Here is a 56,162-nt window from a genome sequence, read left to right as displayed (position 1 = left end):
CTGGGCCGTGAGTTCCTGCTCATCGTGTCGACGTCGTCGTCGGAGTCGGCCCTGCCGCGCCTCATCGCCAAGATGGAGCACGCCGGCGTGCACCAGTCCACGGTCGGCGTCGTGGTGCCCACCGGGTACTCGTTCAACCTCGACGGCACCGCGATCTACCTGACGATGGCCACGCTGTTCGTCGCGTCGGCCACGGGCGACCCGCTGAGCTTCGGCGAGCAGCTCTCGCTGCTGCTGTTCATGATGATCGCCTCCAAGGGTGCGGCCGGTGTGACCGGAGCCGGTCTGGCCACGCTCGCCGGTGGTCTGCAGTCGCACCGCCCCGACCTGGTCGACGGCGTCGGCCTCATCGTCGGCATCGACCGGTTCATGTCCGAGGCGCGTGCCCTCACCAACTTCGCCGGCAACGCCGTGGCGACGGTGCTGGTGGGCACGTGGACCAACTCGCTCGACCGCGAGAAGCTGGACCAGGTGCTGGCCGGCAACGACCCGTTCGACGAGACGAGCATGGTCGACGACGACCACGGCTACACCCCGCGCGGGAACGAGGAGCTGGTCGAGACCTCACGCTGACCTCGCAGCAGGTGGGATGAGACGAAGGGCCCGGGCACCGTCCGGGCCCTTCGGCATCGGTAGGGTCGGGGCATGCCGGATGCCCTCCGCGTGGCCGCCATGGACTGTGGGACGAACTCCCTGCGCCTGCTCGTCACGGACGTGCGCGGCGAGGAGAAGCGCGACGTGGTCCGCGAGATGCGGGTCGTCCGCCTCGGCCAGGGGGTCGACGAGACCGGTCGCTTCCACCCCGACGCCCTCGACCGCACGCTGGCCGTCACCCGCGAGTTCGGCGAGCTGGCCACGGTGCTGGGTGCCCAGCGGATCCGCTTCTGCGCGACGTCGGCGGCACGGGATGCCGAGAACGCCGACGAGCTGAACGACGGCGTGGAGTCGATCCTCGGTGTGCGCCCTGAGGTCCTCACCGGAGAGGACGAGGCCCGCGCCTCGTTCCTGGGCGCCACCCGCTCGACGACCGGCTCGGCGCTCGTGGTCGACATCGGCGGCGGCTCCACCGAGCTGGTGGTCGGCGCCGACGGCGACGTGCAGTGGTCGCACTCGTTCGACGTCGGCTCGGTGCGGCTGACCGAGCGCTTCCTGCCCAGCGACCCCGTGTCGATCGACGAGGTGACGGCCCTCGAGGCCTACCTCGACGGGCTGCTCGTCCCGCAGGTCTCGTCGCTGGAACCCGTGAGCACCTTCGTCGGTGTGGCGGGCACCATCACCACCGTGGCCGCGCACGCGCTGGAGCTGCCGTCGTACGACTCGTCGGCCATCCACGGGGCACGGATCTCGGTCGACGACATGCGCACCGCCTGCCTCTCGCTGCTGCGCATGTCGGTGGCGGACCGCCGGGCCCTGCCGTTCATGCACCCCGGCCGCGCCGACGTGATCGGCGCCGGCGCCATGATCCTCGACGCGGTGCTGGACGCCGTCCCCCTCGCCACCGACACGGTGACGATCAGCGAGCACGACATCCTCGACGGCATCGCCTGGGGCGCCGCCGAGCAGTAGTCCGCCCGCCGCGCCGGCCCATCGAGTGGGCCGTTCGACTGCGTATCGAGACTGCTGGCCAGGTGGTCTCGATACGGACAGGCCTCGCAAGCTCGCCCGCCCTACTCGACCAGCGGTGTGTCATCAGTGCTCGAACGCGATGCCGATGGTCGAGTAGCTGGGCTTCCTCGTCTCGGTGGTCGAGTGCCTCCCAAGCCACCTGGAGGTCGAGTGCCTCCCCAAGCCACTCGGTGGTCGAGTGCCTCCCCAAGCCACTCGGTGGTCGAGTGCCTTCACGAGCGCCAGCGAGGGGAGGTGTATCGAGACCACTCCGGGCGGCTCAGCGGCGCGTGGGCAGCACGTCTGCCCCGACCGATGGGTCGGGGTGTCGTGGTCACGCAGGTCAGGGTCGCCAGCGGGTGTTGCGTTGCCAGGTGTCGGAGCCGGGGAGCTTCCACTCGACGTGTCCGTCGTCGGGGTTGATGCGTCCGATCCAACCTTGCTGATGTGCTCGGTGGTGGTGGAAGGGGCAGAGCAGTGCGCCGTCTCTGATGTCGGTGGTCTTGGAGATCGCATAGGGATTCAGGTGGTGGGCTTCGGTCCACCTGGCGTCTCGGTCGCAGCTGTCGGGTGCGGTGCAGCCGCCGTCGCGCTTCTCCATCGCCCGCCGGGATGACCGGTTGAATCCCCCGCGGCTACGCCCCTTGTGCGGGGGTGCCCCCATTCCGGTTCGCTGATCCGAGGTCGAGGGGGAGCGGCTTGCCGTTGAGAACCATGGGGACGATCTGGGCACTGCAGGCGAGGCGGCGGGCCTCGCCGGCGCTGATGCGGGTTCCGTCGGAGAGGCCAGCGGCCTTGAGGCCGCCCATCAGGGTGTCGAGGTCCAGGTTCACCGTGACCACGGCACTCACACCGCCGTTGGACGGGAGCTGGTCGGCGGGTAGGTGCTCGACCAGGGTGGCGAACGCGTGGCCGAGTCGCTGCGGGTAGGTCTGACCGAACCCGACTTCGTCCATCTCGCCGGTGGCCGCGTTGACGGTCCCGACCTTCTGGTGGGGCGCGGCCAACGCGTCGAGCGCGGTCTTGAGCATCGCGCCCTGGGCTTCGGGGAGGGTGAAGCGTCCGGTGACGGTGCCGTCATTGTTGTCCCACAGGGAGAACGACGTCTTCTTGCGGGCTTCCTCTTCGCGGCGGCGGAGGATCTCGTCCTCGTCTGCGTCGACCTCGTCGACGGTCTTGCGGTAGGCCTCGGTGATCCGCGCTCCCCGCAGGCGCAGGTCCTTCAGGCTGAGCCTCTGCGCGTCCCTCAGGAGGGTCTCTTCACACCGCTCGCGCTGCTCAGTGGTCACGTCCTCGGGGAGCTTGGCCAACGCGCGGGAGATGATGTCGGCCTGCTTGGTGCTGATCACTCCGGCGGCGAGCGCGTTCTCGGTCAGAGTGGTCTGCTCCGCGATTCTCTCGGCAGTGTTCACGAGCGCGTCTGCGCCGCTGCGGTCCCCACCGAAGTCGATGCTGATGGTCGCGCCGGTCGACGTTCCTGTCCCTGGGCGAGGACCATCGCCATTCGCTGCGGCCTTGCGGGCCTTCTCGAGCACCCGCGCGGCGGCCATTTTGTGGGCCGACAACCTCGCCTCAGCGCGACCGATCTCGGCGAGCAGACGGCGCACCTCAGCGGCGTCCAGACCGTCCCACGCGCTGGTGGCGACCGTGTCGAGGAGGGCGTGGATGCCGTGCACGCACGACGGCACCGGGTGGGTGTCGAGTGCGGCGACGCTCATGCTTCCTCCTGCTGGTCTACCCCATCCTAGAGGGCAGATCAGACAGGAAACAAGCATCTGTTCGAATACATGACCAAGGTCCGAGGAAGGTCAGGACTTCTGACCCGACGCGCACCGCACACACCGCGTGGTGGCCGGCAATGCCTCCAGCCGACCCTCCGCGATCGGCTCACCGCAGACCTCGCACACGCCGTAGGTGCCGTCGTCGAGCCGACCCAGCGCCGCCTCCACCGCCAGCAGGCGACGTCGGGCGTTGGCGGCGGCGTGGTCGGCCTGGGTCCGCTCGAAGGCGATGGTGGAGCCCTCGGGGTCGTGCTCGTCGTCGACGTTGGAGCCCTCGCGGGCGGCGACGATGCCGGCCACGTCGGCGTCGCGGACGGCGATGGCGCACAGGAGCGACCGGCGCTCGTCGTCGAGACGGGTGCGGTGGTCCACGTCAGGCCACCTCGCGCCGGACGCCGGCCAGGCGCAGCACCGCGGCGAGCCCGGCGTCGCCGCCGGGCCAGTGCTGCTCGATGGCGTCGGCGCCCGCGTGCCGCACGACGGACCGCAGGACGAGCGCGACGACCACGACGTCGTCGGCGTACCCGACCACAGGGATGACGTCGGGCACGAGGTCGATGGGCAGGGCCAGGTAGACGAGCAGCGCGCCGAGCCGGATGCGGACGCCGCGGGGGAGTGCGGGGTCGCGCGCGAGGCGGTGGACGAGGCGTACCAGGTCGGGGAGGAGGCGGACGAGGTCGCGCAGGTCAACGTCGCGGGAGTCGCGGCGCGCGGCGAGCCACAGCACGACGACGAGCACCAGCCAGAGCAGCACGAGGCCTCCGACGACGGCCGCGACGATGCCCCAGGTGCTCACGAACCCACGGTAGGGCGCGGGGCGGACGGCGGGCATGATCGGAGGCATGACGCTGCAGCTGAGCCTTCCCGACGAGACGACCCGCGACCTCTTCGCCGACCTGGAGTCCGACGGCACCGCCACCCTGCACGTGTGGGACTTCGCGGGGAAGCCTCCCGCCGACGTCGTGCTCGACCTCGCGGTCCGTCCGTACCAGCTCACGGGCGACCTGTCGGTGCTCGACGTCGAGCGGGTGAAGGCGGTGCAGGCGCAGTCGCTGGGCTACGACGACGCGATCGGCAACGTGCCCGACGGCATCACCTGGTGCAACGCGGTCGACGTGCACGAGGCGCCGACGGCCGAGCTGGCGGTGGCCATGACGCTGGCGTCGCTGCGCGGCCTCGACGACTTCGCGCGCAACGCCACGCGCGCCGAGGGTCGGTGGAGCAAGGACGAGGCGCGCCCCGGCCTGCTCGGCAAGCGCGTGATGCTGCTGGGCGTCGGTGGCATCGGCGAGCAGGTGGCGGCGCGGCTCGACGGCTTCGGCGTGGAGATGGTGCGCGTGGCGTCGAATGCGCGTGACGACGACCGTGGCCACGTGTACGGCATCGACGAGGTGCACGAGCTGCTGGCCGACGTGGACGTCGTGATCGTCGCCGTGCCGTACGGCGACTCCACCCACCACCTCGTCGACGACGCGTTCCTCTCGGCCATGCGCGACGGCGCACTGCTGGTGAACGTCGCGCGCGGCAAGGTGGCCGACACCGACGCACTCGTGCAGCACGCCGCGTCGGGCCACGTGCGGCTGGCGCTCGACGTCGTGGACCCCGAGCCGCTGCCCGACGACCACCCGCTGTGGACCACCCCCGGCGTCTTCATCGCGCCCCACGTGGGCGGTGCGGTGGCCACCCGCCTCGAGCGCATCGAGCCGCTCGTGCGTGAGCAGGTGCGTCGGCTCGTCGCGGGGGAGCCGCTGATGAACCAGGTGGACGTCTCCGGCTCCTGACCTGCGACGACGTCACTCGGCTGGCGTCCCTGGGATCCCGACGTACGGTGGAAATTGAAGGTTTGACCACTTCCCACCCACTTCAGGAGGACCTGTGCAGCAGCGCACCATCGGACCCGTGACCGTCAGCGCGATCGGCCTCGGCGGCATGCCGATGTCCATCGAGGGGCGGCCCGATCGCGAGCGCTCCATCGCCACGATCCACGCCTCGCTCGACGCCGGCGTGAACTTCATCGACACCGCCGACGCGTACCACCGCGACGCGGGCGAGGTCGGCCACAACGAGTCGCTCATCGCCGAGGCGCTCAAGAGCCACTCGGCCGGCCAGGACGTGCTCGTCGCGACGAAGGGCGGCCACCTGCGCCCCGGCGACGGCTCGTGGACGCAGAACGGACGTCCCGAGTACCTCAAGGAGGCGGCGAAGGCGTCGGCGCAGCGGCTCGGCGTCGAGTCGATTGGCCTCTACCAGTTCCACCGCCCCGACCCGGAGGTCCCGTACGCGGAGTCCGTGGGCGCGCTGAAGGAGCTGCTCGACGAGGGTGTCATCCAGCACGCGGGCATCTCGAACGCCACGGTCGCGCAGATCGACGAGGCCAACGAGGTGCTCGGCGGCAAGCTCGCGTCGGTGCAGAACCAGTTCAGCCCGGCGTTCCTGTCGAGCCGTGACGAGCTGAAGCACTGCGCCGAGATCGGCGTCGCGTTCCTGCCGTGGAGCCCGTTCGGCGGCATCAAGAAGGCCGGCGACTTCGGCTCGGACCACTCCGCCTTCCAGCAGGTGGCCGACGACCGCGGCGTGAGCCCCCACCAGGTCGCGCTCGCCTGGCACCTCGCGCAGGCGCCCGTCGTCGTCCCGATCCCCGGCGCCTCGCGTCCGGAGTCGGCGAGGAACTCCGCCGAGGCGGCCGACCTCGAGCTCACCGACGACGAGCTCCAGACCATCGAGTCCGGCCTCAGCGCCTGACCCGACGCAAGCCCGACGCGGATGACGCCCTGGCCGTCAGCGGTTCTGTCCGAGCTTTGCGGGATCTTGTCCGTATGGAGCTCTTGCCGCCGGTCGTGTCAACGGTTGCAGCCATCATCGCGACCGGGCTGTCGCTCTTCTTACTTCGCCAGGGTCAGTCGGATCGGCGCGCTCTGCGGCGGGAGCAGCGACGTGACCAGGCGAGTCGAGTTTCGTCCTGGGCTGACTGGTACTCCGACGAACAAATGACCTTCGCGCAGCCGCGTCTGCCGGGCATCTACGTGGCGAACGCGTCGGGAGCAGCGATTTACGACGTGTTCGTCGACTACAGGGATCCCATCACGCAAGAACTTCTGCGAGCTTCGATCGGTCCAGTGCCTCCGAACGATCAGAAGCGCTGGGATGTCGATGTTGAGGGACCGATGCCCTCGGGCTGGGCGCCGGAGCAGCTCGTAGCCCAAGTCAACTTCATGGACGCCGCGGGCGTGCGGTGGATCCGCGGCTTCAGAGGCCGGCTACGAGAGGATCCCGGACCGAGCGAGGACGACTTCTTCCGACTCGGCGGGAAACTGCTGGAACGTTGACGGAGACGCGACGGACGACTTGAGACCCCGGGATGGGTCGTGTGGCCCTGTAGTCCACGAAGTCCATGCGCCGAGTGAGATGGACCATCCTGCTGAGGCACTCGCCATGACACCCTGACCCCGTGCCCGACCTGACCATCACGCCCGAGATCGAGCGGGCGATGGAGCTGCTCGAGTCGGGCAGCCACCTGTTCCTCACCGGCAAGGCAGGGACCGGCAAGTCGACGCTGGTGCGGCACTTCCTCGCCACCACCGAGCGGCGGGTGGTGGTCGCTGCGCCCACGGGCATCGCGGCGCTGAACGTCGAGGGCTACACGATCCACCGGCTCTTCGGCTTCCGGCCGATGACGACTCTGGACGACGTGCGCTCCGGCACCTACCGGCCCGGTCGGTTCACGAAGGCCATCCGGGGACTGCAGACGCTGGTGGTAGACGAGGCGTCGATGGTGCGGGCCGACGTCTTCGACATGGTGGAGGCGGCGCTCCGACGCTTCGGGCCGCGGGAGGGCGAGCCGTTCGGTGGCGTGCAGGTCGTGCTCGTCGGCGACCTGCTGCAGCTGCCGCCCATCGTCGGCGACCGCGAGACGGAGTTCTTCCGCACGCACTACGAGACCGAGTACTTCTACTCCGCGCACTCCTTCGAGCGCGACGCGTTCCCGACGGTCGCGCTCACCACCGTGTTCAGGCAGCTCGGCGACGACCGCCTCACCGGCCTGCTCAACGCCGTGCGCGAGGGCGTGTTGCTGGAGGCCGCGCGGGCCGAGCTGAACACGCGCGTCGACGCCGACTTCGAGCCGCCCGAGGACGAGCTGTGGCTGACGCTGGCGCCGTCGAACTCGATCGTGACGTCCCGCAACCGCCAGCGTCTGGAGCGCCTGCCCGGCGACGCGGTCACGAGTGTCGCGCGCGAGAGCGGCGACGTCGGCGGGTTCGACCCGCCCACCGACACGGTGCTGCACCTCAAGGTCGGCGCGCAGATCATGATGCTCACGAACGACCCGAGCGACCGGTGGGTCAACGGGTCGCTCGGGCGCATCGTCGACATGGCGATGGTCGACGGTGAGCGCGAGCTGGACGTGGAGCTGGCCGACGGCTCCGTCGTCACGGTCGGCCCGTACACGTGGGAGGTCACGCGGCCGGTCGTCGACGGTGGCTCGCTGAGCCGCGAGGTGGTGGGCACCTACACACAGCTGCCGTGCCGGCTGGCGTGGGCGATCACGATCCACAAGAGCCAGGGGCAGACGCTCGACCGGCTCGTCGTCGACCTCACGGGCGGGGTGTTCGCCACCGGCCAGGTGTACGTGGCGCTGAGCCGCGCGACGTCGATGGCGGGGCTGGTGCTGAAGCGGCCGATCGAGCCGCGGCACCTGCGCACCGACCGACGGGTCACGCGGTTCCTCTCGGGTTCCGTCGCCCGCACCGCGCCGGATCGATTCGCCGCGCTGGGCGTCTGCTTCGTCGGCGACGTGGGCACGTTCTCGCGCCCACGCCCGATCGAGCTGGCCGTCGCGTTCGACGACGGCACGGCGGTGAGCACGCTCGTGAACCCCGAGCGCGACCTGGCCGACGCCCGCGCGCGGTTCGGCATCACCGCCGACGACGTGCTGCTCGCGCCGACGCTGCCGGAGGCTTGGGCGGTGCTCCTCCCGCTGCTCGAGGGCGTGACCCCGGTCGGTGTCCGGGTCGACGACGCGCTGGCCAGGGTCGACTTCGAACTGAAGCGCCTGAAGCACGTGGTGCCGATGCCGTTCGGCGTCGAGGTGCCGTACGGCGCGCTGTCGTCCGAGGAACGCGAGGCGGAATCGTCGGGCCGTGCTGCCCACCGCGCCCGAGCAACGCTCGCGGCGTTCGTGCGACTGCGGGAGTCCGGCGTTGCGCTCGCGTCGTCGACGCCGTTCGAGCCGGCAGAGAGCCTGCCCGACCCCAGCTACCTCCTCACGCGCGACCCCGATCTCGCCCCGCCCTCGACCGACCGACTCCCGACGCTCTCAGCCTTGGTGGAGGCGAGCGCGAGCATCAGTGCCGTGCTGCTCGACGGCGCCGACACTGCGACCGGCTCGCCGCCGCCGGCCGTAGTGGCCGAGGCCGTTGTAGCCCGCCTCACCAATGTCGCGACGAAGGCGTCACGCCTCTCCGACACCCTCGTCGCCCGCCTCCGCACCGTCGAGTCGCTGCTGGGGGAGCGGTTCGTCGACGACCTCGTCACGTCGGTCGTGGAGGCGAACCCGTTGGCGTCCGACGTGCTCCGGCCCGGCGCCCGCGTCTGCTTCACCGGCACCGCCACCTCCCCGTCGGGGCGTATGTACGACCGCGACGAGATGAACCGCCTCGCCCGCGACGCCGGCCTCGTCCCCGCCGCCAACGTCACGAAGACGAAGTGCGACCTCCTCGTCGTCGCCGAGGTTGGTACCCAGTCGGGCAAGGCGCGCAAGGCCCGCGAGTACGGCAAGCCGGTGATCTCCGCCGACGAGTATTTCGCGTGGGTCGGCGTCGACTGAGCGTCGCTCCCCGCCGAGCAGAGCCGACGTCGGCCTAGGCTGGCCCCGCGCTCCCGTAGCCCAATGGCAGAGGCAGGCGGCTTAAACCCGCCCCAGTGTGGGTTCGACCCCCACCGGGAGCACAGCGTCTCACGCGGCGCTTGAGGCAAGTCGATCCTGAAGCAGTAGTCCGCGGAAAAATGAGGAGAGGTTGGATGGAGGACGGACACAAGCGCATCGTTGTCGGAGCTGCGAATGCGTGGTTGGAGGCAGCAGTGCGACAAGCGCGGAGGGTCTTGAAAGGCACTCTCGATGATGGTCAGAACGTGGAGTTCATGCTGTTCTCCACGGCGCTCAACAACGCCATGCGTGGTGCAAAGGCCGTACTCGGAAAGGACCACCCCCAAGTCGCGTCCTTCGTCTCCGCAGTTCCCGATGTTCAGCACATTCGCGACATGCTGGAGCACTTCGACAACTACCTGACCGGAGAGGGCCGGCTTCAGTCGAAGCCGACGCCAGGAGGCGTCCGCGCGCCCTGGATGCTCACTGCGACGGGAAGCGAGTCATTCCTGCCCGGCGGCTCTGACTACTCCGTTGTGGTCGTTACGAGGACCGGTACTGAAGCGACTCAGACCTCCTTCGAACTGGACGTCCGAACCTCGCTCCGAGCCTGCGCTGACCTGGTTGAAATCGCGATCGTAGAAGCTGGCATCGAGCAGCTGTCGGAGGCGGTTCAGAACGCCAGGGACCTCTGATTGCCGACAAGTAACTGCGGAGGCGCCCAACACAGCCATGCGCCTGATCTTCTCGACCAGAAGCCATCATGTCGTCAATCGCTTTCCGTGTGGTGCGATCACGAATTTGCTCAGCGTCAAGCGGGCGCAGTGGTGCCTACCGGCCCCGAGTCAAGACGAGCTTGAGATCCTCTGCCATGGCGGTTGATAGACCCGGGGGGACCCTCTTGCCAAACGAGCTCGCCCCCTCGTAGTTTCGATCTTTTGCCAGGCTGCGGATCGATGACAGCATGCTTTTCCCCATGACTCCGTACTGAGGCCCGTCGATAGTGGCCTCCTGTAGTACGTCGGAGTCTCCATAGTGCGGGAGTCCAGCATCCCTGTTCAGCTTTTGCAGAGCATCTTGCCGCTTCTGGCGCACCTTTCTGATCGCCGCATCGTCGACATTGCAAGCCAATCGGGCGTGTTCGATTAGGTCTTCGGCCTCATCCTCGGTCATGTTGAAGTGTTTGCCGACCACGGCAGGAGTAATCCAATACGCCTCGACGTCTGAGTACTTCGTGACCCAGAAGCTATAGCCCCTGGTTTGGTATGGAGCAGAGATCTTGTCTACTTCAAGCGGCATCATGAAGTCGCGGTCTCGGTGAAGCGCGATCGAGACTCTGTCCCCGAGAATCGCTTGCAGCCCGTTGACTGCATCGGGCGAGAGGAGGTTCCCTGAGCCCGAGATGGGCCAGATTGCAACGGATCTTTCCAAATCAGGCCACTGCGCGATGATCGCGCGCAGCATCTCAATCTTCGAGTCTTCAGTCACAAGCACGGTTCTGCGATCCAGTAGCCCCCACCCCATGAGTTGACGCGCCTTCGTATCGCCGTCAGCCTCCACGACCCCGCCCTTCATCCAGATGACCTTCGAGGCATCTGGCAGCGCCCGAACAATCGAGGGACTATGGGTAGTAAGAAGAACCTGAGAGTGATACCTAGTCGCCGCGCGACTGAGGGCTTCAACAAGCCGCTCCTGCGCGATCGGGTAAAGGTGGGCGTCGGGTTCGTCAACAAGGAGAATTAGCGGTCGAAAGTAAACCAGGTACGAGAAGATCTGGAGAACCTGCAGGTAGCCGATACCGGCCAACTCCAGTGGCTTGTAGGAACGATCTCCACCCATCTCCCCCGTCTTGAAGGTAACGAGAAGGCGAGTATGGGAGTCCTCATCGAATTCCACTCTGACGGAAAAGGGCCCCATGACTTCCGACACCAAATTTTCGACAACTTCGAGGCCGTTCATGCCATCGACGTCCCTCTGCTTCAGCAGGAGCAGCATGTTCCGCAGCACAGTGTTCGCATCGCCGGCCGCGGCCGACCTGTGCACCACGAGTTTGGAACGCTTCTCCTCGACGAGTGGAATCCCGGCCACCCCCGGGATGTACGCGCTGAACTCGCGGCTTCGATCCCGTAGGGCCGCAACTAGAGGGTTGCCGCTCGGTATGTGAACTGAAATGCCCTCGTTGCGGGCTGACTTTAGCCACATATCCGCAACGACAGATTCGCCCGACTCGGTAAGCCCTCGGACCGTGAGCCCCAGTTGTGGTTTTCCTTGTGTGTTTCCGTACTCACTGTCATGCCCCGCGCTCCGATAGTCCGGCGACGGCATGTAGATTGCATCCTTTTCAGAAAGAGTCGAGGCTAGACCCCCCTTTCTGGGTTCCACCCGAAGATTCCGCCCCGACTGGAACATCCAGTGGAGAGCTTGAAGAACTGAGCTCTTGCCCGACCCATTGGCGCCAACGAGCACATTGAAGGTTGGATGGAGATCCAGGTTCGCCATCTTGATGGCCTTGAAGTTTGAGATTTCGACCGAAGTAATCTTCACGCAAATCGCCTGCTCATTAGATGTTCGATCGTTCCTAGACGCGTACGTTGCGGAAGGCTATCGTGCCGGCGCCGTTGGGCCTTCGCGAAACCTGCTTCGGTGAGGCGTACTGAGCGCAATTGAGCTGAGTCGCGTCGCAAGCGAAGGCGTGCTGCGCTGCGGGACGGTGGTGTTAACTGGCCTCCGCGAGTCCGCAGCGCGCCTGGCCCGCGCAGCTTGGCTGCGCTCGTACGACAGTGGATCGAACTGAGGTGGGTGATTCCCAGGGGTGAGACGAGACGCCAGCCATGTAGACGGCGAAGAAACATAAGGTCGTGGTGGTCTGGATTCCCGCGAGCACGGTCGCAGCGCTCGGTGGCTTGAGTGGGGGAGTCCGCGAGTTTGGTCACGAGGCTTCGGCTTCGTTGGCGAGGCGGAGGACTTGGGCGATGAGGCCTTCGATTGAAGGGATTTCGGATTCGGTGCCGCGGTCGAACTTCGAGGTTGCTGGTTTGACATGTGGGTAACGGTTCCCGGCGACGGTCACGACGGCTTCGGTGGGGAACCAGGTTGGGAGGTTGTCGCGATACTCCAGGACGGCGGAAATGAGTCCGGGTGCGTCGAACGCCTGTTGATGGCGCTGAATCCACTCTCCGCCAACACGGACTATGTCCTCGAGTCGGTCGGGGGCGGCACGGAGGACGTCGGCGAGGACCGATTGGGGTTCTTCGGGGGTGGTCCAGTGTGCCCAGTAGGTGAACATGGGTGCGCCGTTGATGGTGTTGTCGATCCAGCCGTCCTCGGTGGTCCAGTCATGGGAGCGTAGTTCGGTAAGCAATGCGTCGCGGGTTTGATCGGCGAGGTGGTGGCGCTCGGCGTCCCTGAGCACGTGCCAAAGTTCGGTGAGCAGCGCGGTGACTAGTGCGAGTGGACGACGTGCCTTGTCTTCAGAGATGACCGCGACGACTTCGTCATCGGTTGCGTTTCTGATGAGGGTGGCTGCAACTCGGCCGGCGGTGTCGAGGCGGTACGCGTTCACGTGCCAAACCGGCCAGATCGAAACGACGTTCCCGGCGGCGTCTGCAATTTCGGTCCTGAGAGCCGGGTTGTACGGATTTGCTTCGACGGAGGCGTAAGCGCGGCCTCGTTCGAGGGCTTCAAGATGTTGTGCCTTTGCTTCCTCGAACGCGACGACGGCGGGGTCCGGTTCGGGTGCTGTGGGTGGTGCGGGTGCGGGTGCAGGGTCCTCGCCTCGAAGAGCTGCTGCGAGCGCGCTGGCGGCCTCCCGGAGTGCGGCGACCGCCTCGGTGAGACGTTCGTTGTCTTCGTACGGCGGTACCCACGGCCAGTTGGATGCTGCGGCGAGAAGTTCTCCCGCCGACCTAGTGACCCAGTCGCACCATGATGCGGTTGAGGGGTTGAGATGGCGGGCGATCGCGGTCTTTGCCTGGACATCGTCGGTGAGCGGTTCGAGCTCTGCCCGAACTGCGGTTAGCTCGGCACGCAGGATGTCGGCGTGGCGCTGCCTATCTGCGGCCCCGGGTTCGGCGTACAAGATCTCGCCGGTCACATGATCGCGGCCGGCGCCCGAGCCGCGAATGCGGTTCCTGTAAGCACGCCAGGCCGCAGCAGTCCCGGCCGGTCCGCTGCGAGTTGAGAGGGCACGCAGAATCGCACGCTCAGCAGTTTCGACAACACCGGTTATGACCGGTGCGGCAATCGACGGGGACCCGAATGACAACTCGGCAATTTCGGCCGCCTGGTCGTCGTCGATGGTCCAGGACTGGCGAATGTTCTCGTACTCTTCGCGCTGCGCCAGCCGCCACTGCTGGAGCAATTCGGGAGAGTAACGGTCCTCGAAGTCGTCGATCTCCGAAGAGTGTGGAAGGCACATCAACAACAGATTCTCGGGCGCCCGGTTGTCGTCGGCTGACATGCCGGGCAACCACCGCGGACCGTTGGGGCTGCGGGCATGGATGTGGCAGACACGGCTGTTTAGCCTCGGCCGGGGAGACCCCGCGACCGGTGTATGAAGCCACTCGTGGCATCCATCAAACGCACAAGTAAAGGCGTGGCCGTACAACTCGCGGATCGTGGCGAGCGTGACTCGTGGATGTGCGTTCTCTTCATCGTCGGGCACGCCCCCATCCTGCCTCGCGCTAGAGACGGCTGTCGCGGCCGGCGGCGATCTGGGCCGATGGATGTCCGAAACTCTCGAGTCTGACTACGACCTAGATTGATGAGCTGGTGGACGGGTCGCTCGCGAACGACCACACCTTCGTCACCAGCACTGTGTCTGTTTTCGAGAAGGCCCAGGGGCCGCTCTTGATCCTCGGGATGGATCAGTTTGGCCGAGGCGCCGCTGTTCACGGACGTGGCCAACCTCGGCACCAACCGCACCCCGCCGGGAAGCAGACCGCTTGAAATGATCGCTACGGCGAGCTGACCAAGATCGGCTATGTGACGGTGCCAATCGACGTCTCAGACGTGGCGACTCTGTTCAATCTCATTTCCTTCTGATCGATGGACTTGCCGGTACCGCGCAGGGTCATTTCTTCAAAGGTCACCCTGCGTCCAGGGATCAGACCGCGACACCTTCCGGCCCGTCGGTGGCGAGCTCGTCGTGCTTGACGTTGAGCAGGAGCCAGATGATGGCCGAGGCGGTCCAGATCATGAAGGCGCCGACGAGGAACGCGTTCGTCGCGCCCTCAGTGAAGGCGGCCTGGCCGATGAGCTGGTTGAGGCGCTCCGCGACGTCAGGCGCGGGGGCGCCGCCCGACCCGGACGCCGCCTGGATGGCGCTCCCGATCTCCTCGCCGCGGTTGGTGGAGAAATGCAGGGCCACGGTCGACAAGGCGGCCAGGCCGATGGCGCCGCCGACCTGCTGCATGGTGTTGAGCACGCCCGAGCCGATGCCGGACTCCTCCGAAGGGATGCCGTGCACCGCCACCAGGGTCATGGTCACGAAGACCAGGCCCATGCCGAACGCCATCAGGACGATGAACGGCGCGATGGCGGTCCAGTAGTTGACGCTGTCGCTCAGCGAGCCGCTGCCGCCGGCGATGCGCAGCAGGTTGGCGGGGCTGTCGTCGACGTTGATCCGCGAGAACCCGAACAGGGCGATGCCGGCCAGGATCGTGCCGGTCCCCGCGATGAACCGGGGGTCCATGCGGGCGATCAGCTTCGACGACAGGGTGGCGCCCAGGACGATGCCGACCGTGAACGGCAGGAACGCGAAGCCGGTGTGCAGCGGGCTGTAGCCGAGCACGTTCTGCACGAACAGCGACAGGAAGAAGAACATCGCGAACATGGCTGCCGGGGTGATCATCATGGAGGCGAACGCCACCGAGCGGGCGCGGCTGGCGAAGATGCTGAGCGGCAGCAGCGGGCTCTTGACCGAGCGCTCGATCACGATGAAGCTCACGAGCAGCACCACGGCGACGACCAGCGCCACGATGGTCGAGGTGTCGCCCCAGCCGTAGCGCTCGTCGCCGGCCCGGGAGAGGCCGAAGACCAGCGCGGCCAGACCGAGGGTGCCGCTGAGGGCGCCGGGGATGTCGAGGGCGAGGCGCTGCGGCTTGCTCTCGGGCAGGAACCGCGGCGCGAGGAACGCGGCCACGAGGCCGATCGGCACGTTGATGAGGAACGTCAGTCGCCAGCCCTCGAGGTTGCCCAGCTCCAGCCCGGTCAGCCAGCCGCCGAGGATCAGGCCGATCGCCGCGCCCACACCCGACAGGGCGGCGTAGACGCTGAAGGCGCGGTTGCGCAGCGGTCCGGCGGGGAAGGTGGTGGTGATCAGCGCGAGGGCAGCAGGCGCGGCCATGGCCGCACCGATGCCCTGCAGCCCACGCGACGCGAGCAGCATCGGCTCGTTCTGGGCCAGGCCGCCGAGCGCCGAGGCGACGGCGAAGACGATGAGGCCGGTGATGAAGATCCGGCGCCGGCCGTACAGGTCGGCCAGGCGACCGCCGAGGAGCAGCAGGCCGCCGAACGCGAGGGCGTAGCCCGTCACGATCCACTGCAGGTTGGCCTCGCCGATCCGCAGGTCGGTCGCGATGTAGGGCAGGGCGATGTTGGCGATCGTCGCGTCGAGCACGACCATCAGCTGCGCGATGCAGATGATGACCAGCGCCCAGCCCAGCTTGCGGTTGGTCTCGGGCGGGAGGTCCTCGGGCCGGACCGGCTGGTTCCCGGCGTCGGAGGTGGTGTCGGTCATGAGGGGTCCTTGGGGGTCGTGTCGGGGGAGTGGCGCAGGACGGCGGGCAGGATCACCTGGTCGATGACGGCGGTGATCCGCTCAGGGGTGGGCACTTCGCCCATGACGAACTCGCGGTGCAGCACGATGCCGGCCAGGGCCGACCCGACGATGTCGAGATCGACGTCGTCGCGGAGCTCGCCGCGCTCGCGGGCCCGGGCGAACAGCTGCTGGGCCATCTCGACCTTGGGACCGAGGAACCGGGCGCGGAAGCCCTCGGCGAACTCGGTGTCGCGACCGAGGGCTGTGAGCACGCTGCTGAAGATGGAGAGCTGACGTTCGTCGGTCAAGCCTCCGCGGCCGCAGTGCGAGGCGATCAGGTCACCACGCAGAGAGCCGGTGTCGGGCAGGGCCGCGAGCGGGCCCTTCTGGGCGAGGACGGCCTCGAGCACGAGGCTCGCCTTGGTGTCCCACCGGCGGTAGAGCGTGGCCTTGGATGCCCGAGCGGCCGAAGCCACGGCGTCCATCGTCAGCCGGTCGTAGCCGACGTCGGCCAGCACGTCGAGCGCGGCCTCGAGGATCTCGCGCTCACGCTCGCCCTCCACGCGAGGACGGGCTGCGGCTTCGGCCGGGGTCATGGTGCTCCTGATGCAAGGCGAAACATAGATGAAACGAAACGGTACCGTTCTATTCGATGGTACGGACATGTTTCATCGCAGCGCAAGTCCTCGAGCCGATGGGGTGCGTGACTGCAGCCAGCCTTGGCGGGCGATGTCGTCGCGCGCAACTGAGCGCAGGCGGCCTCGACGTCGAGGCGGCAGACTCGATCCATGGACCTCGAGGTGGTGCAGGGCGACATCACGACCCAGGACGTGGACGCCGTGGTCAACGCGGCCAACCGCGCGATGCGTGGCGGAGGTGGGGTCGACGGCGCCATCCACCGTGCTGGGGGGCCGGAGGTGCTCGAGGACTGCCGGCGTCGGTTTCCTCACGGCCTGGCCACGGGCGAGGCCGGGTGGACGACGGCGGGGCAGATGTCGGCCCACTGGGTCATCCACGTGGTCGGCCCGAACTACCGCGGCGGTGAGCGCGACCGCTCACTGCTCACGTCTTGCTACGCCAACGCCTTGGCGGTGGCCGACGAGCTCGGCGCGACGTCGATCGCCTTCCCGCTGATCAGCGCGGGCATCTACGGCTGGCCGTTCGACGACGCCGTCGACGCAGCGGTCGACACCCTCAGATCCACGACGACGAACGTGGGCACGGCCCGACTCGTCGCTTTCGACGCGAGCGCCTACGAAGCGATCGAGCGCCGGGTGTCGACCTGACCAGCACCTAGGGTGGGGGCGATGCCAGGCAGCGCGGAGGAGTCGACCGACTCACCAGCCGGAGCGCGCGAGTGGGTCAGCACGCGCGCTGCACGCTCCCGCCGCTGGGCGAGCGACAAGGCCCGAGCCATCCGGGGGAGCCTTCCCCGGCCGCTGAAGCACGTGTGGGACCTGACGCGGCGGACGTGGCAGGGCTCGCTCGAGGACCGGGTGGGCGGGCTGGCGGCCGAGATCGCCCTGTTCACGCTGATCTCCTTGCCGTCGCTGATGCTCGTCGTGCTGGGTTCGCTCGGCTTCGTCGCGAACACGCTGGGCCCGGCGGGGGCGGAAGAGCTGAACCGAATCGTCTTCGACCTGCCGCGTGGCTTCCTCGCCGACCGGACCTACGAGTCCTACGAAGGCCTGGCCTCCACGGTGCTCGCGGGAGGCCGGGCCGACGTGATCTCGCTCGGCGCCCTGCTGAGCCTGTGGACGGGGTCGCGGGCCACGGCGCGTGCGCTGGAGACCATCTCCATCGCCTACGACGTCGAACAGCCCCGGCCAGGGTGGAAGCGCCGCCTCCTCGCCGTCGCTCTGACCGTGGGTGGCCTGCTGGGAGCGATCGCCGTCCTCCCGCTCCTGGTCCTCGGCCCACGGGTCGTGGAGTGGGTGGCGCCGGCCGCAGTCGCCTCGGTGACGCTGGATCTGCTGGGCGTCCTGTACTGGCCCGTGCTGGGCGCAGTCGCCGTCGCCGCCCTCGCGACGCTCTACCACGTCGGCGTCCCGTGGCGGACGCCGTGGCGACGCGACGTGCCGGGCGCGCTGTTCGCGATGGTCTTGTGGCTGCTGGCGGCCGCCGGGCTGCGGGCGTACCTGGCCGTGACCATCGGTGGCGACGCGGTCTACAGCCAGCTCGGGGTCCCCATCGCCGTCGTCCTCTGGCTCTACGTCTCCTCGGTCGCCGTGCTCGTCGGCGCCGAGCTCAACGCCGAGATCGAGCGGAAGTGGCCCACGGCCGACCGGTAGACGTCCGTCGGCACAGGCGGCGAAGGCGGCGAAGGAATCAGCCAGCGGCTAGCTTGCGCGTCACGTACTGGTTCAGACTCATCTTCTCCTCGGCCGCGCGCATGACGAGATCGCGATGCAGATGCTCGCCGATGCGGACGTTGAAGGTCCCGGAGAACGACCGCTCCGCGAGCGGAGGGGGTACGCGCTCGCCGTTGGCGCGCATGTCGGTCACGACCTCGGCGACGAGTCGTTCCAACCCGTCGATGGCATCGGCGCGGGAGGGAGCCAGCCAGGACAGGGAAGGGAACTCGAGGCAGCTGGCCACGTACTCACCGTCCTCTGCGGACCAGGTGACGCGATAGGTGTAGTGACCGGCGTCGACCGGAATCTGGTTCTGGGTGTCCATCACCGTGCCTCCTTCTTGTCGATCGCGGCAAGAACCTGTCGCACTTGGTAGGCCTTCGCCTTGCTGCCGTTCTTTTGGATGTTCACGCGCGGATCCCCCGGCCAGGGCGTCTTGAAGACTGCATGGGACGTTCCGCTCTGTCGCGGTGGGCCGAAGTGGTGCTCGCACGCCTTGAGCAGGTCGTTGAAGGCGACGTTGCGGGGATTCGCTCTCATTGACGCGATGATCTTCTCCACCGAAGCCACTTCACCATGGTACTGCGGGTAGTACCGTCCCACAAGGACGAGTGGGCCTCATGGCCGATCAGTGACGCGCGAGAAGTCCGGAAAGTGCGCGGAACGGCACCAGAGGGGGAGATGGCGCGCGTACATTCCTCGGATGGGTTTCTTCGGTGGGTTGTTCAAGCAGGCTCCGCCAAAGGAGGCCTCGTTCGCTCCGGTGCATGGCGAACAGATGTTCGTCGGCGAGTCGCACTACCAATCGGAGCTGGTTGAACTCTTGAAGTCGCGAGGTCACGTCTCGAAGTCGATGGCCGAATGCCGAGTACCCATCAACGAGCCGTTCACCGCCCGGCTCGTTCCTGAGCCACGCAACCCGCACGACGCAAACGCCGTCGCCGTCGTCGTAGAGAACCACACGGTCGCTTATCTTTCGAGAGCGAACGCGAAAGAGTACCGGAAGTCGTTTGGAACACGAGAGGGCCAGGTTGCCGTATCTCTCTGGGTCAAGCCTCGTGGCAAGGGGATCGTCTCGGTGTGGCCGCAAGAGTGAGCGGTCCCTCTTTGCGCTGACTCACCGTTAATCGCGCGGCCTCTTCGTCCGCCGCGTCGCCGGAGCGCTTCGTGGATCGTCGGGCCACGAGTGTTTCGGGTAGCGACCGCGCAGGTCGGCCCTGACTCCCGGGTAGCCGTTGTCCCAGAAGGAGTCGAGGTCGGCCGTGACGGCGGCCGGTCGACGGGCGGGGGAGAGCAGGTGCAGCAGGAGCGGGACCCTGCCGTCCGCGAGGGCCGGCGCCGCGGTCCAGCCGAAGACCTCCTGCAGCCTGACCGCGAGCACGGGCTGCTCCTGGGCGTAGTCGATCCGCACGCTCGACCCGCTGGGAACTTCCACGCGCTCGGGGGCCAGCTCGTCGAGCCGGCCGGCCTGGGGCCACGGCAGCAGGGCGCGCAGGGCGGCGGTGACGTCGATCCGACGGAGATCCTGCGCCGAGCGGACCCGCGCCAGCTGCGGGCCCAGCCACGCGTCGAGGTTCCGAGTCAGGGCCTCGTCGCTCACGTCGGGCCAGGGGGCGCCGAGAGCACGGTGCAGGAAGTCGAGGCGGGCGCGCAGGGCCGTGGCCGCCTCCGACCAGGTGAGGAGGTCGATCCCCTCGCTCTCCAGTGCTTCGCCGATGGCCGCGGTCACCGCTTCGGTCGGCGGGTTCTTGATCGGGACGGACGCGAGCTCGATCGCGCCCAGCATCGTGCGACGTCGGGCCAGCACGCGCCCGTCGGACCAGGTGACGTCGTCCACCTCGGTCCACAGCGGGCCGGCCGCCTCGAGCGCCAGGTCCTCGCTGAGCGGAGCCGCGGCCCGGATCCGTGCCTCGCGCTCGCCGGGCCGTCGGTCCGCGTCGCCGACGGCGAGCCACTCGAGGCCGGCGAGAGGGCTGGGGTCGCGACGGTCGAAGGCGGCACCCGTGCCGCCCGTCATCAGGTAGCTCGAGCCGCCGGAGCGCTTGCGCGCGATCCGGTCGGGGTGGGCTAGGGCCACCACCAGGCCCACCGCGACGTCGTCGGTCAGTGACCGGGCGCTGTCCGGACTGCGCTCGTGCTCGCCGTGCTCCTTCGCGATGGCCTCGAGGCGCTTCACCTGGGTGCGCCACGAGCCGGAGCGGTCTCCGTTGCGCAGCGAGCGGAGCGCCGCGACGAGGTCGCCGCCGGGAGCGCGGACGTCCTCGCTGAGCATCGCGACCACCTCGGCCGCGCGCCTCGCGCCGACGAGTCCGGCCCCGTCGATGAGGGCTCGCGCCAGTCGGGGGTCCACCGGCACGCCGGCCATCACCCGTCCGCGTGGGGTGGCGCGTGTGTCCTCGCCGATCGCTCCGAGCTCCACCAGCACCTGCCGGGCCGTGGCCAGCGCGTGGGCCGGTGGCTGGTCGAGCAGGGCCAGGTCGCGCACGTCGTCGCTGCCCCAGCACGCCAGCTCGAGGGTGAAGGCCGTCAGGTCGGCGGTGGCGATCTCGGGCTCGGGGTGGTCGGCCAGGTGAGCGTGCTCCTCCTTCGACCAGCAGCGCAGCACGGCGCCGGGCCCCAGACGACCGGCGCGTCCCGCTCGCTGCTCGGCCGCTGCCTTGCTCACCGAGACGGTGACCAGCGACGACAGCCCGCGGCGGTGGTCGGTGCGCGGCTCGCGCGAGAACCCGGCGTCCACCACCACGCGCACCCCCGGCACGGTCAGCGACGACTCGGCGACCGCGGTCGAGACGATCACGCGTCGGCGCGGTCCTTCGCTGAGCGCGCGGTCCTGCTCGGCACCGGAGAGACGTCCGTGGAGCGGGTGCACGTCGGCGGGCACATCGCGGAGCCGTCGAATGGTCGCGTCGACCTCGCCGACGCCCGGCACGAAGACCAGCACGTCGCCCTCGTGCTCGGCGAGCGCACGTCGGACGGTCGCGGCGACGTGGTCGTGGAAGGCCGGGGTGATGCCGCGGTCGTCGGTGCGGCGCGCGCCCGGCGGCAGCGGGCACCAGACCGACTCGACGGGGTGCAGGGCGCCCGGGACGTCGATCACCGGCGCTGCTGCGTCTTCGCGACCAAGGAGTGCAGCGGTCCGCTCGGCCTCGATGGTCGCCGACATCGCGACGAGGGTCAGGTCGTCGCGCAGGTTGGCGCGGATGTCGATGAGCAGCGCCAGGGTCAGGTCGGCGTCGAGGTGACGCTCGTGCACCTCGTCGAGCACGATGGCGCCGACGCCGGCCAGCTCGGGGTCGTGCTGGATGCGGCGCAGCAGCAGGCCGGTGGTGACGACCTCGACGCGCGTCCGTCGGCTGGTCTTCCGGTCCCCGCGCACGGAGTACCCGACGGTCTCGCCGACCGGCTCACCCAGCAGGTGCGCGAGCCGTCGGGCGGCGGCGCGCGCGGCGATGCGGCTGGGCTGCGTGACCACCACCCGCCCCTCGACGGCGGTCGCGACCGCGGGCGGGACCAACGTCGTCTTGCCCGTCCCCGGCGGTGCCTGGACCACCGCGACCCCACGGCTGCGCACGGCCTCGCCGAGCGCCCCCAGCCCCGCGACGACCGGGAGGTCGGGCGGGGAGGCGAGCAGCCTGCGCAGCGGGTCGGGCACGTCTGCAGTGTGCCCGAGACCGAATGACCGAGAGATCGGGCGGCGTCAGACCCTGCAGATTCAAAAGTGCCGTGTTCCGTCGACGGCCGCATCGACCATGGCAACAGGCGGGGACTAGTGGTTCTTGATGCCCGCAGAATTTGGCTACGACAGGTGTCCAAGATCCGGCGGGGTATCGAGAAGGAACCGGTTGATCTCTTGAACACCGTCTCTCGCGGCCTCGTCAACGCTGTTCGTCAAAGCTAGGCGAAAGAACGCTTTGACGTTGCGGACGGCCCTCTCAAGGCCAGGTTCTTCGATCGCGCGTGCGAAGCTCGCGATTTGCACGAGCTCGCGAAGCGAGCTCGTGGCATCGGGTTCTGCCGATTGGATCAGGGCGGTGGTGCGTGCAGCTGCCCAGTGGCACAGGACCTTCTTTGAGCAGACCGGCAGTCCGTTCTTCGTGGATCGCCAGAGCGCCAGCAGGAGACCAGCCTGATTGCTGACTTCATCCGTAGCGGCAGCTCCTTCTCGGAACCCTGCGAGGTCGAGGTTCCAAAGGTCAAGATCTCCGGAGTGACTGGTCACCTCCACGTGGGCGCTCGAAGCGTCAGGGAACGCGTTCGAGATCAACACTCGCATCACGGTCGTCAACTGGTGGGTAGTGAACCGGATGGTCGGGTTTTTGGTGACCTCTATCGCAATCTCGGTGCACCCAGCCCACGAGAGCCCCACCGCCAGCAGGTTGGTTTTGTCAAGGTCGAGTGCCTCGAGCGCCGCCGGCGGTTCGATGTCGACTCCGCAGTCTTGGGCGCGCATGCTGAAGACGAGTGCGAGTGCGACGGTGGTTTCGATGGCGGCGATGAGGCTGTCGAGCACTTCATCGTCGGTCCACACATCATCTGGCTTCCCTCGTCGTTTGACCGTTATGCCATTGCTGGTGCGGCTGTAGTTTTGGTGTGCGTAAGCCACACGGAAGGACTTCTCGAAGCCGTAGAAGGATTCGCGCGCCTGGCGATCCTGTTGGCTGAGCTCGATGACACGTGCGCCGTCATCAAGGAGCCTTTCTTCGAACGTGCCCTTCCCGACTAGTTCGAGGGTGGCGCCAGCGAACCGCCGCCCGGGACCTTCGAACATCGCATGCATCAACTGGACGATGGCTCGCACCTGCTGGCGGTCGGAAGTGCCAGCCTCAATGGTCAGCATCGTTTGCTGGACCTGATCTGCCAGCTGCAGAATCCCTTCTTTAAGTTCTGAGACGACCGCCGGCCGGGACAGAAGATCGTTGAACTGCCTCGCGTGCTGCTCGACTAGGCGGTCCAAGTTCGCGATCGCTTCGTGGAACTTCTCCCGGTCGCCAAGCACGGTGACCCACAAGTCGTGATGCATGAACGCGAGGCCTTGACCGGTGGCTGGCCTTCGGTGGATGACGTTTGAAAGGGCCAACGAAGCGGCGGCATCGATGTCTTCCAAGCTGCCTGCGCCCAAGACTCCGTATAGATCAGAAGCTGTCGCCACGAGGAGGTCGCCCACGCTGCCACCGTTGCTGACCGTCGACCATCGATCGAACAGCTCGCCGACGCGAACGCCAACGTCACCTAGTTGATCGAGTTGGTGCTGCGCCTGAGCGTTCAGGGCCTCAGCCTCCCCGGGGGTACCGGCGGCCGTGGCCATAGCGAACGTGGTCAGGGTTCCGGCTAGGCCAGTGGCTACCTGAGCTGCCTCATTCCGTGCAAACAACCAGGGCCGCAGGGGCGGTGCCTGAATGAGTTGGTCTCGGAGATCGGCGACTTCGCGGTACGCCGCGACTACTTCTTCTCCGGAATCAGTATCGCTGGAAGTGAACTGCTGGAGAGCGCGGAGGCACGGGCTTAAAACCTCGCCAAGCTTCCTGAAGGACTCGGGGACAGCTATCGCGATGGAATTAGTCGTGTCCTGGCCGGTCGTGTCCAGCGCGTCGATGGCTCGCTGCGAAAGCCGTTGGCGACGCTGGAGGGACACATCTACGTCGTGGCGTCTGGGTCTTGCGCCACAGTCCGGGCAGCTAGACGTGCGCGGTCGGATGCCACCGCACGCGCAATCGACTGCTGCGAAGGTCAGTTCGAAGCGGTAGCGGTCATTCCGCGCCCAACGCTCACGACGCCGTTCGGCAGTGGTGGGATCGAGCTTCTTGCTTGACATGCGTTGACCTTAGAGATCAGCACAGACACCGGGTGCGAATGCATTGGGTGGACGGATCTGCAGGTCAAGGAACGAGGTGCCCGACAAAGTCGAACACGGGATCCGCCACAATCCCCCCATGCCCCTGAACTGGAACCTGCACCACGACGGCAAGACGATCCGGGACGGCGAGATCGTCCGACCGGGGGAGCGGCTGACGTGGCCGCGGACCATCGGGTTCGGCGCGCAGCACGTGGTGGCGATGTTCGGGGCGACGTTCCTGGTGCCGACGATCACCGGGTTCCCGGTCACGGCCACGCTGTTCTTCTCCGGCGTCGGCACGATCCTGTTCCTCGTCCTCACCCAGAACCGGCTGCCCAGCTACCTCGGGTCGTCGTTCGCGTTCCTCGCGCCCATCGGCGCGGTGGCGGCGTCGGGGGCGTCGATCGAGGTGGCGATGTTCGGCATCGTCGTCACGGGCGTAATCCTCGCGGCGGTCGGCGCGATCGTCATGAAGACGGGCATCGGGTGGATCAACGCGCTCATGCCCCCGGTGGTGGCCGGCTCCATCGTCGCGCTCATCGGCTTCAACCTCGCGCCCACGGCGGTCAACAACGCGAAGGCCGGGCCGTGGATGGCGGTCATCACGCTCGTCGTGCTCGTGCTCACCGTGGTCGTGTTCAAGGGCCTCATCGGGCGGCTGTCGATCATCGTCGGCGTGCTCGCCGGCTACGTCTACGCTGCCGTCACCGGCGCTCTGGACTTCAAGCCCGTTGGCGACGCGAACCTGTTCGGCCTGCCGGAGTTCAGCACCCCCGAGATCAGCTGGGTGTTCATCCCCGCCTTCCTGCCCGTCGTGCTCGTGCTCATCGCCGAGAACGTGGGCCACGTGCGCAGCGTCGCGCAGCTGACCGGCGACGACTCCATCAACGAGCGCACCGGCCGGGCGCTGTTCGCCGACGGCATCGCCACGACGATCGCGGGCGCCGGGGGAGGGTCCGGCACCACCACCTACGGCGAGAACATCGGCGTCATGGCCGCCACCCGCGTCTACTCGACCGCCGCCTACTGGGTGGCCGGCGCCATCGCGATCCTGCTGTCGTTCTCGCCGAAGATCGGTGCCCTCATCAACACCATCCCCACCGGCGTGCTGGGCGGCGTCACCATCGCCCTCTACGGCCTCATCGGCATCGTCGGCATCAAGATCTGGATCGACAACAACGTCGACTTCGCGCTGCCCGTCAACCAGCTCACCGCCGGCGTCGCGCTCGTGATCGGCATCGGCAACCCCGAGCTGAAGGTCGGCGACATGGTGTTCAACGGCATCGCGCTCGGCACCATCGCCGCGCTCGTGGTGTTCCACGGCATGACGTTCATCGAGAAGCAGCGCCAGAAGGCCTGACCCGGCGACGAAAGCACGTCGCAGCCCATCCCTTCGGCCGATGTCGCGGGGGAGCGGGCCTGCCTAGCGTGAGGGCATGAATCCGACCTTCCAGCTGGCCCTCGGCGTCGTGCTCTTCATCGCCGGCGCGGTGCTGGCGCTGGCCTTCCCCGACACCGAGCTCTTCTGGTTCCAGGGCCGACCGCTCGGCGTGGTGCTGGCCATCGTCGGCGCGATCGACCTCGCCGAGGCGCTGTTCCGCGGCCGGGACCGGCGGTAGGTGACGCACCTCATCGACGCTGGATTCGGTGCGTCACCTACCTCCGACCGGCCGGTTCGGTGCGTCACCTACCTCTGACGGCCGCGTTCGGTGCCTCACCTACCGCCCATCGACCCGGGACGGGGGCAGACTGGAGGGGTGAGCGACACCGACCCCAGCGCCCTGTCCCTCGGCCGGCTGGCCGGCGCCTTCGGCCCCGACTTCACGTGGGGCACCGCCACCGCGTCGTACCAGGTGGAGGGTGCTGTCGACGTCGGCGGACGCACCCCCTCGACGTGGGACACGTTCGTCGCGCAGCCCGGCCACGTCGAGAACGGCGACACCGGCGAGGTGGCCTGCGACCACTACCACCGCTACCTCGAGGACGTCGGCCTCCTGCGCTCCCTCGGCGTCGACGCCTACCGCTTCTCGCTCTCCTGGTCGCGCATCCAGCCCGACCCCAGCGGCGCCGTGAACCCCGAGGGCCTCGACTTCTACGACCGGCTCGTCGACGCGCTGCTCACCGCGGGCGTCGAGCCGTCGGCCACCCTCTTCCACTGGGACACGCCACAGTGGCTCGAGGACATCGGCGGCTGGGAGGACCGCGACGTCGCCGAGCGCTTCGCCGACTACGCCTCGGTGGTCGCGGCCCGCCTCGGTGACCGCGTGACCCGCTGGATGACGATCAACGAGCCCGTGGTGGTCACCCTGCTCGGGCACGGCGCCGGCGTGCACGCCCCCGGCAAGACCCTCGGCTTCGACGCCCTCCCCGTGGCCTACCACCAGCTGCTCGCCCACGGCCGCGCCGTGCAGGCCCTCCGCGCCGCCGGCACCGGACCGGTCGGCATCGTCAACAACCACGTGCCCGTGTGGCGCCTCGACGACACCGACGAGACCGAGCAGGCCGCCACCTTCTTCGACGACCTCTACAACCGGCTCTTCGCCGACCCCGTGCTCCTCGGCCGCTGGCCCTGGGAGGGCATGGAGGCCGGGTTCGCCGGCTACCGCGACGACGACCTCGCCGTCATCTCCACCCCGCTCGACTTCTACGGCGTCAACTACTACAACCCGCAGCTCGTCGGACCGCCCGGCGCCAGCAGCGAGGCGGCCAGCGACGCCCTCCCGCTGCCGGCCGACCTGCCGTTCTCGCTGCACGAGATCGAGGGGCGCGAGCGCACCGACTTCGGCTGGCCCGTGGTGCCCGAGGGCCTCACCGAGCTGCTCGTCGGACTGAAGGAGCGCTACGGCGACGCCCTCCCGCCGGTGCACGTCACCGAGAACGGCGCCTCCTACGCCGACGCACCCGGCAGCGACGGCCACGTGCGCGACGAGCGCCGCACCCGCTACCTGTTCGAGCACCTGGCCGCCGTGCTCGACGCCCGCGACGCCGGGGTCGACGTGCGCGGCTACTTCCACTGGTCGCTGCTCGACAACTTCGAGTGGGCCGCCGGCTACTCCCAGCGGTTCGGCCTCGTGCACGTCGACTACGACACCCTCGTGCGCACACCGAAGGACTCCTTCGAGGCGTACCGGGACGTCATCGCGTCGCAACGAACATGACGACCGAGGAGTCGGGCGATCTTGCGGAGGCGGCGCGGAAGGCGCTCTGTGACGCCCTCGGCGGTTCTCTCGTCAGTCGTGGCGACACGGAGGCGGTCGCATATACCGACGACGAAGGCGACTGGGTCTTCGAGCTCGACTCTTCGGCGCTCGTCGAGTGGCTCGAGAGACACCGACTCGTACCTGGGACCAGGGCGTGGCGAGAGCACTGGAGCGACGTCCACATCGACGGGATGGAGACGACGGCTTACTACGGGGTCGGGGGAAGTCCCTACCGATACGAGCCGGAGATCGGCCTCCTGCCGAGGTCAGGCGCCGTCGTGGCGGACGATCTGGACGAAGACGGGGAGTGGTTCGCCTTCCCGCCCGACCGCGAGTAGCGACCGCCCGTCTGCACTCCATCAATGCTGCACATGGCCGCACGAAGAGTGTTGTGGTCCATCGACACTCACGCTCACTCTTTGCTCCGGCGTCCGGAACAACCCGTCTTACTCGGGGCGGCGGCGCTCGCCCTTGGAGCGTCGGTAGTACATCGCGGTGACCACCAGGCCCAGGATGGAGCCAGCGGCTCCGATGGAGAACGCGATGTTCGCGGCCATCGTCTGACCCGTGAGCTGCAGCACCATCACCACCAGGACCATCGTGAGTGCCCACACGCCTGACAGGTAAAAGGCTCGGTAGTGCTTCGGCCCGTCCTTGAACATGGCTCAGACGCTAGCGGCAGAGTTCGGAGCGTGCCGCTCGAGCTGTACGTCTGCCTCACATCAGTCCCGACCTGCTCAGCGTCCCTGGCCAGACGCAAGCTGCAGGGCGAGACTGGCCGCATGGCCATCGACGACGTCCTGACCGCGCTGCGGAGCCTGCCCGGCGCGCTCGAGCTCGCGCCCGAGGAGGGCAGCAACCACCCCGAGATCTCGTGGGGCGACCACTTCTTCTACTACGCACCCGACGGCGAGGTGCCGACCAACCGGCAGCCGCACACGACGATCGTCACGAAGAACTACCCCGACGACACCGTCTCGAACCTCGACGAGCCCGGCCGCTGGCGCCTGAACCTCAACGTGGGTGCCGACGCCTACGCCGACCTCTTCGGCCACCCGCCCGGCCAGTTCAGCGTCGCCGACGTGGACCACGCCGCCGCGGACACGTTCGTCCCGCACCCGATCTACGGTGCCTACGGCTGGGTGTCCGTCGTGAACCCGGGGGAGAAGACCTTCGACCGAGCGATCGAGCTGGCGCAGGAGGCCCACGACGCCGATCGTCGTCGCCTCGAGCGGCGCGAGGCCGCGGGTTCGGCCTGAGGTCGAGCAGTCCGAGGTGCTAGTCCTGCGCGAGGCGCATGGCCATCCATGCGTCGTCGAGCAGCACCGGCGGCGTGGCGCCCCAGCCGAACTCGTGGACCACCTCGGCGACCTCGTCGGCCGACAGGTCGTGCGGCGGGAAGCACACCCACACGAGCGGCACGGAGCCGAGCTGCGGGAAGATCTCGTCGACCTGCTCGGCGAACGTGGTCACGTCGTCGGTGATCACCACGGTGGCGTCGAGGGAGTGCACGTACTCGTCGAACGTCTCCACGCCCTCGGGCAGCGGGTCGAGCAACGAGCGCTCCTCCACGGTCTCGCCGACGACCCACACGCGGAAGCCGTCCGTGATGCCGAGCAGGTCTGCGGTGGCGGTGCCGTCCATCCGGTCAGTGTAGGAGGTCACCGCGGCGGGACGTGCGCGGCGAAGTCGTGGATCACGCGCCCCTTGTCCAGGCCCTTGCGCTCGAACTTGGTGAGCACGCGACCCTCGAACCGGTCGACCGGACCGCCACTCACGTGGGGGCTGGCCTCGATGACCTCGGCCATCTGCTCGCCGTAGTCGGCCCAGTCGGTGGCCAGGCGCCACGTGCCGCCGGGCTCGAGCACCCGCGCGACCAGCTCGGTGAACGGCACCGTCACCAGACGTCGCTTGGTGTGACGCTTCTTGTGCCACGGGTCGGGGAACCACGTCCACAGCTCGTGCACCGACGTCGGCTCGAGCGCCGTGCCGAGCATCTCGGTGGCGTTGGCCACCGCGAGCCGGATGTTCGTGACGCCTGCTGCGCGCGCCTGCAGCAGCGTCGTCGCCACGCCCGGAACCCACACCTCGATCGCCAGGAAGTCCAACTCCGGGTGCTGCTGGGCCGCGGCCACCACGTTCTCGCCGCGTCCGCTGCCGATCTCCACCACCAGCGGCGCCGTCCGCCCGAACACGCGATCCGGCTCCACCCGCCAGTCGGGCGTCACCGACGTGTCGGTCCCCGCTCGCGGGACGTCGAGCACGTACGTCTCGGCCATCGCGTCCCACGCGTCCTGCTGCTTCTCGGTCAGGCGTCCTCCGCGACGGGTGAACGAGACCGGCTCGCGGCGGAAGCGGGGCGGGTCCTCGGCGGTGGCGGGATCTCGCGGCTGGTCGGCAGCGTCGGGCATGGCTCGAACCCTAGATCGTCGGCCACGATCGTCTGCATGAGCACCGTCGACGAGAGCATCGTCCCTGACGACAAGGACTGGACGTGGGTCCTGCAGGAGCCGTGCGCCGCGTGCGGGTTCCGCGCCGACGACGTCGATCCGCGCGGGGTGGCCGACCTGGTGCGTGCCGGTCTGCCCCGCTGGCAGCACGTGCTCGCCCGTCCCGACGCGGCGGTCCGCCACCGCCCCGACGTCTGGTCCGACCTCGAGTACGCGTGCCACGTGCGCGACGTCCTCGTGCTCTTCGCCGAGCGGCTCCGGCTCATGCTCACCGCCGCCGAGGGAGAGGCCCGCTTCGCCAACTGGGACCAGGACGCGACCGCCGTGGAGCAGCGCTACGCCGAGCAGGACCCGGCCGTCGTCGCCCGGGAGCTGACCGCGGCGGGGGAGCGGCTGGCCGACGCCTTCGACGCCGTCCCGCCAGACGCGTGGGGCTGCGTCGGCCTGCGCAGCGACGGGTCGCGGTTCACCGTCGAGACCTTCGCCCAGTACTTCTGGCACGACGTGGCGCACCACCTCGTCGACGTCGACGGGTAGCCGACGCGCGACACGCGGCGCGGTGTCGCTGGCCCCCGCTCCCGAGGCATCGGCGAGCCCCTCCGAGGCGCCGTCGACCGCCCCGTCCGACGCCACCGACTGAGGCCCCGGCACCCGACTGGTTTCTCTGGGAAACCAGTCGGGATCGGGAAACAATCGCGTGTCTCGGACGTTATGTAGGGTGAGGTCACATCGACTTCCTCAGAAGTGCTGAGTACTGATTCCCGGAGGGAACCATGCAGAGCAACAACCCCGTCTTCAACCGATCCGAGGGGTTCAACGGCCGTGGCACCAGCACGGCCCGCGCCACCGATCCGTCGCAGTGGAAGCTCGACCTCGACGGCTCGACCTCGCAGCCTGGCCCCACGCACACGTCCACCGGGCGCGGCACGGGCCTCATGACCATCGAGTCCACGGTCGAGAAGACCGCCCTCACCTTGGGCGTCGTCATCGCGACCGCCGCGGCGGCATGGTTCCTCATCGGCGACATCGCCACCGACCAGGCGGCCGTCCAGAAGGCGTTCGGCTTCGCGTTCGCGGGTGCGATCGTCGGCTTCGGCCTCTCGCTGGTCAACTCGTTCAAGAAGGTCATCAGCCCCGCGCTGGTCCTCGCCTACGCCGTCGCCGAGGGTGTCTTCGTCGGCGCCTTCTCGAAGGTCGTGGCGGGCTACGTCGGCGACCCGACGATCGTGTTCCAGGCCGTGCTGGCCACCATGGTCGCGTTCGGCGCCACGCTGGCGGCGTACAAGTTCTTCAACATCCAGGTCACCGACAAGTTCCGCAAGGTCGTCACGATCTCGATGTTCGCCTTCGTCGGCGTCATGCTGGTCAACTTCGTGCTCAGCCTCACCGGCGTGCTCGAGTCCGGCGGACTGCGCGGCTTCAACACCCTCGGCCTCGTGGTCTCCGCGATCGCCGTGGTGCTCGCCGTGTTCATGCTGATCATGGACTTCGACTTCGTCGAGCGCGGCGTCGAGGCCGGCCTGCCCGAGCGTGAGTCCTGGCGCGCCGCCTTCGGCCTCACGGTCACGCTGATCTGGCTCTACATCGAGATCCTGCGCATCCTCGCGATCCTGCGCGGCTCGGACTGACACCAGCACCGCACGACGGCCGGTCACCCCTCACGGGGTGGCCGGCCGTCGTCGTTCGTGCGAGGGACGCAGGATCCTGCCTTCGCGCGCGGGAGGACGAACGATGCTGCGTCTGCGACGGGATCCCGACACGTACGCAGCATCCTTCGGCGTCGCGCTCTGAAAGGCAGAATCCTGCGTCGGGCGTGGGTCAGCGGCGGCGCAGGATGCGCGCCCAGCGACCGTCGCGGGTGACCTCGGTGCCCTCGCGCAGCGCGGCCTTCTCGGCGGCGTCGGTGAGGGACATCGTGCCCGGGGACCCGCCGAAGTGGGCCACGGCGAAGTCGCGGTCGCGCTCGCGCCACGCGGCCGCCAGCGACGGGACGAGCACCGACACCATGTTGGCGTAGCCGGTCTCGGACGGGTGGAAGCGGTCCTCGCCGAACATCACGTCGTACTTCTCGGTGAACAGCACGCCGAGCAGGCTGCCCAGCGAGACGGCGCGGCCGCCGGCGCGGACCGTGGCCACGGTCTGCTTGCGGGCGAGCGAGCGGCTCTTGCGCCGAGCGATCCAGCGCAGCGGCTGGGGGAGGGGGCGGACGGTGCCGAGGTCGGGGCACGTGCCCACCACCACCTGCGCGCCGCCGTCGACGAGCTTCTTCACGGCCGAGCCGAGCAGCCGGGTGGACTGGTAGGCGGGCACGCGGTGCGTCACGTCGTTGGTGCCGATGACGATGACCACGAGGTCGGGGTCGAAGTCGCCGGCCGCCTCGATCTGCTCGCGCAGGTCGTGGGTCTGCGCCCCCACGACGGCCTCGGAACGGATCTCGACCTGGGCGTCGAGCACGTGCGCCAGGCCGATGCCGAGCATGGCAGGAGGAGTGGCGTCGGCACGGTCCATGCCGTAGCCGACGGCTGCGGAGTCGCCGAGCACCAGGCAGCGCACGGGTTCACGGGGCAGCTCTTCGCCGTACAGGCCGTCGGCGCGCGGTGGACGCGCATCGGTGATGCCGATCGTCCGCTTCGCGACCATGAGCTCGCTGAAGATGACGCCGTAGTAGCCGGTGACGGCGGCTGCCCCTCCGATCGCGGCCTGGGACGCGATCTTGCGGGGGTTTCTCACGGAGCCATGCTAGATCCACCCGCCTGAGAGGGCCGCCCCAGAACCGGCCCGGAGGGAGTGTGGGTCCTCACACCTACGATGAGCGGCGTGAGCGTCGTCATCCCCAACTTCCGTGACGTCGGCGGTGTCGCCGGCCTCGACGGTGCCGCCGTCCGGCCCGGTCTTCTGCTGCGCAGCGGCGTGCCCGAGCCCACCGACGTCGTGCCCGACGGCACCCCGTGGCCGCCCTCCCTGGTGCTCGACCTGCGGTCCGCCGTCGAGCACGGTGGCCCCCACCCGCTCACCCCGCTGGGTCCGAGGGTCGTCACGCTCTCGCTGCTGCAGGCGCTGCGACCCGGTTGGCACGAGGACACCCCGACCCTCAAGCACCTGTACGGCGAGGTGCTCGACACCGCCGGCGAGATGCTGGCGCAGCTGGTCGACGAGGTCGCCCAGGCCGCCGCCACGGGCGGAGCCACCCTCGTGCACTGCGCGGCAGGCAAGGACCGCACCGGCATCTCCGTGGCGCTCGTGCTCAGCCTGCTCGGGGTGCAGCGCCCCGACGTCGTGGCCGACTACATGCTCACCGAGCGGGCCACCGCCGAGATCGACGCCCGGCTGCGGCACCCCGGCTCCGACCACCCGCCGGTGCCGGCCGCGTTCCTCATGGTCCCGCGCGACGCGATCGAGCACGTCATCGACCGGTGGGACGCCCACCCCGGCGGCGTCGAGGGCTGGTACACGTCGGTCGGCGGCGACGCAGGCACCCTCGACCGCCTGCGCACCGCCATGCTGTCCTGAGGACGGGCTGCTGTGGACGCGGCACGCCGCGATCGGTGCCGATCAGGGTTCGGCGAGCAGCTCGATCGCCTTGTCGGTGAGCCGGTACGCCAGCCACTCGTCCTGCGGGGTCGCGTCGAGCGACTCGTAGAACCGGATCGCGGGGGAGTTCCAGCGCAGCACGTCCCACTCGATGCGGCTGTACCCGCGCGCGGTCGCGATGCGTGCCAGCCCGATGAGCAGGCGGCGACCGAAGCCCGCGCCGCGGCGCGACGGCCGCACGTAGAGGTCCTCGAGGTGGATGCCGGGCACGCCGTCCCACGTGGAGAACGTGCGGTACCAGAGCGCGAAGCCGACCACCGATCCGTGGCCGTTCTCCACCACCAGGGCTGAGGCCGGCGGGTCGGTGCCGAAGAGCGCCTCGTACAGCTGCACGTCCGTCATCGTGGCCTGCTCGGCGGACTGCTCGTACTCGGCCAGCTCACGCACCATCGCGGCGATCGTGCTCACGTCCTCGGGGCGCGCGTCACGCACACCGGAGGGCAGCACGAGGGTCTTCATGCTCTCGAGCGTACGGGCGAAAGTCCCGGGACGGCGGAGAATGCAGGCATTGTCTTGTCCCGACGGGCGCGGTGCTCTAGGCTCAATTCGGATACCGTCGGTATCTGAGCCGTCGAGAGGACCTTCCATGACCCACTTCACCGACAAGGTCGCCGTCGTCACCGGCGCCGGCTCGGGCATCGGTCGCGCGCTCGCCGTCGAGCTCGCGCGCCGCGGCGCCGTCCTGGCCATCAGCGACGTCGACACCGCGGGTCTGGCCGAGACCCAGCGCCTCGTGGAGGCGACGGGTGCCCGGGTGCGCGGCGACGTCATCGACGTCGCGGAGCGTGAGCGGGTCGAGGAGTACGCGCAGCTGGTGGCCACCGACCTGGGCCGCGTGAACCTCGTGTTCAACAATGCCGGCATCGCCTTCACCGGCAACGTCGAGGAGATGTCGTACAAGGACGTCGAGAAGGTCATGGACGTCGACTTCTGGGGCGTCGTGCACGGCACCAAGGCGTTCCTGCCGCACCTCATCGCCTCGGGCGACGGTCACGTCGTCAACGTCTCGAGCATCTTCGGCATCTTCTCCATGCCCTCGCAGAGCGCCTACAACGCGGCCAAGTTCGCGGTGCGCGGCTTCACCGAGTCGCTGCGCCAGGAGATGGTCCTGGCCAAGCACCCGGTCAAGGTCACGTGCGTGCACCCCGGCGGCATCGCCACGAACATCGCTCGCAACGCCGACCAGGCCGAGGGGCGCGACCACGACGAGCTGGCCCGCTCGTTCGACAAGCTGGCCCGCACGTCTCCCGAGAAGGCGGCGCAGGTGATCCTTCGCGGTGTCGAGAAGGGCCGCCCCCGCGTCCTGATCGGCAACGACGCCCGTGTGCTCGACGCGGCCGTGCGCCTCCTGGGCTCGCGCTACCAGGGCGTGTTCGCCGCTGCCGGGCGCCGCGTCGGCCTTTGACCCAGACGTGCGAGGGCCCCGTCACCACACGGTGACGGGGCCCCTCGTGCGTGCTGGTCAGCCCTGGCTGATCTCGATGCGCGTGGGCTCGGTGCCCGCGTACACGCCCGCGACGCGGACGGCGAGGATCCCGGCGTCGTACGAGGCGCTGACGGCCTCGGCGGTCACGTGGCCCGGGAGTCCGAAGCTGCGCTCGAAGGAGCCGTAGCGGATCTCGCTGATGCGACGCGTGGGCTGCTCGCCGGACTCACCGGCGTTGCTCTCGGCGCGCTCGTCGCGTCGCTCGCCCTTGACGACGAGGCGGCCGTTGGTCACCTCGACCGTGACGTCGTTCGAGACGTCGATGCCGGGCAGCTCGAGGCGCACGACCACGTCGTCGCCGTCGCGGACGGTCTCGACGGCGGGGGTGAAGTCGAGGCGCGAGGTGCCGGCGCTGGGGGAGAACGCGTTCCGGACGAGCGAGTCGAACTCGGCGAAGGGATCGCGACGGGTGAAGACGGAAACGTTGCTCATGGTGTCCTCCTGGGGGGATCGTTCGGCCCGGCCACCGCGACCGGGACATCCAGCTAAACCTGAGTCTAGTCGACTCAATTCCCGTGAGTGAGTGTATGTCAGTTCGCCGTCGGCGAACAAGCGATCACGCCGGCCTGTTCGGCCACCTCGCGGTAGTCGCGCGCGAGGGTCTCGATGGTGGCGTGCGCGTTGAGTCCGCTGGGGTTGGGCACGACCCACAGCTGCGCCCCTTCCAGATCGGTCGGTTGGCGACCGGCCCGGGCGTGGCGGTCGCCGAAGGCCGTGCGGAAGCTGGTGATCCCCGCGACGGCCACCACGCGCGGACGATGGGCGCGCACCACGGAGGCCACGCGGTCACGGCCGGCGCGCACCTCGTCGTCGGTCAGCTCGTCGGCGCGGGCGGTGGGTCGGGGCACCAGGTTGGTGATGCCCACCCCTCGCCGCACGAGCTCCGGCGCGGCGAGCTCGGGCGTGGTGGCCTCGGCCGGCAGGATCCCGGCGAGACGCAGCGCGGGGTAGAAGCGGTTGCCGGGGTGGGCGAAGTGCAGCCCGGTGCGCGCCGTCATGGGGCTGGGGTTGATCCCGACCAGGAGCAGCCGCATGCCGGGACCTGCGAGGTCGGGCACCTCCGGCAGGTCGTCGAGCGGCTCGGTCACGACGCAGCGGCGACGGGCTCGTCGACGGTCTCCTCCTGGGTGCGCATCCCCAGGAGCGCCGCGAGGGTGCAGGCCACGGCCACCGCCACCATGAACGGGGCGAAGATCGTCTGGGGGCTCCACACGGTGGCGGCCCAGCCGGCCAGCACGGTCGGGACCGCCATGGCGCCGTAGGCGAGGACGTAGAACGCCGACATGACCTCGCCGCGGTGGGCGGCGGGCACGTGCTGGCTGAGGTGGCGCAGGGACCCGCCGAACGCGAGGCCGAAGAACAGGCCGACCAGCGTCGAGGCCGCCGCGATCGCCCACGCGTGGCCCCACGCGACCGCGGGCACGCACAGGACGAGCGACACCGCGGTGCCCAGGTCGCCGACGATCGCGGTCGGTCGGGCGGGCCAGCGACCACCGACCGCCTGGCTGAGTGCTGACGCCGCCGCCGACGCACCGACCACCGCGCCGCCGAACAGCACCGACGTCGCGCCGATGGCCTCCGACGCGATCCGCGGGTACAGCGACAGCAGCACGCCGAGCACCGACCACGCGGCCATGACGCCGAGGGCGGAGAACCGGAAGTGTCCGGCGATCGAGGCCGGCACGCGCGGTCGGGCGATGTTGAGGGTGGCGGCGCGGTCGTCAGTGTGCGGCTCGCGCATGCACAGCACGGCCACCAGCAGCGCGACCATGATGGCGACGAGCACGGCGTAGGGCAGCACGGTCGGCGCGGGGCCCATGTCGACGATCAGGGCCACGCCCACGAGCGTGACGGCGATGCCGCCGTTGAACACCACGCCCGTGAGGCGACCGGTGCGCTCGCCGTCGTCGGGTCGCAGGTCGAGCAGCGCGGCCGACGCGACCACCACGACGGCGCCGACGCCGAGCCCGTGCGCCACCCGCGCCGCGAGCAGCCAGGCCACGGAGTCGGCCGCGATGAAGAGCCCGAGCCCCGCCAGGATCAGCAGCACCGCTGCGATGAGCACGGGCCGGCGTCCGTAGCGGTCGGAGATCGACCCCGTGACCAGCACGGAACCGAGCGCGGCGACGGCGTAGACGGCGAAGACGACGGTGGTGGTGATGGGCTCGAAGCCCCACTCCTGCGCGTACAGCGCGTACAGGGGAGCGGGCGCACCCGACACGCCGAGCGCGACGGCCACGAGGGCGAGCAGCATGCCGAACGCCCAGCGCTGGGTCGGCTTGGTGGTGGTCACGGTGTCCTCCGCGGGCTCTCGGGCGGGTGGTCGCGGCGCGCGGAGGGGTCCATCGGCACCACTACGTCGAACACCTCCCGCGGCGTGGGCATTCCCCGCGCGTCGCCACCCGCACCCTCGCCGTCCGCGTTCTGACGCGTCGACGTCGGTTCTTCGCGCGTCGATCGACGCGGATGCGCCAGAATCACGTTCCCGGTCTGGACGCGTCGTCAGCTTCCGTCGCTGCGGGGGATCGGGGCGGAGCGGCCCAGGTCGGTGACGAGGATCCGGGCGACCCTGCGGTGGTCGTCGACCTCACCCATCCCGTCCTGCGCGATGCGCTGGACGAGTTCCTCGAGGTCCCCGCCGGAGGCCAGGCGGTGGTCCTCGTCGCACAACACCACGGCGTCACCGATCCTCTCCGTGCGTCGGCGCACTTCGACCATCACGGTCGCGGGTGCTTCGCAGACGTGGCACGTCGCACCCGTCGCGTCTCGAGCATCTGCCTCGAGTTCGAACGGGACGGACTCGTAGGACGAGGCGTAGAAAGCGCCGTCGCCCGGGAACTCGGAGTCCTCGCGTGCCACACCGTCGTTCTACACCGCGCCCGGGTCGACGCGCAGCGGATATGACGGCGTATCGAAGGGATACCGACGATCGAGCCGGTGCGCGAACGTCGGTATCCCTTCGAGACGCACGACGCGCGAGGTCGCAAGGCTCGACCGGCAGGACTCCGAGGTGACGATCCGATGAGCAACGACGCGTTGATCGCGCTGATGACGACGGGGCGCGTTCGCGTCCTCGGACGACTCCGTGCGAGCCGGGCCGAGTCCCCGGCTGGCCCGCAAACGGGCCGGCCCGGGATGCTCGGGGTCAGGCGTAGCTGACGCCCGTGGCGTGCAGCGGGCAGTAGCCGAAGGGGTTCTTCGCCAGGTACTGCTGGTGCGGCTCCTCGGCGTAGTAGTACTCGCCCAGGGGAGAGATGGCCGTGGTGATGCGGCCGTAGCCGGCCTTGGTCATCTGCTCCTGGTAGCGGTCGCGCGACTCCTCGGCCTGGCGCTGCTGCTCGTCGGTCGTGGTGAGCAGGACCGACCGGTACTGAGTGCCCCGGTCGTTGCCCTGGCGCATGCCCTGCGTCGGGTCGTGGTTCTCCCAGAACACCTTGAGCAGGTCGGCGTACGTGACCTTCGACGGGTCGAAGACGATGCGCACGACCTCGGCGTGGCCGGTGCGTCCGGTGCACACCTCCTCGTACGTGGGGTTCGGGGTGATGCCGCCGGCGTAGCCCACCGACGTCGACCAGACGCCGGGCACCTCCCAGAAGGTCTTCTCCTCGCCCCAGAAGCAGCCGAGGCCGACCACGGTCGCCTCGAAGCCGTCGGGGACGACGTCTGCGTCCAGCGGGGTCTCGATGGGGGTGCCGAGCACGCGGTGCGTGGTGCCCACGGCGAAGGGGCGGTCGGCGCGGCCGGGCAGGGCGCTCTGCGCGTCGGGGAGCTCGGTCTTGCGGGTTCCGAAGATCATCGGGTCACACTCCTTGGGTCCACGCGTGTCAACGACCGTGCGCCGTTCGCTGTTCCCGCTAGTGTCGACCGGGTGAGGGGACCCCGCAGGTGAGCACGCGTCCAGAGATCCCGGTCGGCGTCGAGATCGCGACGGCCTGGGCCTGGCGACTCCTCGTCCTGGGCGCCGCCGGCTACGGGCTGTACTGGCTGCTCAGCTTCTTCTCCGAGGTCTCCGTCCCGATCGCCATCGCGCTGCTCGGCACCGCCCTGACGATCGGCGCCGTCGACTTCCTGGAGCGCAGGGGTCTGCCGCGTCTGCTGGCCACGGCCATCGTCGTGCTCACCATGCTCTCGTTGTTCTTCGGGCTCATCGCGCTCGTGGGCCAGCAGCTCTCCACCCAGTTCTACGACCTCAAGGCCCAGGTCATCGAGGGCATCTCCCAGATCCAGGACTGGGCGCAGAACGGTCCGCTGGGACTCAGCGACAGCCAGCTCACGCGCTACGTCGACCAGGTGCAGGACGCGATCCGCACGTTTGGCGAGACCGCCGCCGTCGACCAGCTGGCCGCGGTCGGCACCACGCTGACGCACTTCGTCACCGGCTTCTTCATCGCGCTGTTCGCGTCGTTCTTCTTCCTCTACGAGGGCAACCGGATCTGGGCGTTCTTCGTGGCGCTGTTCCCGCAGGCCGCGCGCGAGAAGGTGCACACGTCGGGTGAGACCGCCTGGCACAGCCTCACCAGCTTCGTCCGCGCCACCGTGCTCGTGGCGCTCACCGACGCGATCGGCATCGCCGTCGCCGCCTGGCTGCTGGGCGTGCCCCTCGCGCTAGCGATCGGCGTGCTGGTGTTCCTCGGCGCATTCGTCCCGATCATCGGCGCGCTGCTGTCGGGCCTCGTGGCGGTGCTCGTGGCCCTCGTGGCACAGGGTCCGATCGTGGCCCTGTTCATGCTCGCGGCCGTCGTGGCCGTGCAGCAGCTGGAGTCGCACGTGCTGCAGCCCTTCCTCATGGGCCGGTTCGTGGCCGTCCACCCGCTCGCGATCATCATCGCCATCGCCGCCGGCATCACGGTCTCGGGCATCGTGGGTGCTCTCGTGGCCGTGCCGCTCGTGGCCTGCCTCAACGGCATCGTGCGCCACCTCGCCGCCGAGGCCGGTGCGCCGCTGCAGGAGGACGGACTACCCGAGGACATACCTCCCGATGCCGACACGGACGCCACGCCCGAGCCGGCCTGAGACCGTCTGCGCGCTGCACCGGAGGTAGGTGCACCGCGCTTCGTCACGGGTCGGCGGTAGGTGAGCCGCGGATACGCGGGTCGGATCCGCGGGCGTCCTGCCGCTCGACGGCATTCCGCGCGCCACCTACCTCTCACGGCCACGACCGGCGGGCGCGGAGCGTGGGGGAGCCGGTCTAGGGTGAGCAGGGTGGTGGACCTGCGAGACGTCGAGGCGGCGCGTGAGCTGATCGCGCCCGTGGTCGAGCGCACTCCCATGGCGCACTCACGGTGGCTGAGCCAACGGGTCGGCACCGACGTGCACCTCAAGTGCGAGAACCTCCAGCGCACAGGGTCGTTCAAGATCAGGGGCGCATACGTGCGCATCGCGCGGCTGAGCGACGCCGAACGTGCCCGCGGCGTGGTGGCGGCCAGCGCCGGCAACCACGCCCAGGGCGTGGCCCTCGCCGCGCAGCTGCTCGGTGCGAAGGCGACCATCTTCATGCCCGACGGCGCCGCCCTGCCCAAGATCGCCGCCACCCGCGGCTACGGCGCCGACATCGAGTTCGCCGGCACCGGCGTCACCGAGGCGCTCGTGCACGCCCAGGAGTTCGCCGAGCGCACCGGCGCCGTGCTCATCCACCCCTTCGACCACGAGGACGTCCTCGCCGGACAGGGCACCGTCGGCCTCGAGATCATCGAGCAGCTGCCCGACGTGCGCACCGTGCTCGTGCCGCTCGGTGGCGGGGGGCTGGCCGCGGGCATCGCCCTGTTGCGCGAGCGCCGACCCGACGTCTCCGTGGTCGGAGTGCAGGCCGCCGACGCCGCCGCCTACCCGACGTCGCTCGCCGAGGGCCACCCCGTCACCGGCGTGATGGGCCCGACCATGGCCGACGGCATCGCCGTGGCGCAGCCGGGACTCATCCCCTTCGAGGTGATCGCCGAGCAGCTCGACGACGTGGTGACCGTCAGCGAGGACGCCATGAGCGCCGCCCTCATCGGGCTGCTCGAGCGCGCCAAGATGCTCGTCGAGCCGTCGGGCGCCGCCGGCGTCGCGGCCCTGCTCGACGATCCCGGACGGTTCCAGGGCCCCGTGGTCCCCGTGCTGTCCGGCGGCAACATCGACGCGCTGCTCCTGCTCGACGTCATCCGCCACGGCCTGTCCGCCGCGGGCCGCTTCATGCAGCTGCGGGTGCGGTTCTCGGACCGTCCGGGCGAGCTGATGCGGCTGCTCACCGACCTCGCCGACCTGCAGGTCAACGTGCTCGACGTGGCCCACGACCGCTCCGCGGAGTCGCTCGGGGTGCGCGAGGTCGAGGTCGCGGTCCAGGCGGCCACCCGCGGACCCGACCACGCCGAGGCGTCACGTCGGCGCCTGGGCGAGCTCGGTCACCTGCTCGTCTGACGGCGTGAGCCACGAAGAGGCCCCGGGACCGTCGGGTCCCGGGGCCTCGTCGTGCCTTGTGACGCGGACTTGAGGGGCCACGTCAGGACGGGTCGATCAGAAGGGCTTGGCCTCCACGATCGAGACCGTGAGCGTCTTGCCGTTGGGCGCCTCGTAGGAGGCGTCGTCGCCGACCTTCTTGCCCAGGATCGCCGCACCGAGCGGCGACGTGGGGGAGTAGACGTCGAGCTCGACGGCCGAGTCGAGGCTCAGCAGCTCGCGCGAGCCCAGCAGGAAGCGCTCCACGTCGTCGTCGCCGGCGAACGTGACGCCGACGACCATGCCGGCCTCGACGATGCCGTCGTCGGCAGGCTTCTCGCCGACCTCGGCGCGACGCAGCATGTCCTCGAGCTGCTGGATGCGGGCGTTGGCCTTGCCCTGCTCCTCGCGGGCGGCGTGGTAGCCACCGTTCTCCTTGAGGTCACCCTCGTCGCGGGCGGCGGCGATCTTCTCGGTGATGTCGGGCATGACGACGTCCTTGAGATTCGCCAGCTCCACCTTCAGACGGTCGTACGCCTCCTGGGTGACCCAGATGGTCTCGGTGCTGGACTGAGACATGTTCGAACCTCCTGGAAAACAAGCGGAACCCCAGGCATCGAGCCTGGGGTCGAACGTGCAGCCTAGCAGTCAGTCGGTGAGTTGGCACGTCCTCAGCACGGCGGTGACGGCCTCGCGCTCGGTGCTGATCGGCACCTCGACACGCGTCCGCTCGCGGGTGCCGGCGGGCACGTCGACGGTGCGCTCGCCCACCACGGAGTGGTCGAGGGCCTGGGCGTAGACCGTGCAGCGGACGGGGACCGGATCGGGGCGTCGGACCTCGATGGTCGCGACGGTCCGCGCGGGCGACTCCACCGCGTAGCCGTGGACCTCCGCCGTGACCGGCTCGGTGTCGAGCGCCACCCACGCGGCCCAGACGATGCCCAGGGCCACCCCGACGGCGGTGACCGTCGGCCACACCCAGCGTCGCGTGGTGCGGCGGCCGTAGCGCTCGTCGAGGGTGCTCACGCCACGATTCTCCCAGGTCGGTCCTGACGGTGTCGTCCTGCCTGGTGAACCCCGTCCGCCAGGGTGGGCACCCCGGTGGAACACTGGGGCGGTGACCGAGAAGCTGCGCCTCATGCACGTGCACGCGCACCCCGACGACGAGTCGAGCAAGGGTGCCGCCTCCACCGCCAAGTACGTCGCCGAAGGGGTCGACGTCCACGTCGTCACGTGCACCGGGGGTGAGCGCGGGAGCATCCTCAACCCGCAGTTCCAGCACCCGGGCATCGAGGACGACCCCGAGCTGATCACCGAGATCCGGCGCGAGGAGATGGACCGTGCCCGCGAGATCCTCGGCGTCACGCAGGACTGGCTCGGCTTCGTCGACTCCGGTTGGCCCGAGGGCGACCCCAAGCCGCCTCTGCCCGAGGGGTGCTTCGGCCTGGTCCCCGTCGAGGAGGGCGCGATCCCGCTCGTGCGCCTCATTCGCTCGTTCAAGCCGCAGGTCCTCACCACCTACGACGAGAACGGCGGCTACCCGCACCCCGACCACATCATGTGCCACCAGGTGAGCGTCCTCGCCTACGAGAAGGCGGCCGACCCCGACTGGCACCCCGAGCTGGGCGAGGCCTGGCAGGTCAGCAAGCTCTACTACCACCTGGGCTGGAACTTCCAGAAGCTCGAGGCGATCGCCGCGGCCGTCGAGCGGCACGGCCTGGAGAACCCCTACGCCGAGCGCATGGCGAAGTGGGAGCGCAAGCCCGAGGACGAGGCCCGCCTCACCACCCGGGTGGAGTGCGCCGAGTACTTCGACGTCCGCGACGCCGCGCTGCTGGCCCACGCCACCCAGATCGATCCCGACGGCTGGTTCTTCTCCATCCCCAACGAGGTCCAGGCCGAGGCGTGGCCCACCGAGGACTACCAGCTGGTCGACTCCAAGGTCGAGACGTCGCTGCCCGAGGACGACCTCTTCGCCGGCCTGCGCTGACGGGCCTGCGCTGACGGTGCTGCGCGGACCCGGCCGACCGGCGGCGCCCGGAACGCCAGGCGTAGGCTGGGGCCATGGGTGAGTTCCTGGCGATCCTGGTCACGGCCGAGAGGCCGCGTGGCCTCGACCCGAACATCGTGCGTCCCGGCTGGCTCGCGCTCGGCATCGTCGCCGCCCTCGCGGTGGCCGTGTTCTTCCTGGCCAAGTCCTTCGCGAGGCACACCAAGAAGGCCGCCCAGCCCTGGGAGGGCGACCAGGCGGACGACGCGCCCGGCGCCGAGCGTCCCGCGTCCGACCGCGTCAACCGCGACTGACCACGTCGCGCCGGTAGCGGCGGGTGAGCCCGGCGACGCACGCCAGGACGCCGACGACGCACAGCACGACGAGCACTATGAACGGCAGGTCGGGCTGGTCGGCGGTCACCGAGTTCTCGTCCTCGTGGGCCAGGCTCACCAGCACGCCACCGGCGAGCGCGGCGAGGTAGGCCGTCGTCGTCGTGAGCCGGGCGACCGACCGCATCGAGCGAGCGTCAGCGGCGGCCGGCCGCAGCCCGACGGTCGCCACCAGCGTCGAGAGGCCGGCCACCACCGCGGTGCCGACGAGGAACACGACGTGCCTCAGCGGCTCGATCGCGTCGGCGAAGCCGTACGCGACCAGGAACACGAAGAACAGGCCGCCGCTGCCGAGGAGCACCGCGATGGCGAGCGAGGCCAGGACGGCCGTCCAGAAGTGGCGGGGCGTCATAGCCTCATCCTGGCATCCGCCGCGGTCGTCGCGTGCCCTCGTCCCTTCGTCGCGGGTGGCAGGGTGGAGGCGTGTCCAACCGTCTTGCGTCCGCGACCAGCCCCTACCTGCTCCAGCACGCCGACAACCCCGTCGACTGGTGGGAGTGGGGCGACGAGGCGCTCGCGCTCGCGCAGTCGCTCGACCGGCCGATCCTGCTGAGCGTCGGGTACGCCGCGTGCCACTGGTGCCACGTGATGGCGCACGAGTCGTTCGAGGACCCGGCCACTGCGCAGTTCATGAACGACCACTTCGTCAACGTGAAGGTCGATCGTGAGGAGCGGCCCGACGTCGACGCCGTCTACATGCGCGCCACGCAGGCGATGACCGGCCAGGGCGGATGGCCGATGACCGTGGTGCTCGCGCCGACGGGTGAGCCGTTCTTCGCCGGCACGTACTTCCCGCCCGAGCCGCGGCAGGGGCAGCCGGCGTTCACGCAGATCCTGCAGGCGCTCGCCGACGCCTGGCAGAACCGCCGCGACGAGGTGACGAAGGTCGGAGCCGACGTCCTCGAGCACCTGCGCGACGTGGTGGATGCGGGCGGATCCGCGCTCGACGCCGAGGCGCTGGACGCGGCGCAGACGGTGTTGTCGGGCCAGCACGACGACGAGGCCGGCGGCTACGCCGGGAGCCCCAAGTTCCCGCCGTCGATGGTCCTCGAGGCGTGCCTGCGGCACTGGGCGCGCACGGGCACCGAGCGCTCGCTCGAGATGGTCCGCACCACCTGCGACGCGATGGCGCGTGGCGGGATGTACGACCAGCTGTCCGGAGGCTTCGCCCGCTACGGGGTCGACCGCTACTGGCAGGTGCCGCACTTCGAGAAGATGCTCTACGACAACGCCCAGCTGCTGCGGGTCTACCTGCACTGGTGGCGGGCCGAGCTGGCGACGGGTGACGTCGAGCGGCAGGCCTTCGCCCGACGCGTCGCCACCGAGACGGCGGAGTTCCTCCTGGCCGAGCTGGGCACGCCGGAGGGCGGATTCGCGTCGGCCCTGGACGCCGACAGCGCCGACCCGCGCGGCGAGGTCCTCGAGGGCGCCTTCTACGCCTGGAACCCCAACCAGCTGATGCGGCTGCTCGGCGTCTCCGACGGGGCGTGGGCGGCGAAGCTGCTGGGCGTCACCGGTCCGGGCACGTTCGAGCGTGGGTTCTCGACGCTGCAGCTGCGCGAGGACCCCGACGACCCGGAGCGGTGGGCGCGGGTGCGCGAGACGCTGCTGTCGGCTCGTTCCGAGCGCACCCGACCTGCCCGTGACGACAAGGTCGTGGCGGCCTGGAACGCCCTGGCGGTCATCGCCCTCGCCGAGGCGGGGGTGCTGCTGGAGGAGCAGCGCTTCACCGACGCCGCCGTGCGCGCCGCCACGCTGCTCGCCGAGGTGCACCTGCGCGACGGTGGCCGCGTGCTCCGGGCGTCGCGCGACGGGGTGGCAGGGGTCCACGACGGCGTGCTGGAGGACCACGCGACGGTGGCCGAGGCGTTCGTCGCGGTGCTCGGCGTGACCGGCGACGCGGTGTGGCTCGAGCGCGCCCAGACCGTGCTCGAGCGCGTGCTCGACCACTTCGCGGCACCCGACGGCGACGACTTCTTCGACACCGCCGACGACGCGTCCGACCTGGTGGTCCGCCCGCAGGACGCGTCGGACAACGCGTACCCGTCGGGCACGTCGGCCGCAGCGCACGCGTTCGTCGTGGCCGCGGCCGTGACGGGCGACCCCCGCTACCGCGAGGCTGCCGAGCGTGCGGTGCGCTCGGCCGCGCAGCTGGGGGAGAAGCTGCCGCGCTTCGCCGGGTGGACGCTGGCCGCCGCCGAGGCCCTCGTGTCCGGGCCCGACGAGATCGCCGTGGTCGGACCCGACGCGGACTCACGCCAGGGGATGCACCGTGCCGCCCTGCTGCGCACGTCGCCGGCCGTCGTCGTCGCGTCCGCGTCGGCCGATCCTGCCGTGCCGCTGCTCGCCGACCGCGTGGCCGTCGGCGGTCGCGCCACCGCCTACGTCTGCCGCGACCACGTCTGCGCGTTGCCGGTCACCGACCACGCCCTGCTTTGAACCCCCATCGGTGGATCCTCAACCGCAGCAGCGTCGCTGAGGTTGACGATCCACCGATGGTGGGCCAGATGTTGAGGATCCACCGATGGGGGGAGGGGTGGGTCAGGCGGGGCCGACGGAGGTGACGGTGAGGACGGCCTCGCCGGCGGCGTCGCTGGCGTCGAGGTCGACGGTGGCGGAGATGCCCCAGTCACGGTGGCCCTCGGGGTCCTCGAACGTCTGGCGGACGTGCCACGTCCGGTCCGCTGCGCCGTCCGCCGCCCGGGGCCCGGCACCCCCGCCGGGCTGGATGTCGATGAACGCCGGGCCGCGGGCCGACGGGCCGGTGCCGAGGTGGTCGTACTCCTCGCGGTAGGCCGCCATGGCCTCGCGCCAGGCGTCGGCGTCCCAGCCGTCCTCGCCGTCCAGCTCGCCCAGTGCCTCCCACCGGCCCAGCGCCGCCAGCTCCACCCGACGGAACATGGCGTTGCGCACCAGCACCCGGAACGCGCGCTCGTTGGTGGTGACCGGACGGATCGTCTCCTCGCCGTCGGCCACGGCCTGCGCCCGGTCCAGGCTCGCCGGGTCGGCCGGGTTCACCAGCGACTCCCACTCGTCGAGCAGGCTCGAGTCGGTCTGGCGCACCAGCTCGCCCAGCCAGGCCGTCAGGTCGGTCAGCTCCTCCGTGCGCGCCGACGCCGGCACCGTGCGCTCCAGCGCCTTGTACGCGTCGGACAGGTACCGCAGCACCATGCCCTCCGAGCGCGCGAGCCCGTAGTCCGAGACCAGCTCGGAGAAGGTCATGGCCCGCTCGGCCATCTCGCGCACCACCGACTTCGGTCGGAGCTCGTGGTCGCGCACCCACGGGTGCCCCTGGGTGTACGTCTCGTAGGCCGCCTCCAGCAGGTCGCGCAGCGGCTTCGGGTGCTCGACCTCGTCGAGCAGCTCCATCCGCTCGTCGTACTCGATGCCGTCGGCCTTCATCTGTGCCACGGCCTCGCCGCGGGCCCGGAACACCTGGGCGGAGATGATCGGCCGCGGGTCCTCCAGCGTCGCCTCGACGACCGACACGACGTCGAGGTGGTACTCCGGGGACTCCACGTCGAGCAGGTCGAGCGTGGCCACCGCGAACGGCGACAGTGGCTGGTTGAGCGCGAAGTCGCGTTGCAGGTCGATCGTCAGCCGCAGGGTCCGCCCGTCGGCGTCGGGAGGGTCGATCCGCTCCACCACCTCGCCGGCCACCAGGGCCTCGACGATGTCGCGGACCCGGGCCTGCAGCCGCTCGACCTCGTCGGGGCGGACCACGCTCTCCTCGATCAACCGGTCGAGCGCGGCGATCGCGTCGCCGGGGCGCTGCGCGACGTCGAGGACCATAGCGTGGGTGACCTGCATGCGCGGCACGAGCGGCTCCGGCGTGCCGTTGACGAGCTTGTCGAACACGGCCTCGTTCCACGACACGTGACCCTCGGGCGCCTTCTTGCGCTGCACCTTGCGGAGCTTCTTGGGGTCGTCGCCGGCCTTGGCGATCGCCTTCGCGTTCTCGATGTCGTGCTCCGGTGCCAGGACCACCACGTGCCCGACGGTGTCGTAGCCGGCCCGACCCGCGCGCCCCGCGATCTGTGCGAACTCACGCACCTGGAGCTGGCGCTGGCGACGTCCGTCGTACTTGGTGAGCCCGCTGAACAGCACGGTCCGGATGGGCACGTTGATGCCGACGCCGAGCGTGTCGGTGCCGCACACGACCTTGAGCAGACCCTGCTGCGCCAGCCGCTCCACCAGACGGCGGTAGCGCGGCAGCATGCCGGCGTGGTGCACCCCGATGCCCATGCGGACCAGGCGCGACAAGGTCTTGCCGAACGCCGACGTGAACCGGAAGCCGCCGATGGCCTCCGCGATCGCGTCGCGCTCGGCCCGTGAGGCGAGCGCGACGCTGCTGAGCGCCTGCGCCCGCTCCAGCGCCGACGCCTGCGTGAAGTGCACGATGTAGACGGGGGACTGGCCGGTCTCCACCAGCTCGGTCACGACCTCCTGCACCGGCGACGTGACGTACTCCGTGACCAGCGGCACCGGTCGCTCGGTCGACGCCACGAGCGCCGTCTCGCGACCCGTGCGCCGGACCAGGTCGTCGCGCAGCGTCGTGGTGTCGCCCAACGTGGCCGACATCAGCAGGACCTGCGCCCGGGGGAGCTCCACGAGCGGCACCTGCCACGCCCAGCCGCGGTCGGGGTCGGCGTAGAAGTGGAACTCGTCCATCACGACGAGGCCGACGTCGGCGGCGCTGCCCTCGCGCAGGGCGAGGTTGGCCAGCACCTCGGCCGTGGCCACGACCACCGGGGCGTCGGGGTTGACCGACGCGTCGCCGGTGAGCATGCCCACGTTCTCGGCGCCGAAGACGTCGCACAGGTCGAAGAACTTCTCGCTCACCAGCGCCTTGATGGGTGCGGTGTACACGGCGCACTCGTCGCGGGCCAGGGCGCCGGCGATGGCGGCGGTGGCCACGAGGCTCTTGCCCGACCCGGTGGGCGTCGCGAGCACCACGTTGGCCCCCGAGAGCAGCTCGAGCACCGCCTCCTCCTGCGCCGGGTACAGCGTGATGCCGCGTCCCTCGACCCAGGTGCCGAACGCGTCGAAGACGTCGTCGGGCGAGGCTCCGTCGGGAACCGACAGCCCCGGGCTCACCGCTGCTGGTAGGCGAGCAGGCTGACGCCGATGTAGTGGACGATGAACGCCGCGATCGTCAGCGTGTGGAACACCTCGTGGAAGCCGTACCAGCGGGGGAACGGGTCGGGCCACTTGAAGCCGTAGACGAGGGCGCCGATCGTGTAGAGCCCGCCACCGATGACCATGAGCGCCAGCACCGCGGTGGAGGCGTTCTCCTCGAACTCGCCCCAGTACAGGACCGCCGCCCAGCCGAGCAGGATGTACAGCGGCACGTAGATCCACCGCGGGGCACCTACCCAGAACACGCGGAACGCCACGCCGGCCAGCGCGCCGCCCCACACGAGCGACAGCATGATCGTCGCTTCCTTGGTGTCGAGCAGCAGCAGGCTGAACGGCGTGTAGGACCCGGCGATGAGCAGGAAGATGTTGGCGTGGTCGAGGCGCTTCCACACGACGCGAGCCTCGTCGGACCACGTGCGCGTGTGGTACAGCGCGCTGGTGCCGAACAGCAGCAGCGCCGAGACCATGAACACGGCCACGCCGGCGCGCACGACGACGTCGTCGGCGATGACCAGCATGACGAGGAACGAGAAGAAGCTGAGGGGTGCCGTGGCAGCGTGCAGCCAGCCGCGGAGCTTCGGCTTCAGCTCGTCGAGGTTGTCGCGGATGCGGTCGGTGACCTCGTCGGTCGACGAGTGGTGATCGGTCCGGGACATGGGGGACAGAGTAGCCGTCCCGACCTGACCGGCCGGGTGTGGTGGGATGAGGATCATGGGGCTCAGTCACGTCGCCTACGGCGTCTACGAGCGCCGACTGCTCAAGCACCTGGATCCGTCCCGGATGCCGCGGCACGTCGGCGCCATCGTCGACGGGAACCGGCGCTGGGCCAAGGATGCCCGGATGGACCTCGAGCAGGGGTATCGCGCGGGTGCGGCCAAGGTCGACGAGTTCCTCGACTGGTGCCACGAGCTCGGCGTCGGGACCGTCACCTTCTGGGTGCTCTCCACCGACAACCTGCAGCGCCCCGAGGCCGAGCTGACCAGCATCCTCGACGCCGTCGAGGCGCTCGTGGGGCGTCTGGCCGACGACGGCCGCTGGCACGTGCGGCTCATCGGCAACCTGCAGCTGCTGCCCGACGACTCGTCGGCGCGGCTGGAGCGCGCGGCCGCCGCGTCGCCCGACACCGACGGCATCATGCAGGTCAACGTGTGCGTGGGGTACGGCGGTCGCCAGGAGCTGACCGACGCCATGCGCGCCCTGCTGCTGGCCGAGGCGGCCAAGGGTCGCTCCCTCGAGGAGGTCGCCTCGACGCTCGAGGTCGACCACATCGCCGACCACCTGTACACGAAGGGCCAGCCCGACCCCGACCTCGTCATCCGCACCTCGGGGGAGCAGCGACTCTCGGGATTCCTGCTGTGGCAGAGCGTGCACAGCGAGTTCTACTTCTCCGACGTGCTGTGGCCCGCGTTCCGCCGCGTCGACCTGCTGCGTGCCATGCGCTCCTACGCCGCGCGTGAGCGGCGCTTCGGCGCCTGAGGCGTCGCCGAGCCTTTCCTGCGACTGCTTCTCCCCGGCCGGGCGTTCGCTCGCCGCTGCGTCGCTGTGGCTCGTCGTCGACCTGCTCTCCGAAAGGGCCTCGACCGGAGCGGGGGGTCTCGACCCGGGTGGGTCTGCGGGGCGCGGCCACGATTCTCCCTCTGCGCGTGAATCCTCCACGATTCTTCCTTCTCGTGGACCGTGCCTCGCGAAGGAAGCATCGTGGCGACGACTCTGGCCTCGTAGGGGCAGAGATTCTCCTTCGCCGTGGAACGGTCCGCGCCAAGGGAGAATCCCTGCCCACTCACCGCGCGACGTGCCTCGGCGGACGCACGATTCTGCCTTCGCGAGCTGAAGCCCGAACGATGCTGCGTTCACGACGGGATCCGATCACGAACGCAGCATCCTTCACCCCCTCACGCACGAACGCAGAATCTTGCGTCCCCCGAGCCACGCTCCGAGAGCCCACCCGACCCCGGACCCATCCGCCGGTCGAGGCCCTTTCGGAGAACGACCCGCCTCGCAGCCACAGCGACGCAGCCGCACGGCACGACCCAGCCGGAGCAGCGCAGCCGCAGGTCGAGGCCCAACCGGAGCAGCGCAGCCGCAGGTCGACGACCCGGCCGGAGCAGCGCAGCCGCAGGCCGAAGCCCAACCAGAGCAGGGCAGCACCACCCGAGCACCCAGCCGAGGCCGCGCCGCGCGGGCACCGGAGAGTTCATCTGGGCGTTGCACGCACACCCGCGTGTCGCCACGCCCGGGGGCGGGGGCGGACGTACGTTGCGAGGGTGTTGATGCTCGCCCCGGAGCCCAGCCGCCCCACCCCCACCGAGTAGGGAAGGGCCGGCGCAGGGGCGCGCGGGTTCTTCGCAGGGAGTCAGACATGACTGTCAAGAAGAGCGTGTCCGCCGCGAACGAGTCGGCCGAGGTCGACCCCGACGTCCGCACCTACGTCCTCGACACCAGCGTCCTGCTGGCCGACCCCGGTGCGGTCACCCGCTTCCACGAGCACGAGGTCGTCATCCCCGTCGTCGTGATCACCGAGCTCGAGGGCAAGCGGCACCACCCCGAGCTCGGCTACTTCGCCCGGACGGCCCTGCGCTTCCTCGACGACCTGCGCGTCGAGCACGGCATGCTCGACGTCCCCCTGCCGATCGGGGACGAAGGCGGCAGCATCCGGGTGGAGCTCAACCACACCAACCCCGAGGCGCTGCCCGCCGGCTTCCGGCTCGGCGACAACGACACCCGCATCCTCGCCGTGGCGAAGAACCTGGCCGACGAGGGCCGTGACGTCACCCTCGTGTCCAAGGACCTGCCGATGCGCGTCAAGGCCTCGGCCGTGGGGCTGGCGGCCGAGGAGTACCGCGCCGAGCTGGCGCTGGAGTCCGGGTGGACCGGCATGCGCGAGATCGAGGTCGACGCCGTCGACCTCGACACGCTCTACGAGGACGGCAGCCTCGACGTGGCGCTGCTCGACGACGAGACCGTCCGCGACCTGCCCTGCCACACCGGGCTCGTCCTGCTCTCGGACAAGGGCAGCGGACTCGGCCGGGTGACGGCGGACAAGCGCGTGCAGCTGATCCGGGGCGACCGCGACGCCTTCGGCCTGCACGGCCGCTCGGCCGAGCAGCGGATCGCGCTCGACCTGCTCCTCGACCCCGACATCGGCATCGTCTCGCTCGGGGGCCGCGCCGGCACCGGCAAGTCGGCGCTGGCGATCTGCGCCGGCCTCGAGGCCACGATGGAGCGTCGCCAGCACAAGAAGGTCGTCGTCTTCCGTCCGCTCTATGCCGTCGGCGGCCAGGAGCTCGGCTACCTGCCCGGCAGCTCCGACGAGAAGATGGGCCCCTGGGCGCAGGCGGTCTTCGACACCCTGGGCGCGGTCGCGTCACCGCACGTCGTCGACGAGATCGTCGACCGCGGCATGCTCGAGGTGCTGCCCCTGACCCACATCCGCGGACGCTCGCTGCACGACGCGTTCGTCATCGTCGACGAGGCGCAGTCGCTCGAGCGCAACGTGCTGCTCACGGTGCTCTCGCGCATCGGCGCCAACTCCAAGGTGGTGCTCACCCACGACGTCGCCCAGCGCGACAACCTGCGGGTCGGCCGGCACGACGGCGTGGTGGCCGTCGTCGAGAAGCTGAAGGGGCACCCCCTGTTCGCCCACGTCACGCTGACCCGTTCGGAGCGGTCGCCGGTCGCGGCGCTCGTCACCGAGATGCTGGAGGACGTGGGCGTCTGAGCGACGCCGACCGGGTCGTCCGACGGCCTGGTCGCGAGGGGCGTGCCGCGCGGTCGAACACCGTCCGGCACGCCCCCTGCTGTGGCAGAGTGACCCCGTGACGAGGAGGGGAGTGTCCGCGGCGTTCATTGCTGCCGTGATGCTGCTCGTCGCCGCCTGCGCCGGCCCTGCGGAGGAGCCCGGGCCGACGACGCTGAGCTGGTACGTCGGGCCCGAGCGCGCCGACGTCGAGTCCCTCGCGGAGTCGTGCTCCGACGCCTCGGGCGGGCGGTACCGCATCGAGGTCGAGCGACTTCCCGACGACGTCGAGGATCGGCACGCCGAGCTGGTGCGACGGCTGCTGGCCCGCGACGACTCGATCGACCTGTTCAGCATGGACATGGCCTGGAGCGCCGAGCTGGCCGCCGCGCAGGTGCTCGCCCCGGTGCCCGAGGACCTCAAGCAGCCCTTCGCCCAGGACGTGGTGCCCGCCGCGCTCGAGGCCACCACGGTCGACGGCCTACTGGTGGCCGCACCGTGGACGTTCGACCCGTGGCTGCTGTGGTGGCGGGGCAACGCCGCCGAGCGGGCCGGGCTCGACACCACCAAGCCGATCACCTGGGACGACCTGCTCTCAGGTGCGGAGCTGAGCGGCCGTCAGGTGCTCGTGGACGACCCCGACGGAGAGGGTCTCGCCGCGTGGGTCAACGCCCTCGTCGTCGGTGCCGGCGGCACGCTGCTGGAGGGCGAGGGCCGCTCGCCCGACGTCGGGCTCGACTCCGCCGCGGGGCAGGAGGCCGCCGGCATCGTCGAGTACCTCGCGGAGGCCCGCCTCGGCGGCGACCCGACCGCCGACGCCGGTGCGGGCCTGGCCCGACGCGGCGGGTTCGTCGTGGCGCCCAGCTCGTTCGTCTCCGACCCCGACGTCGCCACCGTGGCGGGCGACCTGCAGTGGGCGCCGTACCCGCAGGTGGCCGACACGCCGGCGGCCCCTGCCACGGGGGCGGCGCTCGCCGTGCCGCTCTACGCCCCGAGCACGTCGCTCTCGTACGAGGCCGTCTCCTGCCTGACGTCGGCCGACTCTCTCGCGGCCCTCATGACCGGCTCCGGACACAGCGCGGCGCGCGCCACCACCTACGACGCGCAGGACGTGGTGGCCGGCTACCCGCTGGCCGACGTGACCCGACCCGCCCTCGAGACGGCGCTGGCGCTGCCACAGACGCCGTACTGGATGCGGGTCAGGGCGGCGCTCGAGAAGACCTGGACGCCGCTGTCGGCGGTCGGGTCCTCCACGCCGGACCTCTCGCAGAAGGCCGTGCGGTCCGCCGTCGCGGGAGGTCTGCCGTGAGCACCGACCGTCCCGGCCCCGACGTGCCCGACACCGACGTGCCCGACGCCGAGCAGCCCCACGGGACCGACGGGCCCGACCCGGCGAGGCCGCAGGCGGGCCCGGCCGACCACGCCGACGCCGAGCTCGTCGACGACGCGATCGAGCCCGAGGGCCACGACCTCGAGCCGATCGGGGCGCCGCCCACCCGCCGTCGCCGTCGTCGACGCCAGGGCGCCGTGCCGCCCGGCCGTCGACGCTCCGGCTGGCCGATGCTCGCGCCGTCGCTCGTGGTGCTGCTGGGCCTGACGCTGTGGCCGCTCGGCCTCGCGGTCTGGTCGTCGCTGCGGCGCTCCTCCCTGACGGTCCCGGACGACACGTTCGTGGGGCTCGACAACCTGACCGGGCTCCTCGGTGACCGCCAGTGGTGGGTCGCCGTGTCGGTCACCCTGCTGCTCGTGGCGTCCGCCGTCCTGCTGCAGCTGCTGCTCGGCTCGATCCTCGCCGCCGCCGTCCGACGGCTCGCCGTCCCGGCTGCGGTCGTGGCCGTCCTCCTGCTCGTCCCGTTCGCGATGCTGCCCGTGCTGTCGGCGACGATCTGGCGAGACGCGCTGACCACCGGTGTCGGACCGGCATGGTTCGGCTACGACGGCGGCGCCACCGCGGCGTCGGCGCTGGCCGTGGTGGGCTCGGAGGTGTGGCGGGGGACCGGCATCACGGCGCTCATCCTGCTGGTCGGCCTCGCTCGCGTGGACCTCGCGCTGCTCGACTCCGCGATCGCCGACGGCGCGACCTGGTGGCAGCGGCTGCGTCGGGTCACGTGGCCCGCGGCCGGTCCGGCCGTGGCCGTCGCGGTGCTCTACCGCTCCCTCGACGCCCTGCGCGCCCTCGAGGGCCCGCTGCTGGCCGACCCGCGGGACGGGTTGCGCACCGTGCCGGTGCTGCTGTGGGACACCACCTTCGGGGCGTTCGAGGTCGGGCTCGCGTCGGCGATCGCCGTCCTGCTCCTGCTGCTGGCCGCTCTCGTGGCCGGTGCCCTCGTCGCCGTCCTCCGGCCCGGGAGGAACGCATGAGACCCACCGTCCGCTCGCGACTCTGGGCCGCCGGCACCGCCTTCGTGGCGGGCTTCGTCATCGCCAACGTCGGGATCCTGCTCATCACCGGGGCCGACCGCTGGCTGTGGCTCGCCACGGCGGTGGTGCTCATGATCACCGGCGCCGTCGGCGTGCTCGTGGCCGACACCGGCCGGCGACTCTCCCTGTGGGCGGTCCTCGGCTTCGAGCTGTTCGTCGTGGCCACGCTCGCGCCGCTGTGGTGGGCGTTCGCGGTCGCACTCACCCCCGCCGACACGACGGCCGACTCGCTCCTGCCGGCCGACCCCCGGTGGTCGGTGTTCAGCGACGTGCTGGGGGCGGGCGTCCTGCGCGACGCTGCGCTCACCAGCGTCGGCGCCGCCACCGCCGCCACCGCGGTGGCCATGCTGTTCGCCGTCCCGGCCGCCTACGCCCTCACCCGACGTCGGGTGCGGGGAGGCCGCGCCGTGGTGGTGTCCTTCGTGGCGGTGCTGCTGGCGCCTCTCGTCGCCCTCGCCGGACCGTGGTCCGTGACGGCCGGCGACCTGGGTGTGCTCGGCTCGCGCTGGAGCGTGGCGCCCGTCCTGCTGCTCGTGGCGCTGCCGCTGGCGGTCTGGCTGAGCATCCCCGTGCTGCGGGACGCGCCGTGGTCGCTGCGCGACTCGATCCGCAGCGACGGCGCCACCCGGCGCCAGGAGCTGCGCGCCTTCGTGGTGCCGGTGCTCGCGCCCGACCTGCTCGTCGTCGCGGCCCTCGTGTGGGTGGTCGCGGCGCAGGACGCCGTCCTGGGGGCGGCGCTCGGCCCCACCGACGACTCCCGCACGCTGCCGGCGACGCTGCTGCTCGGCTCGGTCGAGCCGTCCCAGGCCGCCGCCATCGGGCTGCTGTGGCTGCTGCCCGTGCTCGCCCTCGTCGCGATCGCACCCCGTCGCGTCCGTCGTCTGATCGGAAGGGACCACCGATGACCTCCATGGAGCTGCGAGGCGTCCACCTGGACGCCCCCGACGGGACGACCGTGCTCGACGGGGTCGACCTCGTCGTCCCCGAGGGCAGCACGACGGTGCTGTGCGGGCCGGCCGGTGCCGGGAAGTCGGCCGTCCTGCGGGTCCTGGTGGGCCTGGAGGAGCACACGGAGGGCGACGTGCTCCTCGACGACATCGTCGTCAACGCGGTCGGCCCCCGGGCCCGCGACCTCGCCCTGGTGCTG

57 protein-coding genes and 1 tRNA gene (2 of these 58 only partly in view) are annotated in these 56,162 nt (G+C 70.0%); 31 read left to right on the top strand and 27 right to left on the bottom strand.

Annotated elements, in window-relative coordinates:
• Positions 1-573 carry the 3' end of a cation:dicarboxylate symporter family transporter gene (locus NUV38_RS06425; protein WP_257728324.1) on the top strand. The gene continues 786 nt to the left of window position 1, outside the view, so 573 of the gene's 1,359 nt are visible here — the last part of the coding sequence; its start codon lies beyond the left edge, outside the window; its stop codon occupies positions 571-573.
• A 72-nt stretch (positions 574-645) separates the two neighbouring features.
• Complete coding sequence (locus NUV38_RS06420) at positions 646-1,566, top strand: Ppx/GppA phosphatase family protein (protein WP_257728323.1); 921 nt, start codon at positions 646-648, stop codon at positions 1,564-1,566.
• A 382-nt stretch (positions 1,567-1,948) separates the two neighbouring features.
• Here the strand turns inward: NUV38_RS06420 and NUV38_RS06415 are convergent, their stop codons facing one another.
• The 4 genes from NUV38_RS06415 to NUV38_RS06400 all read right to left on the bottom strand — a co-directional run bounded on the left by NUV38_RS06415 (position 1,949) and on the right by NUV38_RS06400 (position 4,182).
• A complete protein-coding gene (locus NUV38_RS06415; RefSeq protein WP_257728322.1) occupies positions 1,949-2,206 on the bottom strand; it encodes an HNH endonuclease signature motif containing protein in 258 nt (85 codons plus the stop codon).
• 34 nt (positions 2,207-2,240) lie between these two features.
• Entirely contained in the window at positions 2,241-3,323 is a 1,083-nt protein-coding gene (locus tag NUV38_RS06410; protein WP_257728321.1) for a 13E12 repeat family protein, read from the bottom strand.
• A gap of 90 nt (positions 3,324-3,413) precedes the next feature.
• Positions 3,414-3,758: a TraR/DksA C4-type zinc finger protein gene (locus tag NUV38_RS06405; RefSeq protein WP_257728320.1), complete on the bottom strand. Its 345-nt coding sequence runs from the start codon at positions 3,756-3,758 to the stop codon at positions 3,414-3,416.
• Between the two features lies 1 nt (position 3,759).
• Positions 3,760-4,182: a YkvA family protein gene (locus NUV38_RS06400; protein WP_257728319.1), complete on the bottom strand. Its 423-nt coding sequence runs from the start codon at positions 4,180-4,182 to the stop codon at positions 3,760-3,762.
• A gap of 46 nt (positions 4,183-4,228) precedes the next feature.
• On the opposite strand from NUV38_RS06400, the gene NUV38_RS06395 reads away from it, so the two are divergent.
• The 6 genes from NUV38_RS06395 (at position 4,229) to NUV38_RS06370 (ending at position 9,944) form a co-directional block, all read left to right on the top strand.
• On the top strand, positions 4,229-5,167 hold the full coding sequence (locus NUV38_RS06395) for an NAD(P)-dependent oxidoreductase (RefSeq protein WP_257728318.1): 939 nt from the start codon (positions 4,229-4,231) through the stop codon (positions 5,165-5,167).
• Positions 5,168-5,261: 94 nt separating this feature from the next.
• Complete coding sequence (locus tag NUV38_RS06390; RefSeq protein ID WP_257728317.1) at positions 5,262-6,128, top strand: aldo/keto reductase; 867 nt, start codon at positions 5,262-5,264, stop codon at positions 6,126-6,128.
• Positions 6,129-6,202: 74 nt separating this feature from the next.
• Positions 6,203-6,712, top strand: coding sequence for a hypothetical protein (locus NUV38_RS06385; RefSeq protein ID WP_257728316.1), 510 nt, complete (start codon positions 6,203-6,205; stop codon positions 6,710-6,712).
• Positions 6,713-6,834: 122 nt separating this feature from the next.
• Positions 6,835-9,210 carry an AAA family ATPase gene (locus NUV38_RS06380; RefSeq protein WP_257728315.1) on the top strand — a complete coding sequence of 792 codons (2,376 nt, stop codon included), beginning with the start codon at positions 6,835-6,837 and terminating at the stop codon, positions 9,208-9,210.
• A gap of 49 nt (positions 9,211-9,259) precedes the next feature.
• A tRNA-Leu gene (locus NUV38_RS06375) sits at positions 9,260-9,332 on the top strand.
• 72 nt (positions 9,333-9,404) lie between these two features.
• On the top strand, positions 9,405-9,944 hold the full coding sequence (locus tag NUV38_RS06370) for a hypothetical protein (protein WP_257728314.1): 540 nt from the start codon (positions 9,405-9,407) through the stop codon (positions 9,942-9,944).
• A gap of 136 nt (positions 9,945-10,080) precedes the next feature.
• Here NUV38_RS06370 and NUV38_RS06365 read toward each other — a convergent pair whose 3' ends face one another.
• From NUV38_RS06365 to NUV38_RS06350, 4 genes are all read right to left on the bottom strand, one after another.
• Entirely contained in the window at positions 10,081-11,793 is a 1,713-nt protein-coding gene (locus NUV38_RS06365; protein ID WP_257728313.1) for an ATP-dependent endonuclease, read from the bottom strand.
• A 385-nt stretch (positions 11,794-12,178) separates the two neighbouring features.
• Positions 12,179-13,708 (bottom strand): hypothetical protein, encoded by a 1,530-nt coding sequence (locus NUV38_RS06360; protein ID WP_257728312.1) that lies wholly within the window; start codon positions 13,706-13,708, stop codon positions 12,179-12,181.
• Between the two features lie 645 nt (positions 13,709-14,353).
• The gene (locus NUV38_RS06355) at positions 14,354-15,988 is read right to left on the bottom strand and encodes an MFS transporter (RefSeq protein ID WP_257728311.1); all 1,635 of its coding nucleotides are present in this window, start codon (positions 15,986-15,988) and stop codon (positions 14,354-14,356) included.
• Positions 15,985-16,605 carry a TetR/AcrR family transcriptional regulator gene (locus tag NUV38_RS06350; RefSeq protein ID WP_257728310.1) on the bottom strand — a complete coding sequence of 207 codons (621 nt, stop codon included), beginning with the start codon at positions 16,603-16,605 and terminating at the stop codon, positions 15,985-15,987. The genes NUV38_RS06355 and NUV38_RS06350 overlap by 4 nt, the downstream gene beginning before the upstream one ends.
• Positions 16,606-16,797: 192 nt before the next feature.
• Between NUV38_RS06350 and NUV38_RS06345 the strand changes: the two genes are divergently transcribed.
• Both NUV38_RS06345 and NUV38_RS06340 read left to right on the top strand, forming a co-directional pair.
• Complete coding sequence (locus NUV38_RS06345) at positions 16,798-17,295, top strand: O-acetyl-ADP-ribose deacetylase (RefSeq protein ID WP_257728309.1); 498 nt, start codon at positions 16,798-16,800, stop codon at positions 17,293-17,295.
• A gap of 21 nt (positions 17,296-17,316) precedes the next feature.
• Positions 17,317-18,300, top strand: a complete 984-nt coding sequence (locus NUV38_RS06340) for a YihY/virulence factor BrkB family protein (RefSeq protein ID WP_257728308.1) — start codon at positions 17,317-17,319, stop codon at positions 18,298-18,300.
• A 37-nt stretch (positions 18,301-18,337) separates the two neighbouring features.
• On the opposite strand, the gene NUV38_RS06335 is transcribed toward NUV38_RS06340, so the two are convergent.
• Both NUV38_RS06335 and NUV38_RS06330 read right to left on the bottom strand, forming a co-directional pair.
• Complete coding sequence (locus tag NUV38_RS06335; protein ID WP_257728307.1) at positions 18,338-18,688, bottom strand: type II toxin-antitoxin system HicB family antitoxin; 351 nt, start codon at positions 18,686-18,688, stop codon at positions 18,338-18,340.
• Positions 18,688-18,903, bottom strand: a complete 216-nt coding sequence (locus NUV38_RS06330) for a toxin HicA (RefSeq protein ID WP_374626308.1) — start codon at positions 18,901-18,903, stop codon at positions 18,688-18,690. The genes NUV38_RS06335 and NUV38_RS06330 overlap by 1 nt, the downstream gene beginning before the upstream one ends.
• Before the next feature lie 163 nt (positions 18,904-19,066).
• Here NUV38_RS06330 and NUV38_RS06325 point away from each other — a divergent pair, with 163 nt between their 5' ends.
• Positions 19,067-19,459 (top strand): HIRAN domain-containing protein, encoded by a 393-nt coding sequence (locus NUV38_RS06325; protein WP_257728306.1) that lies wholly within the window; start codon positions 19,067-19,069, stop codon positions 19,457-19,459.
• 27 nt (positions 19,460-19,486) lie between these two features.
• Here the strand turns inward: NUV38_RS06325 and hrpB are convergent, their stop codons facing one another.
• Both hrpB and NUV38_RS06315 read right to left on the bottom strand, forming a co-directional pair.
• A complete protein-coding gene (hrpB, locus tag NUV38_RS06320; protein ID WP_257728305.1) occupies positions 19,487-22,015 on the bottom strand; it encodes an ATP-dependent helicase HrpB in 2,529 nt (842 codons plus the stop codon).
• A gap of 144 nt (positions 22,016-22,159) precedes the next feature.
• Positions 22,160-24,175: a hypothetical protein gene (locus NUV38_RS06315; protein WP_257728304.1), complete on the bottom strand. Its 2,016-nt coding sequence runs from the start codon at positions 24,173-24,175 to the stop codon at positions 22,160-22,162.
• Positions 24,176-24,293: 118 nt separating this feature from the next.
• On the opposite strand from NUV38_RS06315, the gene NUV38_RS06310 reads away from it, so the two are divergent.
• From NUV38_RS06310 to NUV38_RS06295, 4 genes are all read left to right on the top strand, one after another.
• Positions 24,294-25,556 carry a uracil-xanthine permease family protein gene (locus NUV38_RS06310; RefSeq protein WP_257728303.1) on the top strand — a complete coding sequence of 421 codons (1,263 nt, stop codon included), beginning with the start codon at positions 24,294-24,296 and terminating at the stop codon, positions 25,554-25,556.
• Between the two features lie 76 nt (positions 25,557-25,632).
• A complete protein-coding gene (locus NUV38_RS06305) occupies positions 25,633-25,815 on the top strand; it encodes a hypothetical protein (RefSeq protein WP_257728302.1) in 183 nt (60 codons plus the stop codon).
• Positions 25,816-25,953: 138 nt separating this feature from the next.
• Positions 25,954-27,354 (top strand): GH1 family beta-glucosidase, encoded by a 1,401-nt coding sequence (locus NUV38_RS06300; protein ID WP_257728301.1) that lies wholly within the window; start codon positions 25,954-25,956, stop codon positions 27,352-27,354.
• Complete coding sequence (locus NUV38_RS06295) at positions 27,351-27,734, top strand: hypothetical protein (protein ID WP_257728300.1); 384 nt, start codon at positions 27,351-27,353, stop codon at positions 27,732-27,734. The genes NUV38_RS06300 and NUV38_RS06295 overlap by 4 nt, the downstream gene beginning before the upstream one ends.
• Before the next feature lie 108 nt (positions 27,735-27,842).
• Here NUV38_RS06295 and NUV38_RS06290 read toward each other — a convergent pair whose 3' ends face one another.
• The gene (locus NUV38_RS06290) at positions 27,843-28,058 is read right to left on the bottom strand and encodes a hypothetical protein (protein WP_257728299.1); all 216 of its coding nucleotides are present in this window, start codon (positions 28,056-28,058) and stop codon (positions 27,843-27,845) included.
• A 120-nt stretch (positions 28,059-28,178) separates the two neighbouring features.
• On the opposite strand from NUV38_RS06290, the gene NUV38_RS06285 reads away from it, so the two are divergent.
• Positions 28,179-28,655: a DUF6194 family protein gene (locus NUV38_RS06285; protein ID WP_257728298.1), complete on the top strand. Its 477-nt coding sequence runs from the start codon at positions 28,179-28,181 to the stop codon at positions 28,653-28,655.
• Between the two features lie 19 nt (positions 28,656-28,674).
• On the opposite strand, the gene NUV38_RS06280 is transcribed toward NUV38_RS06285, so the two are convergent.
• Together NUV38_RS06280 and trmB are read right to left on the bottom strand one after the other, a co-directional pair.
• Positions 28,675-29,040 carry a hypothetical protein gene (locus NUV38_RS06280; RefSeq protein ID WP_257728297.1) on the bottom strand — a complete coding sequence of 122 codons (366 nt, stop codon included), beginning with the start codon at positions 29,038-29,040 and terminating at the stop codon, positions 28,675-28,677.
• 17 nt (positions 29,041-29,057) lie between these two features.
• A complete protein-coding gene (gene trmB, locus NUV38_RS06275) occupies positions 29,058-29,807 on the bottom strand; it encodes a tRNA (guanosine(46)-N7)-methyltransferase TrmB (protein WP_257728296.1) in 750 nt (249 codons plus the stop codon).
• A gap of 36 nt (positions 29,808-29,843) precedes the next feature.
• Here trmB and NUV38_RS06270 point away from each other — a divergent pair, with 36 nt between their 5' ends.
• Both NUV38_RS06270 and NUV38_RS06265 read left to right on the top strand, forming a co-directional pair.
• Complete coding sequence (locus tag NUV38_RS06270; RefSeq protein ID WP_257728295.1) at positions 29,844-30,383, top strand: DinB family protein; 540 nt, start codon at positions 29,844-29,846, stop codon at positions 30,381-30,383.
• A gap of 236 nt (positions 30,384-30,619) precedes the next feature.
• Positions 30,620-31,474 carry a Bax inhibitor-1/YccA family protein gene (locus NUV38_RS06265; protein ID WP_257728294.1) on the top strand — a complete coding sequence of 285 codons (855 nt, stop codon included), beginning with the start codon at positions 30,620-30,622 and terminating at the stop codon, positions 31,472-31,474.
• 190 nt (positions 31,475-31,664) lie between these two features.
• On the opposite strand, the gene NUV38_RS06260 is transcribed toward NUV38_RS06265, so the two are convergent.
• Positions 31,665-32,576, bottom strand: coding sequence for an SGNH/GDSL hydrolase family protein (locus NUV38_RS06260; protein ID WP_257728293.1), 912 nt, complete (start codon positions 32,574-32,576; stop codon positions 31,665-31,667).
• Between the two features lie 87 nt (positions 32,577-32,663).
• On the opposite strand from NUV38_RS06260, the gene NUV38_RS06255 reads away from it, so the two are divergent.
• Positions 32,664-33,356, top strand: a complete 693-nt coding sequence (locus tag NUV38_RS06255) for a tyrosine-protein phosphatase (protein ID WP_257728292.1) — start codon at positions 32,664-32,666, stop codon at positions 33,354-33,356.
• A gap of 42 nt (positions 33,357-33,398) precedes the next feature.
• Here NUV38_RS06255 and NUV38_RS06250 read toward each other — a convergent pair whose 3' ends face one another.
• Entirely contained in the window at positions 33,399-33,896 is a 498-nt protein-coding gene (locus NUV38_RS06250) for a GNAT family N-acetyltransferase (protein ID WP_257728291.1), read from the bottom strand.
• Positions 33,897-34,023: 127 nt separating this feature from the next.
• Between NUV38_RS06250 and NUV38_RS06245 the strand changes: the two genes are divergently transcribed.
• Positions 34,024-34,842, top strand: a complete 819-nt coding sequence (locus NUV38_RS06245) for an SDR family oxidoreductase (RefSeq protein ID WP_257728290.1) — start codon at positions 34,024-34,026, stop codon at positions 34,840-34,842.
• A 57-nt stretch (positions 34,843-34,899) separates the two neighbouring features.
• Here NUV38_RS06245 and NUV38_RS06240 read toward each other — a convergent pair whose 3' ends face one another.
• From NUV38_RS06240 to msrA, 5 genes are all read right to left on the bottom strand, one after another.
• Complete coding sequence (locus NUV38_RS06240) at positions 34,900-35,355, bottom strand: Hsp20/alpha crystallin family protein (RefSeq protein WP_257728289.1); 456 nt, start codon at positions 35,353-35,355, stop codon at positions 34,900-34,902.
• A gap of 98 nt (positions 35,356-35,453) precedes the next feature.
• Complete coding sequence (locus NUV38_RS06235; RefSeq protein ID WP_257728288.1) at positions 35,454-36,011, bottom strand: mismatch-specific DNA-glycosylase; 558 nt, start codon at positions 36,009-36,011, stop codon at positions 35,454-35,456.
• Positions 36,008-37,216 (bottom strand): MFS transporter, encoded by a 1,209-nt coding sequence (locus NUV38_RS06230; RefSeq protein WP_257728287.1) that lies wholly within the window; start codon positions 37,214-37,216, stop codon positions 36,008-36,010. Before NUV38_RS06230 ends, NUV38_RS06235 begins: the two co-directional genes overlap by 4 nt.
• Positions 37,217-37,425: 209 nt before the next feature.
• The gene (locus NUV38_RS06225; protein ID WP_257728286.1) at positions 37,426-37,632 is read right to left on the bottom strand and encodes a hypothetical protein; all 207 of its coding nucleotides are present in this window, start codon (positions 37,630-37,632) and stop codon (positions 37,426-37,428) included.
• Between the two features lie 436 nt (positions 37,633-38,068).
• Positions 38,069-38,719: a peptide-methionine (S)-S-oxide reductase MsrA gene (gene msrA, locus NUV38_RS06220; RefSeq protein WP_257728285.1), complete on the bottom strand. Its 651-nt coding sequence runs from the start codon at positions 38,717-38,719 to the stop codon at positions 38,069-38,071.
• 89 nt (positions 38,720-38,808) lie between these two features.
• On the opposite strand from msrA, the gene NUV38_RS06215 reads away from it, so the two are divergent.
• Positions 38,809-39,936 carry an AI-2E family transporter gene (locus NUV38_RS06215; RefSeq protein ID WP_257728284.1) on the top strand — a complete coding sequence of 376 codons (1,128 nt, stop codon included), beginning with the start codon at positions 38,809-38,811 and terminating at the stop codon, positions 39,934-39,936.
• Positions 39,937-40,125: 189 nt separating this feature from the next.
• On the top strand, positions 40,126-41,319 hold the full coding sequence (gene ilvA, locus NUV38_RS06210; protein ID WP_055966294.1) for a threonine ammonia-lyase: 1,194 nt from the start codon (positions 40,126-40,128) through the stop codon (positions 41,317-41,319).
• A 96-nt stretch (positions 41,320-41,415) separates the two neighbouring features.
• On the opposite strand, the gene greA is transcribed toward ilvA, so the two are convergent.
• Positions 41,416-41,916, bottom strand: coding sequence for a transcription elongation factor GreA (gene greA / locus NUV38_RS06205; protein ID WP_257728283.1), 501 nt, complete (start codon positions 41,914-41,916; stop codon positions 41,416-41,418).
• A gap of 69 nt (positions 41,917-41,985) precedes the next feature.
• Positions 41,986-42,363 (bottom strand): DUF4307 domain-containing protein, encoded by a 378-nt coding sequence (locus NUV38_RS06200; RefSeq protein ID WP_257728282.1) that lies wholly within the window; start codon positions 42,361-42,363, stop codon positions 41,986-41,988.
• Positions 42,364-42,454: 91 nt separating this feature from the next.
• Between NUV38_RS06200 and mca the strand changes: the two genes are divergently transcribed.
• A complete protein-coding gene (mca, locus tag NUV38_RS06195) occupies positions 42,455-43,327 on the top strand; it encodes a mycothiol conjugate amidase Mca (protein WP_257728281.1) in 873 nt (290 codons plus the stop codon).
• 74 nt (positions 43,328-43,401) lie between these two features.
• Positions 43,402-43,641: a hypothetical protein gene (locus NUV38_RS06190; RefSeq protein ID WP_257728280.1), complete on the top strand. Its 240-nt coding sequence runs from the start codon at positions 43,402-43,404 to the stop codon at positions 43,639-43,641.
• Here the strand turns inward: NUV38_RS06190 and NUV38_RS06185 are convergent.
• Positions 43,628-44,071, bottom strand: coding sequence for a hypothetical protein (locus NUV38_RS06185; protein ID WP_257728279.1), 444 nt, complete (start codon positions 44,069-44,071; stop codon positions 43,628-43,630). The genes NUV38_RS06190 and NUV38_RS06185 overlap by 14 nt on opposite strands.
• Positions 44,072-44,142: 71 nt before the next feature.
• On the opposite strand from NUV38_RS06185, the gene NUV38_RS06180 reads away from it, so the two are divergent.
• Entirely contained in the window at positions 44,143-46,158 is a 2,016-nt protein-coding gene (locus tag NUV38_RS06180) for a thioredoxin domain-containing protein (protein WP_257728278.1), read from the top strand.
• Between the two features lie 102 nt (positions 46,159-46,260).
• Here the strand turns inward: NUV38_RS06180 and NUV38_RS06175 are convergent, their stop codons facing one another.
• Together NUV38_RS06175 and NUV38_RS06170 are read right to left on the bottom strand one after the other, a co-directional pair.
• Positions 46,261-48,816, bottom strand: a complete 2,556-nt coding sequence (locus NUV38_RS06175; RefSeq protein WP_257728277.1) for an RNA helicase — start codon at positions 48,814-48,816, stop codon at positions 46,261-46,263.
• Positions 48,813-49,514: a hemolysin III family protein gene (locus tag NUV38_RS06170; protein ID WP_257728276.1), complete on the bottom strand. Its 702-nt coding sequence runs from the start codon at positions 49,512-49,514 to the stop codon at positions 48,813-48,815. The genes NUV38_RS06175 and NUV38_RS06170 overlap by 4 nt, the downstream gene beginning before the upstream one ends.
• A gap of 55 nt (positions 49,515-49,569) precedes the next feature.
• Here NUV38_RS06170 and NUV38_RS06165 point away from each other — a divergent pair, with 55 nt between their 5' ends.
• The 6 genes from NUV38_RS06165 to NUV38_RS06140 all read left to right on the top strand — a co-directional run.
• Positions 49,570-50,334: an isoprenyl transferase gene (locus NUV38_RS06165; protein ID WP_257728275.1), complete on the top strand. Its 765-nt coding sequence runs from the start codon at positions 49,570-49,572 to the stop codon at positions 50,332-50,334.
• Positions 50,335-51,217: 883 nt separating this feature from the next.
• Positions 51,218-52,576, top strand: coding sequence for a PhoH family protein (locus tag NUV38_RS06160; RefSeq protein ID WP_257728274.1), 1,359 nt, complete (start codon positions 51,218-51,220; stop codon positions 52,574-52,576).
• Between the two features lie 97 nt (positions 52,577-52,673).
• Entirely contained in the window at positions 52,674-53,903 is a 1,230-nt protein-coding gene (locus NUV38_RS06155) for an extracellular solute-binding protein (RefSeq protein ID WP_257728273.1), read from the top strand.
• A complete protein-coding gene (locus NUV38_RS06150; protein ID WP_257728272.1) occupies positions 53,900-54,955 on the top strand; it encodes a carbohydrate ABC transporter permease in 1,056 nt (351 codons plus the stop codon). The genes NUV38_RS06155 and NUV38_RS06150 overlap by 4 nt, the downstream gene beginning before the upstream one ends.
• Positions 54,952-55,920, top strand: a complete 969-nt coding sequence (locus NUV38_RS06145; RefSeq protein WP_257728271.1) for a hypothetical protein — start codon at positions 54,952-54,954, stop codon at positions 55,918-55,920. Before NUV38_RS06150 ends, NUV38_RS06145 begins: the two co-directional genes overlap by 4 nt.
• Positions 55,917-56,162 carry the 5' portion of an ABC transporter ATP-binding protein gene (locus tag NUV38_RS06140; RefSeq protein WP_257728270.1) on the top strand. 972 nt of this gene lie beyond the right edge of the window, so only the first 246 of its 1,218 coding nucleotides appear in the window; its start codon is at positions 55,917-55,919; its stop codon lies beyond the right edge, outside the window. The genes NUV38_RS06145 and NUV38_RS06140 overlap by 4 nt, the downstream gene beginning before the upstream one ends.

This window comes from Aeromicrobium sp. 50.2.37, assembly GCF_024655735.1.
GTDB lineage: Bacteria > Actinomycetota > Actinomycetes > Propionibacteriales > Nocardioidaceae > Aeromicrobium.
The sequence above is the reverse complement of the archived record's forward strand: the minus strand, read 5'-3'. Positions and strand labels throughout refer to the sequence as shown.

Bases quoted from the DNA above. Each gene is read 5' to 3' on its own strand.
- NUV38_RS06420 (WP_257728323.1), top strand. From the start codon at position 646: ATGCCGGATGCCCTCCGCGTGGCCGCCATGGACTGTGGGACGAACTCC.
- NUV38_RS06415 (WP_257728322.1), bottom strand. From the start codon at position 2,206: ATGGAGAAGCGCGACGGCGGCTGCACCGCACCCGACAGCTGCGACCGA.
- NUV38_RS06410 (WP_257728321.1), bottom strand. From the start codon at position 3,323: ATGAGCGTCGCCGCACTCGACACCCACCCGGTGCCGTCGTGCGTGCAC.
- NUV38_RS06395 (WP_257728318.1), top strand. From the start codon at position 4,229: ATGACGCTGCAGCTGAGCCTTCCCGACGAGACGACCCGCGACCTCTTC.
- NUV38_RS06385 (WP_257728316.1), top strand. From the start codon at position 6,203: ATGGAGCTCTTGCCGCCGGTCGTGTCAACGGTTGCAGCCATCATCGCG.
- NUV38_RS06370 (WP_257728314.1), top strand. From the start codon at position 9,405: ATGGAGGACGGACACAAGCGCATCGTTGTCGGAGCTGCGAATGCGTGG.
- NUV38_RS06360 (WP_257728312.1), bottom strand. From the start codon at position 13,708: ATGTCAGCCGACGACAACCGGGCGCCCGAGAATCTGTTGTTGATGTGC.
- NUV38_RS06355 (WP_257728311.1), bottom strand. From the start codon at position 15,988: ATGACCGACACCACCTCCGACGCCGGGAACCAGCCGGTCCGGCCCGAG.
- NUV38_RS06350 (WP_257728310.1), bottom strand. From the start codon at position 16,605: ATGACCCCGGCCGAAGCCGCAGCCCGTCCTCGCGTGGAGGGCGAGCGT.
- NUV38_RS06345 (WP_257728309.1), top strand. From the start codon at position 16,798: ATGGACCTCGAGGTGGTGCAGGGCGACATCACGACCCAGGACGTGGAC.
- NUV38_RS06340 (WP_257728308.1), top strand. From the start codon at position 17,317: ATGCCAGGCAGCGCGGAGGAGTCGACCGACTCACCAGCCGGAGCGCGC.
- NUV38_RS06335 (WP_257728307.1), bottom strand. From the start codon at position 18,688: ATGGACACCCAGAACCAGATTCCGGTCGACGCCGGTCACTACACCTAT.
- NUV38_RS06330 (WP_374626308.1), bottom strand. From the start codon at position 18,903: ATGAGAGCGAATCCCCGCAACGTCGCCTTCAACGACCTGCTCAAGGCG.
- NUV38_RS06325 (WP_257728306.1), top strand. From the start codon at position 19,067: ATGGGTTTCTTCGGTGGGTTGTTCAAGCAGGCTCCGCCAAAGGAGGCC.
- NUV38_RS06315 (WP_257728304.1), bottom strand. From the start codon at position 24,175: ATGTCAAGCAAGAAGCTCGATCCCACCACTGCCGAACGGCGTCGTGAG.
- NUV38_RS06310 (WP_257728303.1), top strand. From the start codon at position 24,294: ATGCCCCTGAACTGGAACCTGCACCACGACGGCAAGACGATCCGGGAC.
- NUV38_RS06305 (WP_257728302.1), top strand. From the start codon at position 25,633: ATGAATCCGACCTTCCAGCTGGCCCTCGGCGTCGTGCTCTTCATCGCC.
- NUV38_RS06295 (WP_257728300.1), top strand. From the start codon at position 27,351: ATGACGACCGAGGAGTCGGGCGATCTTGCGGAGGCGGCGCGGAAGGCG.
- NUV38_RS06290 (WP_257728299.1), bottom strand. From the start codon at position 28,058: ATGTTCAAGGACGGGCCGAAGCACTACCGAGCCTTTTACCTGTCAGGC.
- NUV38_RS06285 (WP_257728298.1), top strand. From the start codon at position 28,179: ATGGCCATCGACGACGTCCTGACCGCGCTGCGGAGCCTGCCCGGCGCG.
- NUV38_RS06280 (WP_257728297.1), bottom strand. From the start codon at position 29,040: ATGGACGGCACCGCCACCGCAGACCTGCTCGGCATCACGGACGGCTTC.
- trmB (WP_257728296.1), bottom strand. From the start codon at position 29,807: ATGCCCGACGCTGCCGACCAGCCGCGAGATCCCGCCACCGCCGAGGAC.
- NUV38_RS06270 (WP_257728295.1), top strand. From the start codon at position 29,844: ATGAGCACCGTCGACGAGAGCATCGTCCCTGACGACAAGGACTGGACG.
- NUV38_RS06265 (WP_257728294.1), top strand. From the start codon at position 30,620: ATGCAGAGCAACAACCCCGTCTTCAACCGATCCGAGGGGTTCAACGGC.
- NUV38_RS06250 (WP_257728291.1), bottom strand. From the start codon at position 33,896: ATGAAGACCCTCGTGCTGCCCTCCGGTGTGCGTGACGCGCGCCCCGAG.
- NUV38_RS06245 (WP_257728290.1), top strand. From the start codon at position 34,024: ATGACCCACTTCACCGACAAGGTCGCCGTCGTCACCGGCGCCGGCTCG.
- NUV38_RS06240 (WP_257728289.1), bottom strand. From the start codon at position 35,355: ATGAGCAACGTTTCCGTCTTCACCCGTCGCGATCCCTTCGCCGAGTTC.
- msrA (WP_257728285.1), bottom strand. From the start codon at position 38,719: ATGATCTTCGGAACCCGCAAGACCGAGCTCCCCGACGCGCAGAGCGCC.
- greA (WP_257728283.1), bottom strand. From the start codon at position 41,916: ATGTCTCAGTCCAGCACCGAGACCATCTGGGTCACCCAGGAGGCGTAC.
- NUV38_RS06190 (WP_257728280.1), top strand. From the start codon at position 43,402: ATGGGTGAGTTCCTGGCGATCCTGGTCACGGCCGAGAGGCCGCGTGGC.
- NUV38_RS06185 (WP_257728279.1), bottom strand. From the start codon at position 44,071: ATGACGCCCCGCCACTTCTGGACGGCCGTCCTGGCCTCGCTCGCCATC.
- NUV38_RS06170 (WP_257728276.1), bottom strand. From the start codon at position 49,514: ATGTCCCGGACCGATCACCACTCGTCGACCGACGAGGTCACCGACCGC.
- NUV38_RS06165 (WP_257728275.1), top strand. From the start codon at position 49,570: ATGGGGCTCAGTCACGTCGCCTACGGCGTCTACGAGCGCCGACTGCTC.
- NUV38_RS06160 (WP_257728274.1), top strand. From the start codon at position 51,218: ATGACTGTCAAGAAGAGCGTGTCCGCCGCGAACGAGTCGGCCGAGGTC.
- NUV38_RS06145 (WP_257728271.1), top strand. From the start codon at position 54,952: ATGAGACCCACCGTCCGCTCGCGACTCTGGGCCGCCGGCACCGCCTTC.